This window comes from Pseudomonas sp. NPDC087697 (genome assembly GCF_044743155.1).
Lineage (GTDB): Bacteria > Pseudomonadota > Gammaproteobacteria > Pseudomonadales > Pseudomonadaceae > Aquipseudomonas.
On the sequence record NZ_JBIUVW010000027.1, the window covers coordinates 1 to 54,344 of the forward strand.

Annotated in this window: 55 protein-coding genes and 2 pseudogenes (1 of these 57 running past the window's edge); 23 read left to right on the forward strand and 34 right to left on the reverse strand. The window is 59.2% G+C overall.

Annotated features, from left to right (window positions below; all coding sequences use genetic code 11):
* Positions 1-113: 113 nt before the first annotated feature.
* Positions 114-770 carry a thiopurine S-methyltransferase gene (locus ACIPIN_RS18140; RefSeq protein WP_401120686.1) on the reverse strand — a complete coding sequence of 219 codons (657 nt, stop codon included), beginning with the start codon at positions 768-770 and terminating at the stop codon, positions 114-116.
* Positions 771-872: 102 nt separating this feature from the next.
* Here ACIPIN_RS18140 and ACIPIN_RS18145 point away from each other — a divergent pair, with 102 nt between their 5' ends.
* Entirely contained in the window at positions 873-1,640 is a 768-nt protein-coding gene (locus tag ACIPIN_RS18145; protein ID WP_401120688.1) for a DODA-type extradiol aromatic ring-opening family dioxygenase, read from the forward strand.
* A 154-nt stretch (positions 1,641-1,794) separates the two neighbouring features.
* Here ACIPIN_RS18145 and ACIPIN_RS18150 read toward each other — a convergent pair whose 3' ends face one another.
* A complete protein-coding gene (locus ACIPIN_RS18150) occupies positions 1,795-3,468 on the reverse strand; it encodes a DEAD/DEAH box helicase (protein ID WP_054596358.1) in 1,674 nt (557 codons plus the stop codon).
* A 421-nt stretch (positions 3,469-3,889) separates the two neighbouring features.
* Between ACIPIN_RS18150 and ACIPIN_RS18155 the strand changes: the two genes are divergently transcribed.
* Positions 3,890-4,681, forward strand: a complete 792-nt coding sequence (locus ACIPIN_RS18155; protein WP_401120689.1) for a crotonase/enoyl-CoA hydratase family protein — start codon at positions 3,890-3,892, stop codon at positions 4,679-4,681.
* A 139-nt stretch (positions 4,682-4,820) separates the two neighbouring features.
* Here the strand turns inward: ACIPIN_RS18155 and ACIPIN_RS18160 are convergent, their stop codons facing one another.
* Positions 4,821-5,576 carry a spermidine synthase gene (locus ACIPIN_RS18160; protein ID WP_401120691.1) on the reverse strand — a complete coding sequence of 252 codons (756 nt, stop codon included), beginning with the start codon at positions 5,574-5,576 and terminating at the stop codon, positions 4,821-4,823.
* A 156-nt stretch (positions 5,577-5,732) separates the two neighbouring features.
* Between ACIPIN_RS18160 and ACIPIN_RS18165 the strand changes: the two genes are divergently transcribed.
* On the forward strand, positions 5,733-7,079 hold the full coding sequence (locus ACIPIN_RS18165) for a class II 3-deoxy-7-phosphoheptulonate synthase (protein WP_401120692.1): 1,347 nt from the start codon (positions 5,733-5,735) through the stop codon (positions 7,077-7,079).
* A 135-nt stretch (positions 7,080-7,214) separates the two neighbouring features.
* Here ACIPIN_RS18165 and ACIPIN_RS18170 read toward each other — a convergent pair whose 3' ends face one another.
* Positions 7,215-8,444 (reverse strand): winged helix-turn-helix domain-containing protein, encoded by a 1,230-nt coding sequence (locus ACIPIN_RS18170; protein WP_401120694.1) that lies wholly within the window; start codon positions 8,442-8,444, stop codon positions 7,215-7,217.
* A gap of 64 nt (positions 8,445-8,508) precedes the next feature.
* On the reverse strand, positions 8,509-8,724 hold the full coding sequence (locus ACIPIN_RS18175; RefSeq protein ID WP_401120779.1) for a DUF1127 domain-containing protein: 216 nt from the start codon (positions 8,722-8,724) through the stop codon (positions 8,509-8,511).
* 97 nt (positions 8,725-8,821) lie between these two features.
* Between ACIPIN_RS18175 and ACIPIN_RS18180 the strand changes: the two genes are divergently transcribed.
* The gene (locus tag ACIPIN_RS18180) at positions 8,822-9,676 is read left to right on the forward strand and encodes a LysR substrate-binding domain-containing protein (protein ID WP_401120780.1); all 855 of its coding nucleotides are present in this window, start codon (positions 8,822-8,824) and stop codon (positions 9,674-9,676) included.
* Here ACIPIN_RS18180 and ACIPIN_RS18185 read toward each other — a convergent pair.
* On the reverse strand, positions 9,666-10,415 hold the full coding sequence (locus tag ACIPIN_RS18185; RefSeq protein WP_401120696.1) for a sulfite exporter TauE/SafE family protein: 750 nt from the start codon (positions 10,413-10,415) through the stop codon (positions 9,666-9,668). The genes ACIPIN_RS18180 and ACIPIN_RS18185 overlap by 11 nt on opposite strands.
* A 106-nt stretch (positions 10,416-10,521) precedes the next feature.
* Between ACIPIN_RS18185 and ACIPIN_RS18190 the strand changes: the two genes are divergently transcribed.
* From ACIPIN_RS18190 to ACIPIN_RS18200, 3 genes are all read left to right on the forward strand, one after another.
* Positions 10,522-11,478 carry a LysR family transcriptional regulator gene (locus ACIPIN_RS18190; RefSeq protein ID WP_401120697.1) on the forward strand — a complete coding sequence of 319 codons (957 nt, stop codon included), beginning with the start codon at positions 10,522-10,524 and terminating at the stop codon, positions 11,476-11,478.
* Between the two features lie 69 nt (positions 11,479-11,547).
* Positions 11,548-12,009, forward strand: a complete 462-nt coding sequence (locus ACIPIN_RS18195; RefSeq protein ID WP_401120699.1) for a MarR family winged helix-turn-helix transcriptional regulator — start codon at positions 11,548-11,550, stop codon at positions 12,007-12,009.
* A gap of 243 nt (positions 12,010-12,252) precedes the next feature.
* Positions 12,253-12,672, forward strand: a complete 420-nt coding sequence (locus tag ACIPIN_RS18200) for an organic hydroperoxide resistance protein (RefSeq protein ID WP_401120701.1) — start codon at positions 12,253-12,255, stop codon at positions 12,670-12,672.
* Between the two features lie 76 nt (positions 12,673-12,748).
* Here the strand turns inward: ACIPIN_RS18200 and ACIPIN_RS18205 are convergent, their stop codons facing one another.
* A complete protein-coding gene (locus tag ACIPIN_RS18205) occupies positions 12,749-13,318 on the reverse strand; it encodes an elongation factor P (RefSeq protein WP_401120703.1) in 570 nt (189 codons plus the stop codon).
* A gap of 48 nt (positions 13,319-13,366) precedes the next feature.
* On the reverse strand, positions 13,367-14,500 hold the full coding sequence (earP, locus tag ACIPIN_RS18210) for an elongation factor P maturation arginine rhamnosyltransferase EarP (protein WP_401120705.1): 1,134 nt from the start codon (positions 14,498-14,500) through the stop codon (positions 13,367-13,369).
* Between the two features lie 123 nt (positions 14,501-14,623).
* Here earP and ACIPIN_RS18215 point away from each other — a divergent pair, with 123 nt between their 5' ends.
* Together ACIPIN_RS18215 and ACIPIN_RS18220 are read left to right on the forward strand one after the other, a co-directional pair.
* Positions 14,624-15,025 (forward strand): hypothetical protein, encoded by a 402-nt coding sequence (locus ACIPIN_RS18215; protein ID WP_401120706.1) that lies wholly within the window; start codon positions 14,624-14,626, stop codon positions 15,023-15,025.
* Positions 15,026-15,027: 2 nt separating this feature from the next.
* The gene (locus ACIPIN_RS18220) at positions 15,028-15,510 is read left to right on the forward strand and encodes a transcription elongation factor GreAB (RefSeq protein WP_401120707.1); all 483 of its coding nucleotides are present in this window, start codon (positions 15,028-15,030) and stop codon (positions 15,508-15,510) included.
* Between the two features lie 14 nt (positions 15,511-15,524).
* On the opposite strand, the gene cysB is transcribed toward ACIPIN_RS18220, so the two are convergent.
* The 5 genes from cysB to ACIPIN_RS18245 all read right to left on the reverse strand — a co-directional run bounded on the left by cysB (position 15,525) and on the right by ACIPIN_RS18245 (position 19,482).
* A complete protein-coding gene (cysB, locus tag ACIPIN_RS18225) occupies positions 15,525-16,499 on the reverse strand; it encodes an HTH-type transcriptional regulator CysB (RefSeq protein WP_003183769.1) in 975 nt (324 codons plus the stop codon).
* A 112-nt stretch (positions 16,500-16,611) separates the two neighbouring features.
* On the reverse strand, positions 16,612-17,112 hold the full coding sequence (locus ACIPIN_RS18230; protein WP_401120709.1) for a universal stress protein: 501 nt from the start codon (positions 17,110-17,112) through the stop codon (positions 16,612-16,614).
* Between the two features lie 94 nt (positions 17,113-17,206).
* Complete coding sequence (locus ACIPIN_RS18235) at positions 17,207-18,112, reverse strand: 5'-nucleotidase (RefSeq protein ID WP_401120710.1); 906 nt, start codon at positions 18,110-18,112, stop codon at positions 17,207-17,209.
* Positions 18,113-18,136: 24 nt separating this feature from the next.
* Positions 18,137-19,096: a putative 2-dehydropantoate 2-reductase gene (locus ACIPIN_RS18240; RefSeq protein WP_401120782.1), complete on the reverse strand. Its 960-nt coding sequence runs from the start codon at positions 19,094-19,096 to the stop codon at positions 18,137-18,139.
* Positions 19,096-19,482 (reverse strand): thioredoxin family protein, encoded by a 387-nt coding sequence (locus ACIPIN_RS18245; protein WP_401120712.1) that lies wholly within the window; start codon positions 19,480-19,482, stop codon positions 19,096-19,098. The genes ACIPIN_RS18240 and ACIPIN_RS18245 overlap by 1 nt, the downstream gene beginning before the upstream one ends.
* Between ACIPIN_RS18245 and ACIPIN_RS18250 the strand changes: the two genes are divergently transcribed.
* Both ACIPIN_RS18250 and ACIPIN_RS18255 read left to right on the forward strand, forming a co-directional pair.
* Positions 19,481-19,924, forward strand: a complete 444-nt coding sequence (locus tag ACIPIN_RS18250) for a PilZ domain-containing protein (RefSeq protein WP_401120714.1) — start codon at positions 19,481-19,483, stop codon at positions 19,922-19,924. The genes ACIPIN_RS18245 and ACIPIN_RS18250 overlap by 2 nt on opposite strands.
* A 132-nt stretch (positions 19,925-20,056) precedes the next feature.
* Positions 20,057-21,133, forward strand: a complete 1,077-nt coding sequence (locus tag ACIPIN_RS18255) for a 3-deoxy-7-phosphoheptulonate synthase (protein ID WP_071554302.1) — start codon at positions 20,057-20,059, stop codon at positions 21,131-21,133.
* 62 nt (positions 21,134-21,195) lie between these two features.
* Here the strand turns inward: ACIPIN_RS18255 and ACIPIN_RS18260 are convergent, their stop codons facing one another.
* Complete coding sequence (locus ACIPIN_RS18260) at positions 21,196-21,477, reverse strand: GNAT family N-acetyltransferase (protein ID WP_019692933.1); 282 nt, start codon at positions 21,475-21,477, stop codon at positions 21,196-21,198.
* A gap of 634 nt (positions 21,478-22,111) precedes the next feature.
* Here ACIPIN_RS18260 and oprI point away from each other — a divergent pair.
* The gene (oprI, locus tag ACIPIN_RS18265; RefSeq protein WP_002553018.1) at positions 22,112-22,363 is read left to right on the forward strand and encodes an outer membrane lipoprotei OprI; all 252 of its coding nucleotides are present in this window, start codon (positions 22,112-22,114) and stop codon (positions 22,361-22,363) included.
* Positions 22,364-22,488: 125 nt separating this feature from the next.
* Here the strand turns inward: oprI and ACIPIN_RS18270 are convergent, their stop codons facing one another.
* The 3 genes from ACIPIN_RS18270 to ACIPIN_RS18280 form a co-directional block, all read right to left on the reverse strand.
* Positions 22,489-23,457 carry a L,D-transpeptidase family protein gene (locus ACIPIN_RS18270; protein WP_401120716.1) on the reverse strand — a complete coding sequence of 323 codons (969 nt, stop codon included), beginning with the start codon at positions 23,455-23,457 and terminating at the stop codon, positions 22,489-22,491.
* 145 nt (positions 23,458-23,602) lie between these two features.
* Complete coding sequence (locus ACIPIN_RS18275; RefSeq protein ID WP_019692935.1) at positions 23,603-23,896, reverse strand: hypothetical protein; 294 nt, start codon at positions 23,894-23,896, stop codon at positions 23,603-23,605.
* 57 nt (positions 23,897-23,953) lie between these two features.
* A complete protein-coding gene (locus ACIPIN_RS18280; protein WP_401120718.1) occupies positions 23,954-24,559 on the reverse strand; it encodes an arylesterase in 606 nt (201 codons plus the stop codon).
* Positions 24,560-24,569: 10 nt separating this feature from the next.
* Here ACIPIN_RS18280 and ACIPIN_RS18285 point away from each other — a divergent pair, with 10 nt between their 5' ends.
* From ACIPIN_RS18285 to greB, 3 genes are read left to right on the forward strand one after another with little or no spacing between them, the layout of a single operon-like run.
* Positions 24,570-25,256 carry an ABC transporter ATP-binding protein gene (locus ACIPIN_RS18285; protein WP_401120720.1) on the forward strand — a complete coding sequence of 229 codons (687 nt, stop codon included), beginning with the start codon at positions 24,570-24,572 and terminating at the stop codon, positions 25,254-25,256.
* Positions 25,256-27,760 (forward strand): ABC transporter permease, encoded by a 2,505-nt coding sequence (locus ACIPIN_RS18290; protein WP_401120721.1) that lies wholly within the window; start codon positions 25,256-25,258, stop codon positions 27,758-27,760. Before ACIPIN_RS18285 ends, ACIPIN_RS18290 begins: the two co-directional genes overlap by 1 nt.
* A gap of 34 nt (positions 27,761-27,794) precedes the next feature.
* Entirely contained in the window at positions 27,795-28,292 is a 498-nt protein-coding gene (gene greB, locus ACIPIN_RS18295) for a transcription elongation factor GreB (protein ID WP_019692939.1), read from the forward strand.
* 141 nt (positions 28,293-28,433) lie between these two features.
* Here greB and ACIPIN_RS18300 read toward each other — a convergent pair whose 3' ends face one another.
* The 3 genes from ACIPIN_RS18300 to ACIPIN_RS18310 form a co-directional block, all read right to left on the reverse strand.
* Positions 28,434-28,742 (reverse strand): class I SAM-dependent methyltransferase, encoded by a 309-nt coding sequence (locus ACIPIN_RS18300; protein WP_401120723.1) that lies wholly within the window; start codon positions 28,740-28,742, stop codon positions 28,434-28,436.
* A gap of 257 nt (positions 28,743-28,999) precedes the next feature.
* The gene (locus ACIPIN_RS18305) at positions 29,000-29,434 is read right to left on the reverse strand and encodes a DoxX family protein (protein WP_401120725.1); all 435 of its coding nucleotides are present in this window, start codon (positions 29,432-29,434) and stop codon (positions 29,000-29,002) included.
* A 107-nt stretch (positions 29,435-29,541) separates the two neighbouring features.
* On the reverse strand, positions 29,542-30,963 hold the full coding sequence (locus tag ACIPIN_RS18310; protein WP_401120726.1) for a transglycosylase SLT domain-containing protein: 1,422 nt from the start codon (positions 30,961-30,963) through the stop codon (positions 29,542-29,544).
* A 234-nt stretch (positions 30,964-31,197) separates the two neighbouring features.
* Here ACIPIN_RS18310 and ACIPIN_RS18315 point away from each other — a divergent pair, with 234 nt between their 5' ends.
* The 3 genes and pseudogenes from ACIPIN_RS18315 (at position 31,198) to ACIPIN_RS18325 (ending at position 34,173) form a co-directional block, all read left to right on the forward strand.
* Entirely contained in the window at positions 31,198-32,007 is an 810-nt protein-coding gene (locus ACIPIN_RS18315) for a TatD family hydrolase (protein WP_401120727.1), read from the forward strand.
* A 120-nt stretch (positions 32,008-32,127) separates the two neighbouring features.
* Positions 32,128-33,609: a methyl-accepting chemotaxis protein gene (locus ACIPIN_RS18320; protein WP_401120728.1), complete on the forward strand. Its 1,482-nt coding sequence runs from the start codon at positions 32,128-32,130 to the stop codon at positions 33,607-33,609.
* 201 nt (positions 33,610-33,810) lie between these two features.
* A pseudogene (locus tag ACIPIN_RS18325) lies at positions 33,811-34,173 on the forward strand (terminase).
* A 5-nt stretch (positions 34,174-34,178) separates the two neighbouring features.
* Here ACIPIN_RS18325 and ACIPIN_RS18330 read toward each other — a convergent pair.
* The 3 genes from ACIPIN_RS18330 to ACIPIN_RS18340 all read right to left on the reverse strand — a co-directional run bounded on the left by ACIPIN_RS18330 (position 34,179) and on the right by ACIPIN_RS18340 (position 36,391).
* On the reverse strand, positions 34,179-34,976 hold the full coding sequence (locus ACIPIN_RS18330; RefSeq protein ID WP_401120730.1) for an acyl-CoA thioesterase: 798 nt from the start codon (positions 34,974-34,976) through the stop codon (positions 34,179-34,181).
* A 272-nt stretch (positions 34,977-35,248) separates the two neighbouring features.
* Entirely contained in the window at positions 35,249-36,016 is a 768-nt protein-coding gene (locus tag ACIPIN_RS18335) for a CHAD domain-containing protein (protein WP_401120731.1), read from the reverse strand.
* 96 nt (positions 36,017-36,112) lie between these two features.
* Entirely contained in the window at positions 36,113-36,391 is a 279-nt protein-coding gene (locus tag ACIPIN_RS18340; RefSeq protein WP_401120732.1) for a hypothetical protein, read from the reverse strand.
* Between the two features lie 225 nt (positions 36,392-36,616).
* Between ACIPIN_RS18340 and ACIPIN_RS18345 the strand changes: the two genes are divergently transcribed.
* Positions 36,617-37,654 (forward strand): patatin-like phospholipase family protein, encoded by a 1,038-nt coding sequence (locus ACIPIN_RS18345; protein ID WP_401120733.1) that lies wholly within the window; start codon positions 36,617-36,619, stop codon positions 37,652-37,654.
* Positions 37,655-37,778: 124 nt separating this feature from the next.
* Here the strand turns inward: ACIPIN_RS18345 and ACIPIN_RS18350 are convergent, their stop codons facing one another.
* The 6 genes from ACIPIN_RS18350 to kdpF all read right to left on the reverse strand — a co-directional run bounded on the left by ACIPIN_RS18350 (position 37,779) and on the right by kdpF (position 45,790).
* On the reverse strand, positions 37,779-38,477 hold the full coding sequence (locus ACIPIN_RS18350) for a response regulator (protein WP_401120734.1): 699 nt from the start codon (positions 38,475-38,477) through the stop codon (positions 37,779-37,781).
* Between the two features lie 48 nt (positions 38,478-38,525).
* Positions 38,526-41,177, reverse strand: coding sequence for a DUF4118 domain-containing protein (locus ACIPIN_RS18355; RefSeq protein WP_401120736.1), 2,652 nt, complete (start codon positions 41,175-41,177; stop codon positions 38,526-38,528).
* Positions 41,178-41,308: 131 nt separating this feature from the next.
* Positions 41,309-41,854 carry a potassium-transporting ATPase subunit KdpC gene (gene kdpC, locus ACIPIN_RS18360; RefSeq protein WP_401120737.1) on the reverse strand — a complete coding sequence of 182 codons (546 nt, stop codon included), beginning with the start codon at positions 41,852-41,854 and terminating at the stop codon, positions 41,309-41,311.
* Between the two features lie 53 nt (positions 41,855-41,907).
* A complete protein-coding gene (gene kdpB, locus ACIPIN_RS18365) occupies positions 41,908-43,986 on the reverse strand; it encodes a potassium-transporting ATPase subunit KdpB (protein WP_401120738.1) in 2,079 nt (692 codons plus the stop codon).
* Positions 43,987-43,997: 11 nt separating this feature from the next.
* On the reverse strand, positions 43,998-45,692 hold the full coding sequence (gene kdpA / locus ACIPIN_RS18370; RefSeq protein ID WP_401120739.1) for a potassium-transporting ATPase subunit KdpA: 1,695 nt from the start codon (positions 45,690-45,692) through the stop codon (positions 43,998-44,000).
* A gap of 8 nt (positions 45,693-45,700) precedes the next feature.
* Positions 45,701-45,790 carry a K(+)-transporting ATPase subunit F gene (gene kdpF / locus ACIPIN_RS18375; RefSeq protein WP_093421975.1) on the reverse strand — a complete coding sequence of 30 codons (90 nt, stop codon included), beginning with the start codon at positions 45,788-45,790 and terminating at the stop codon, positions 45,701-45,703.
* 405 nt (positions 45,791-46,195) lie between these two features.
* Here kdpF and eat point away from each other — a divergent pair, with 405 nt between their 5' ends.
* Positions 46,196-47,560: an ethanolamine permease gene (eat, locus tag ACIPIN_RS18380; RefSeq protein ID WP_401120741.1), complete on the forward strand. Its 1,365-nt coding sequence runs from the start codon at positions 46,196-46,198 to the stop codon at positions 47,558-47,560.
* Positions 47,561-47,682: 122 nt separating this feature from the next.
* Positions 47,683-47,850, forward strand: coding sequence for a DUF2897 family protein (locus ACIPIN_RS18385; protein WP_401120743.1), 168 nt, complete (start codon positions 47,683-47,685; stop codon positions 47,848-47,850).
* A gap of 92 nt (positions 47,851-47,942) precedes the next feature.
* Here the strand turns inward: ACIPIN_RS18385 and ACIPIN_RS18390 are convergent, their stop codons facing one another.
* Both ACIPIN_RS18390 and ACIPIN_RS18395 read right to left on the reverse strand, forming a co-directional pair.
* Complete coding sequence (locus tag ACIPIN_RS18390) at positions 47,943-48,794, reverse strand: urea carboxylase-associated family protein (RefSeq protein ID WP_401120745.1); 852 nt, start codon at positions 48,792-48,794, stop codon at positions 47,943-47,945.
* Positions 48,795-48,809: 15 nt separating this feature from the next.
* A complete protein-coding gene (locus tag ACIPIN_RS18395) occupies positions 48,810-49,463 on the reverse strand; it encodes a GntR family transcriptional regulator (RefSeq protein WP_401120746.1) in 654 nt (217 codons plus the stop codon).
* A 177-nt stretch (positions 49,464-49,640) separates the two neighbouring features.
* Here ACIPIN_RS18395 and ACIPIN_RS18400 point away from each other — a divergent pair, with 177 nt between their 5' ends.
* Positions 49,641-50,198, forward strand: coding sequence for a TetR/AcrR family transcriptional regulator (locus tag ACIPIN_RS18400; protein WP_401120747.1), 558 nt, complete (start codon positions 49,641-49,643; stop codon positions 50,196-50,198).
* Between the two features lie 9 nt (positions 50,199-50,207).
* Here ACIPIN_RS18400 and ACIPIN_RS18405 read toward each other — a convergent pair whose 3' ends face one another.
* The 3 genes and pseudogenes from ACIPIN_RS18405 to ACIPIN_RS18415 form a co-directional block, all read right to left on the reverse strand.
* Complete coding sequence (locus ACIPIN_RS18405; RefSeq protein WP_401120749.1) at positions 50,208-51,002, reverse strand: SDR family NAD(P)-dependent oxidoreductase; 795 nt, start codon at positions 51,000-51,002, stop codon at positions 50,208-50,210.
* A 220-nt stretch (positions 51,003-51,222) separates the two neighbouring features.
* Positions 51,223-51,558: a ComEA family DNA-binding protein gene (locus ACIPIN_RS18410; RefSeq protein ID WP_401120750.1), complete on the reverse strand. Its 336-nt coding sequence runs from the start codon at positions 51,556-51,558 to the stop codon at positions 51,223-51,225.
* A 113-nt stretch (positions 51,559-51,671) separates the two neighbouring features.
* Positions 51,672-51,809 (reverse strand): annotated as a pseudogene (locus ACIPIN_RS18415) (hypothetical protein); the annotation flags it as partial.
* A gap of 1,110 nt (positions 51,810-52,919) precedes the next feature.
* Between ACIPIN_RS18415 and ACIPIN_RS18420 the strand changes: the two are divergent.
* On the forward strand, positions 52,920-54,344 hold the 5' portion of the coding sequence (locus tag ACIPIN_RS18420) for a hypothetical protein (protein WP_401120752.1). It continues 57 nt past the right edge of the window; the window shows 1,425 of its 1,482 coding nt (coding positions 1-1,425); the start codon lies at positions 52,920-52,922; the stop codon falls past the right edge of the window.

Here is a 54,344-nt window from a genome sequence, read left to right on the forward strand (position 1 = left end):
CCGCCTCGAACCACCTGCCGCCTGCGCTGTTTGAGCAGCAAGCGGCCTAATGCTCCTACAGAGCGGTTCAAAAAAACTGAACCACAACACCGAAGCCTGCGATCTTTTGCTGCTTAGCGAGCCATCAATCTATATACCCGCTCTTCAAGGCGCGTAACACCTGCCTGGAGGAACTTCCAGCTCTCCCCCAGAATGTCCCGCGCCTCATATAGATCAATCTGCCAGCGCCGCCCCAGCAACGCCTGCACGTTTTCATCCGTCACGGCAAAGGGTGGCCCGGCCAGCTGCGTCTGATCGTAATCCATCGTAATCAACAAGCCTTCACAGGCTGAGGGCAAAATCCGGCTCAGGTGCGCTGCGTATTGCTCGCGCATGGGCGGCGGCAAGGCAATCAACGCGGCTCGATCGTAGACAGCTGCACAATCGGCCGCATCGTCTACGGTCAGGCCGAAAATGTCTCCGCACCACAGCGCGAGGGACCCCGCCTGGTAAACCTTGAAGGTACCTTGCTCGGTGATCTGGGGCGTAAGTTGCTGCTCACGGAAAAAATCTTCCACAGCCTTTTCCGACAACTCGACGCCCAACACCTGGTGTCCCTGCCCTGCCAGCCATACGAGATCCAGGCTTTTCCCACAAAGCGGCACCAGGACCTGAGAGCCCTTCGTCAAATTCAACTGCGGCCAGTACTGATGCAAATAAGGACTTACCTCTGACTGATGGAAGCCGATCTGATTGAGCTCCCAACGCTTTTGCCAAAACTCCGGCTGCATAATCACCTCGAAAATTCGATCAATATGCCCTAAAACTTATATTAGATTTAGATCAATGATCTGACTGAAGATGTTCCCATCTTAATGCTCAGGACCTTATTCATGCTCCCTAGCCTGTTTATCTCTCACGGCTCACCCATGCTAGCACTGGAGCCCGGCGCCAGCGGCCCGGCGCTGGCCCGTCTGGCCAGCGAATTGCCGAAACCCAAGGCCATCGTGATCGTTTCCGCACACTGGGAAAGCCAGGACCTGCGCGTCAGTAGTGCTGAGCATCCAGAAACCTGGCACGACTTCGGTGGATTCCCCGCAGCACTGTTCGAGGTGCAATACCCCGCACCCGGCCAGCCGGAGCTCGCGGCGCAGGTCGCCGAGTTACTCAAGGCCGATGGCTTGCCGGCACAGCTCGATAACCAACGCCCGTTCGATCATGGTGTTTGGGTGCCGCTGTCATTGATGTATCCCCTGGCCGACATTCCGGTGGTGCAAGTGTCGGTGCCGAGTCGTCTCGGCCCTGCCCTGCAGACCCGCGTCGGGCGTGCGTTGTCCAGTCTGCGCGAACAAGGCGTGCTGTTGATTGGTTCCGGCAGCATCACCCACAACCTGCGCGAACTGGACTGGCATGCCGGCCCGGAAAGCGTCGAACCCTGGGCCAAGGCCTTTCGCGACTGGGTCATTGAAAAGCTCGCCGCAAACGACGAAGCCGCCCTGCACGATTATCGCCAGCAAGCCCCGAATGCCGTGCGCAGCCATCCCAGCGACGAACACTTGCTGCCGCTGTACTTCGCCCGCGGTGCTGGTGGCGATTTCAGCATCGCCCACCAGGGATTCACGATGGGCGCATTGGGGATGGACATTTATCGCTTCGGATAACGTCAAGATCAAAAGATCGCAGCCTGCGGCAGCTCCTACATGAGAACGCATTCCTCTGTAGGAGCTGCCGCAGGCTGCGATCTTTTTTACAGACAAAAAAATCCCCGAACCAGTCGGGGATTTTTTATGTGCAATCAATCAGCCCGAGAGCAGATCAATCTTCGCGATAGCGACGCAGTTTCAACTGCTTACCGGCAACGCGAGTGTCCTTCAGTTTGGTCAGCAGACGCTCCAGACCATCTTCCGGCAACTCAACCAGGCTGAAGCTGTCACGCACCTGGATACGACCGATTGCTTCACGAGCCAGACCACCTTCGTTGAGGATGGCGCCCAGCAGGTTCTTGGCAGCGATACCATCACGCGCACCCAGCGCGGTACGGCAACGAGCACGGCCTTCAGCCAATGGGATCGGAGCACGACGCTCACGGTCACCACGGTCCGGACGATCACCGGTACGCTCTGGACGATCGCCACGCGGTGCATTGTTCGGCACCAGTGGACGTTCTTTCTCGATCGCAGCCAGGGTCAGTGCTTGAGCGTTGGTAGCCTTGCGCAGCAGAGCAGCGGCCAGTGCACGCGGGGTGCAACCGATGTCGGCAGTCAGGCGATCCAGCAGATCACCGTGAGTCGATTCGGCATCAGCCACCAGCGGCGACAGGCTGTTGGTCAGTTTCTTGATGCGTGCATCGAGAACGGCTTGAGCGTCCGGCAGACGAACTTCAGCAACCTTTTGACCGGTTACACGCTCGATCACTTGCAGCATGCGGCGCTCACGCGGAGTCACCAGCAACAGTGCACGACCTTCGCGACCGGCACGGCCAGTACGGCCGATACGGTGAACATAGGACTCTGGGTCGTACGGCATATCAACGTTGAAAACGTGAGTGATACGCGGAACGTCCAGACCACGAGCAGCAACGTCGGTCGCCACAACGATGTCCAGACGGCCATCCTTGAGGGATTCGATCACGCGCTCACGCTGGTTCTGAGCAATGTCACCGTTCAGCGCAGCGGCTTTGTAGCCTTTGGCTTCCAGGGCACTGGCCAGGTCCAGGGTCGCTTGCTTGGTGCGCACGAACATGATCAGGGCGTCGAAGTCTTCAACTTCCAGCAGGCTCAATACAGCCGAGGTCTTCTGGTCAGCGTGAACCAACAGGTGAGCCTGTTCGATCGCGGTAACGGTCTGAGTCTTGGTCTGGATCTTTACGTGCTGCGGATCGCGCAGATGGCGCTCGGCGATGGCACGGATCGACTGCGGCAAGGTGGCCGAGAACAATACGGTCTGACGGGTTGCCGGCAAGGCCTTGAAGATAACTTCCAGGTCGTCCATGAAGCCCAGTTTGAGCATTTCGTCAGCTTCGTCGAGAACCAGGTGGTTCACGGTCGCCAGTACTTTTTCGTCACGACGCAGGTGGTCGCACAGACGGCCCGGAGTGGCGACAACGATCTGTGCGCCATTACGGATTGCTTTCAGTTGCGGGCCCATCGGCGCGCCGCCGTAAACGGCCACAACGGTAACGCCCGGCATTTGCTTGGCGTAGGTTTCGAAAGCGGTTGCTACTTGCAGCGCCAACTCACGGGTTGGCGCCAGGATCAGGGCTTGCGGCTCGCGCTTTGCAGGATCGATGCGATGCAGGATCGGCAGGGCGAACGCAGCGGTTTTACCCGTACCGGTTTGCGCCTGACCAATCATGTCGTGACCGGCCATGATGATCGGGATCGATTGCTGCTGAATAGCCGAAGGCTCTTCGTAGCCGGTCGCGATGACGGCTGCAAGAATATTCGGATTAAGATTAAAAGCGGCGAAGCCGCCGGTTTCCTGGGTCATGGGTCTGCCTCTAAGTGCATCCGCAAAGACCCATGCTCCAAAGCTGCGCATGCCGTGTAAGACTCAAGAGTCGCCCTGGCTGCTTTGTCGGCGGGGATTTGCGAAAACGAATGAATGAAAAAGATTCGTCAAGGAAGAGTCCGCTGTGCGGACGTGCAGCCGAAGCTGACTTCGGGGAATTGCGCTACCTAAACGCGGCCTGGCTAAAGACCGGCGCGCACTATACCGGAATTCCCCCAAAAAGGGAGCTTTATTTGTCGGAAAAACCCCGCATACACCGTTGTGTCACAGGCTTTGCGGATAATCGTGCAACGGGCTATTTTTCAAAGGCCCGGCCCTGTTGGTCATGACGCTTAAACGGTTCATCTTTCAGGCCCTGACCTTCGGTCTGAGACCTCCTTCCCCGCCCGAGGAAATACCCATGAATCAACCTGATTGCAGTCGTGTCACCCGTGAACGGCGCGGTCATGTCCTGTTGATCGGGCTGGACCGGGTGGCCAAACGCAATGCGTTTGACCTCGATCTGCTCAACGCGCTGAGCCTGGCCTATGGCGAGTTCGAAGCCGACAGCGAGGCCCGCGTCGCGGTGGTGTTCGGTCATGGCGAGCACTTTACCGCCGGGCTGGACCTGGCGAGTGTCAGCGCTGCGCTAGCCGAAGGCTGGCAAGCTCCGACCGGCGGTTGCGATCCGTGGGGCGTGTTTGTCGGGCCAAGGGTCAGCAAACCAGTGATTGTTGCGGCTCAGGGCTACTGCCTGACCATCGGCATCGAGCTGATGCTGGCCGCCGATATCAACCTCTGCGCCAGCAACACCCGTTTTGCGCAAATGGAAGTGCAGCGCGGCATCTTCCCCTTTGGAGGTGCAACCTTGCGCCTGCATCAGATTGCCGGTTGGGGCAATGCCATGCGCTGGCTGCTGACCGGCGATGAGTTCGATGCCCACGAAGCGCTGCGTCTGGGGCTGGTGCAGGAGGTGATGGCCAGCGAAGACCTGTTACCTCGTGCGATCGAGTTGGCAGAGCGCATTGCCCGGCAGGCACCGCTGGGGGTTCAGGCGACCTTGCAGTCCGCACGTCAGGCTCACCTGGAGGGCGAAACAGCAGCGGCATTGGGTTTGCCACCGCTGGTGAAGAAACTGCTCAACAGCGAAGACGCCAAGGAAGGCGTGCGGTCGTTGATCGAGAAGCGCCCGGGAATCTTCAAAGGGCTTTGAGAGGTGTGTTGGCTGCTGGAGAGCTTTCGCGAGCAAGCCCGCTCCCACACTTGACCGCATCCGATCGCAAATCCTGTGTGCACCAATAATCTAATGTGGGAGCGGGCTTGCTCGCGAAGGGGCCCTCACAGACAACGACTCAGGTCGCCGGGCGAATCGCCTTGATCAGCGACTGCAACGAATAGCCCAATTGCGGCGCCAGCGCTTCGGCGCGGGCCGCCAGCCCTTGCATGTCCAGTTCCTGGTCGAGGTCGGATGGTACGAACAGGATCACGTTGCCCTCCTTCACCGGCAGCTCCCAATAATGCCGGTGATAAAGCCCACGCAGCAATGCCGCACCCAACGGCTTGCCATCATCGGTGGCCCATTGATTGATCACCAGCCAGCCGCCCGGATTCAGGCGTTTCTGACAGTTTTCCAGAAACCCCCACGCCAAATGACCGACACCCGGACCGACATCGGTATAAAGGTCGACAAATATCAGATCCGCCGATTCAGCCGTCTCAAGCAACTCGAGGGCGTCGCCGATGCGAATATACAGACGAGGATCGTCGTCCAGCCCCAGGTATTCGATGGCCAGACGCGGTACGTCGGGGCGCAACTCGATCGCTTCGACGTCTTCCAGCGGCAGAAACTTCAGGCACGCCTGAGTCAATGTGCCCGCACCCAGACCGAGAAACAACGCACTGTCCGGCTGTTCATGGCACAGCGCGCCAATCAGCATCGCGCGGGTGTAGTCGTACTCGAGCCAGCTCGGGTCGGCAGTGAACACACAGCTCTGCTCGATGGCATCGCCAAATTCGAGAAAACGATAATCCGCCACTTCCAGCACCCGGATCATGCCGAATTCATCGTGCACCTCGGCGAGCAGATGCTCGACGCGCTCCTCAGTCATTTCGTCTCCTGGTCGTTATCGGGCTGATCCCCGACAACGCAATCATTCGTTCCGCGTGGTGCGGCAAAGGCGCGATTGTCCGCCAAGCTTCGGGAACAGGTCACGCACTAATTGCTGATAACATGAACGTCCGACGGTAAAACACTAGAGTCCATGATGAGCCAACCCTGGAGCCCTGACAGCTGGCGCGCCCTGCCGATCCAGCAACAACCCCACTACCCTGACGCCGCGCATCTGCTGCAGGTCGAGCAAAGCCTGGCCAGTTATCCGCCATTGGTGTTTGCCGGTGAGGCCCGGGAGTTGCGCCGTCAGTTTGCCGAGGTGACCCAGGGTCGGGCGTTTCTGCTGCAAGGCGGCGATTGCGCGGAAAGCTTCGCCGAGTTTTCGGCGGCGAAAATCCGCGACACCTTCAAAGTCCTGCTGCAAATGGCGATCGTGATGACCTTCGCCGCCGGCTGCCCGGTGGTAAAAGTCGGGCGCATGGCCGGGCAATTCGCCAAGCCGCGTTCGGCCAATGACGAAACCATCAATGGTGTCACCCTGCCTGCCTACCGCGGCGATATCGTCAACGGTATCGGTTTCGACGAAAAAAGCCGCGTGCCGGACCCGGATCGCCTGTTGCAGTCCTATCACCAGTCCACCGCGACCCTGAACCTGCTGCGCGCCTTTGCCCAAGGCGGGTTTGCCGACCTGCATCAGGTGCACAAGTGGAACCTGGACTTCATCGCCAACTCGGCGCTGGCAGAAAAGTACAGCCACCTGGCCGACCGCATCGATGAAACCCTCGCGTTCATGCGCGCCTGCGGCATGGACACTTCGCCGCAACTGCGCGAGACCAGTTTCTTCACCGCCCACGAAGCGCTGCTGTTGAACTACGAAGAAGCCTTCGTACGCCGCGACAGCCTGACCAACGATTACTACGACTGCTCGGCCCACATGCTGTGGATCGGCGATCGCACGCGTCAGCTCGACGGCGCGCATGTCGAGTTCCTGCGCGGGGTGAATAACCCGATCGGGGTCAAGGTCGGCCCGACCATGAACACCGAAGAACTGATTCGCCTGATCGATGTGCTCAACCCGGACAACGATCCGGGCCGTCTGAATCTGATTGCGCGCATGGGCGCGAACAAGGTTGGCGACCATCTGCCACAGCTGATTCGTGCAGTGGAACGTGAAGGCAAGAAAGTGCTCTGGAGTTCCGACCCGATGCACGGCAACACCATCAAGGCCAGCAGCGGCTACAAGACCCGGGATTTTGCGCAGATCCTCGGCGAGGTGAAGCAGTTTTTCCAGGTTCACGAAGCTGAAGGCACCTATGCCGGCGGCATTCATATCGAGATGACCGGGCAGAACGTCACCGAATGCATCGGCGGCGCACGGCCGATTACTGAAGATGGTTTGTCGGACCGTTACCACACCCACTGCGACCCACGGATGAATGCCGATCAGTCGCTGGAGTTGGCGTTTTTGATTGCCGAGACCCTGAAGCAGGTTCGACGCTGAATCAGTAAACCTTGTGTTGCCTGACACACCGCCTTCGCGAGCAAGCCCGCTCCCACATTTGATTGGTGACGAACACTAATATTGTGTTCACTGGTGATCTCATGTGGGAGCGGGCTTGCTCGCGAAGACGTCAGATCAGGCACCGCCAATCTGTGCCAACGCCACCCGCAACCTCGCCGCACTGGCCCGTGGACAATTGAGCTGGATCTCGGCCAATCCCAGCCAATCGGCCATCTGCCGCAGATTCGCCGCTAACGCCTGCATCCCCTCGCCGTCCAGGCCCGGCTCTTCTTCATGCAATGCATGCACCGCCAACCGGCCCAACGCCCGTTCAGCTCGAAGATCGACCCGCGCGGCAATCCGCTCATTGTGCAAAAACGGTAGTACGTAATAGCCGTAAACCCGCTTGTCGGGCGGCGTGTAGATTTCCAGCCGATAGCGAAAATCGAATAGCCGCTCGGTACGACTGCGCTCCCAGATCAACGAATCAAACGGTGAAAGCAACGCGCTGGCTTCGACCTTGCGCGGTACTTTTGGGTCCGGCAGGCAGTACGCCGATTGCTTCCAGCCCTGCACTTCGCACACTAGCAACTCACCATTTTCAACCAGCTCAGCCAGACCGTTGCGGCATTCAGCCAGACTCAAACGAAAATAGTCGCGCAGATCCTTTTCGGTGCCGACACCCAGCGCATTGGCAGCGTGTAGCAGCAAACCACGTTGCGCCTCGGTTTCGCCGAGCAGCGGTTGCTTGAGAATCGACTCGGGAATCACCCGCTCCGGCAAGTCGTAAAGACGCTCAAAACCTCGACGCCCCGCCACCGTCACTTCGCCGGTAGCGAACAACCATTCCAGCGCATGCTTTTCAGCGCTCCAGTCCCACCATGGGCCAGCCCGCTCCTGACGCGTCGACAAACTGCCGGCACCGAGCGCACCCAGTTTCTCGACCGAAGCCAGGACGCGGCGAATAGTCTCCTGCTGTTCGCGACCGAAACGCGCCAGTTGCTGATAAATCCCCTCGCCTTGCGCCGCACGCTGCATGCGCCAACGCATCAAGGGATACATCGACAGCGGCAACAACGACGCTTCATGACCCCAGTATTCGAACAACGTGCGCCGTCGGCCCTGGCTCCAGGCGGCCTGGTCGAGCAAGTCGGCGGAGTAGTTGCCAAGGCGCGAGAACAGCGGAAGATAGTGCGAGCGCACCAGTGCGTTGACCGAATCGATTTGCAGAATGCCCAAGCGTTCGATCAGGCGGTTGAGCTGAACGGGCTTGATCGCCGCTGGCGGCTGGCGCCCGGAGAAACCCTGGGCAGCCAGCGCCAGACGCCGAGCCTGTTTGAGAGATAAGGACAGTTCTGCGGGCATGTGCATCTCCTTGTCTGCTCGCAAACTACCTCAGTGTGAAGCCTGTTGTGTAGCGGTTCGGTATTCATTTGTGCATCGGGTCATCCCAGAATGGACGAACGACTTCATGCTCGACATCGGCTCGACTGATACCGATATCCTTGAGCGCTTCGTCGCTCATACTGGCCAGCAACGCACGCTCACGGTGGAGTTCATGCCAGCGGACCATTTTTTCCAGCCAATGGCCCAGAGAAAACCCATGAAACTTTCCAACCAAAACATAACCTTTTTGACCTTTCATCATCTTGCCCTCCGTTGTAGATGACTGAAGTCTCGCGCCGGAGCTAAGATCAATCCAACGAATGTTTCTTATGCAATACATCTCGGAGATTGATGAATTGAGCAACTACCCGAGTATCGATACGGAAGTCCTGCGCACCTTCGTCGCGATTGCCGACCAAGGTGGTTTCACCCGCGCCGGCGAGCTGGTCAATCGCACGCAGTCGGCGGTGAGCATGCAGATGAAACGGCTGGAAGAGGATGTGTTGCAACGCCAGTTGTTTCAGCGCGACGGCCGCCAGGTGAAGCTGACCGCCGAGGGTCAGGTGCTACTCGGTTATGCGCGGCGGATCCTGAAACTCCACAGCGAAGTGTTCAACACCCTGCGTGAACCACACATGGTCGGCACAGTGCGCATCGGCACCCCGGATGACTATGTCATGCGGTTCCTGCCGGGAATCCTCTCGCGCTTTGCCCAGACCTACCCGCTGATCCAGATCGAAGTCCATTGCGAGTCCTCCAAGCAGCTACTGCTGCGTCAGGACCTGGACCTGTCGATCGTCACCCGCGAACCCGGCAGCGAGATCGGCCAACTGCTGCGCAAGGAGCGCTTTGTCTGGGCGCAGGCGCAATGCTTCAGCCCAAATGAGCAGACGCCGCTGCCGTTGGCGATGTTCAACAGTGATTGTTTCTGCCGAATCTGGGCCTGCAATGCGCTGGACGCTTCCGGGCGTGAGTACCGGGTCGCCTACAACAGTTCGAGCCTGTCGGCGATCATGGCCGTGGTCAGCGCCGGGTTGGCGGTCACCGCACAACTGGAAAGCCTGATCACCCAGGACATGCGCATCCTCGGCGAGGCTGAAGGCCTGCCCCTGTTGCCCGAGGCCAGCATCATGCTGGTACGCAACCTGAACAACCCTTCGCCTATCACCGAATGCCTGGCGGAGCACATTGTCGAAGGCTTCAAACTTTGAAGGCGAGCATCACCGCGCAGAGCACCAGAAAGCCGCAGAACAACCCACGCAGCAAACGCTCCTGCATGGCGTGGGCGATCTTCACGCCCCAACTGATGCTCAGCAACCCGCCGACTGCCATCGGCAGTGCAATGCTCCAGTTCACTTGATGATGAACCGCGTAGGTCACCAGCGTGACGCCGGTGCTGGGCAAGGCCAGCGCCAGTGACAACCCTTGAGCTACCACTTGAGTGGTGCCGAACAGGCTGGTGAGCACCGGCGTCGCCACCACCGCACCGCCAACGCCGAACAACCCGCCCATGGTGCCCGATGCCGCGCCCAGCACACCCAGCCACGGCCACGAGTAACGCATCTGCGACGCGGCCGGTGTAGTGGCGATGAACATGCGCAGCAGGTTGTAGGCCGACAAGGCAATCAAGAACGCCACAAAACCGATGCGCATCACCTGCGCGTCAACGCCCACCGCCCAGATCGAGCCGATCCAGGCAAAGCAGAAACCCATCGAGGCCAATGGCAACGCGTGACGCAGTTCGATGCGATTACGCTGGTGATAGCGCCACAGCGCCAGCATCACGTTCGGCACCACCATCACCAGTGCCGTGCCTTGAGCAATTTGCTGGTCCAGACCGAACAACACGCCGAGCACGGGAATCGCGATCAAACCACCGCCAATCCCGAACAGACCGCCTACGGTGCCCAAGGCAGCGCCGAGCACCAGATATATCGCTAACTCAATCACAGGTGATTTCCCCTCACATCAGGCCTTGCATCCTACGCAGTCGGCTCTGGCGCGGAAACGCACAGCAACGCACAATGGCTATGCCAATTTCGCACAAGCAAACACCATGAATCCAAACACTCTCACCGATCAGTTGGGGCTGTTTCTCGACGTACTGGAAGCCGGCAGTTTTTCTGCGGCCTCCCGTCGCCATCCGCTGACACCCTCGGCCGTGGCCAGGCGTATCGACAGCCTGGAGAATGCCGTCGGCAGCCAACTGTTCGTGCGCAGCACCCACGCGGTGCGCGCTACCCCTGCCGGGTTGGCGTTTGCCGAACGGGCACGGCGGATTGTCAGCGAGTTGCGCCTGGCGCGCGCCGAGGCGGTGTCCTTGAGCAATGCGCCTGAAGGCCTGATCCGCGTCGACGCACCGGCAGCATTCGGGCGGCGACATCTGGCGCCGGTGATTGCCGACTTTCTGGTGGTTTATCCGGGGCTGGATGTGCAATTGCACTTGATCGACAGTTTTGTCGACATGCAAGGCTCAAATCTGGGCAAGGTCGACCTGGTGTTGCGCGCCGGGCAAATGGCCGACACACGAATGGTCGCCACGCCATTGGCGAGTATGGTGCGCATTGCCTGCGCCAGCCCGGCGTACCTCAAGAGTCGTGGCACGCCGAGCCATCCGAGCGAGCTGAGCAACCACGACGGCCTCGACTGGGACGGCCTGGCGCCACCGTTTGCCTGGCGCTTCGAGCTGGACGGGCAACTGCAGTTGCATCGCCCGCAACGTATTCGCCTGCGCGCCAACAACGCTGAAGCATTGCTCTATGGCGCCCTCGCCGGCCTGGGCATCGCTCACCTGCCGACCTGGCTGTGCAGTGAATATCTGTTGCGCGGTGAGTTGCTGCCACTGTTTTGCGACAGCGGTCTGCCAAAACCGGAAACCACCGGCATCTACGCCCTGCGCCTGGAACAACAGGCCAGCTCCCGAAGCCGTTTGTTGCTGGAATACCTCAAGAGCCGCTTCAGCCCGGTTCCACCCTGGGATCTGGCGCTGCAAAGAGACTTCGGCCGGCTCTAGGCGAAAATTATCTAGCGCATTAAAGACTCGCCCGCTAGATTCATGACGATCAATGATCAAGGTTTAGACATGACCACCCAAAGCAACACCCCGGATAACTGCGACAACCTGCTGCTGGATAACCAGTTGTGCTTTGCCCTGCACTCCACTTCACTGCTGATGACCAAGGTTTACAAACCCTTGCTGCAAGCGCTGGGCCTGACCTATCCGCAATACCTGGCAATGATGGTGCTCTGGGAGCGCGACGGGCTGACCGTCGGCGAGATCAGCACACGCCTGCTGACCGACCCCGGCTCTCTGACGCCGTTGCTCAAACGCCTGGAAGCTGAAGGCCTGCTAAGCCGTACCCGCAGCCGCGAAGATGAACGGGTGGTGATTGTCGAGCTGACCGAACAAGGTCGCGCCCTTCGGGAAAAAGCCCAGGCGGTTCCGCCGTGCATCCTCGGCGCCAGCGGCCAGACCCTGGAGCAGATGCGCACACTGCAAGCCGACCTGCAAAACCTGCGTAACCACCTGCAAGACAGCCTCTAATCTTCAGTACACCACACCACCACTGTGGGAGCGGGCTTGCTCGCGAAAGCGGACTCACATTCAACATTGTTGTTGGCTGACATACCGCCTTCGCGAGCAAGCCCGCTCCCACATTTTTCATTCGGGAAACATTTTTAAAAATTTATCTTGCGCGCAAAATATAAGCGAGCTACATTTATTTCGCACTTACTTAGCGCGCAAATTTTTAGCGCAAAACAATCAAACCCGAATGAGGCTCACACCATGCAAACTCTCTATACCGCCGTTGCAACCGCTACCGGTGGCCGTGATGGTCGCGCCGTTTCCAGCGACAACATCCTCGACGTCAAACTCGCCACGCCAAAAGAACTCGGCGGTGCCGGTGGTGCAGCGACCAACCCTGAGCAACTGTTCGCGGCCGGTTATTCAGCTTGCTTCATCGGTGCACTGAAATTCGTCGCCAGCCAGACCAAGCGCAAAATCCCCGATGACGCCTCGATCACCGCCCACGTCGGCATTGGTCAGATTCCCGGTGGTTTCGGTCTGGACATCGACCTCCATGTCAGCCTGCCGGGCCTGGAGCAAGCCGATGCGCAAACCCTGGTCGACGCCGCGCACCAGGTCTGCCCGTACTCCAACGCCACTCGCGGGAATGTAGACGTTCGCCTGCACGTGACTGTCTGAGTACTCGCACCCAACAGACGCGCACAAAAAAGCCCGACTCAATGGTCGGGCTTTTTCTTTCCTGCAAAAACTGCGCTTATTTAGCGCGGCCTTTGTAAGAACCGCCTTCGCGGGTATCGATCTCGATTCTGTCACCGATTTCGATGAAGTCAGCAACTTGCAGCTCAGTACCGTTGCTCAGCTTGGCAGGCTTCATGACCTTGCCGGAAGTGTCGCCACGAGCGGAACCTTCGGTGTAGTCAACTACACGCACGATAGTGGTCGGCAGTTCTACGGAAACCAGACGCTCTTCGAAGAAGATCGCTTCGCAAACATCGGTCATGCCTTCTTCAACGAAAGGCAGAACGGCTTCGATGTCTTCAGCGTTCAGCTCGTACATGGTGTAGTCAGTGGTGTCCATGAACGTGTAGGAGTCGCCGCTGATGAAAGACAGGGTCGCTTCTTTGCGGTCGAGGATCACGTCGTCCAGTTTGTCGTCGGCGCTGTAAACGATCTCGGTCTTGTAACCGGTCAGCAGGTTTTTCAGCTTGGTCTTCATGATCGCGCTGTTACGACCGGACTTGGTGAATTCAGCTTTCTGAACCAGCCAAGGATCGTTTTCGAGACGGATCACCATCCCGGGTTTCAGTTCTTTACCAGTTTTCATTGCGAATATCCGAATTTGGATGGGATTTACAAAAATCTAGGCCGCGTATCATATCCAATTTAGATAAAACTGTACCAGCGCCGAAGCAAGATCGGCTAGCAAAGCCTGTTCCAGACACCACGCCTGGGCGTGTTTTTGCAGTTCTGGCCAGTGTTCCTGTGCCGCAACCCATGCCTGGGCCATTCCTGCGCCGGTGTTCCAGGCTCGCCATAACCCGACGAGCGCCGCTTTTGCCACAGGTGAAAGGCCAGCGGTGTACACCGTCAGAAAGGCTTCGAGCTTGTCCAGGTGGACATCTTCTTCCTGTTGATAAATATGCCACAGCATTGGCCGGGCAGCCCATTGCGCGCGGACGAACGAGTCCTCCCCACGTACCGCGTTGAAATCACAACTCCACAACAGCAGGTCATATTGATCCTGTCGGACGAACGGCAGCACCTGCACGGTCAACGCACCCCGCACCTGTAACGCGCCAACAGAAAGCCCTTCAACGCCCAGCCAGCGCTCGACGTCGCCCAGAATCCGGCCCTCGGGCACCAGCAGATGAGTGGCATGAGCGTCGCCCGCCATGACGTCCAGCCAATCGGCCAGACCGGCATTCTCATAGGCAAATAACGAGATCAGCCGTGCTCCTTCGGCGCGATCGACACCCAGTCCTTGCAAGAACTCGCGCTGCGCCTCGGTGTTGTGTTGAAACTGCTCACGCCGTTCCAGCAACCCACGCTCACGCAACAAGCCGCCAGTGCCGGCCTGAAACCCCGGGAAGAAGAAGTACTTTTGCACCTGTTTGTACTTCACCGACGGCAAACCGTGACAGCCAACGATCCAGTCTTCGGCGCTCAAATAATCGAGGTTCATCCACAGCGGCGCTTTTTCGCGTGCCGCCATCGCTTCCATGTAAGCACTGGGCAACTGACAGGCGAATGCAGCGATGACTACATCGGCGGCGTTTGTCGGTTGCCAGTCGGCCGACCAATGGCAGACTTCAACGCCCTGCTGCCACTGTTGTGCAGCACTGGTGTCGAGTTCCGGGCACAGGCGTCCGAACGCCCGCAGGTCATCGACCCACAGCCGTACCGCGCAGTGATGCTCGGCCACCAACTGCCTGGCAAGGCGCCAGGTCACGCCGATGTCGCCATAGTTGTCGACGACAGTGCAGAAAATATCCCAGTCGACTTTCATTCCGGGCTCCGTGGGGCAAAGACCTCAATTGTCCGCATAAATCGTTGCGTGCAGAAGAGCCGACGCCGATTAATCTTCATGCGACAATCGCAGCAGCCCACAACCCCCCGCAAGGAGGCAGCCATGCCCTACCGCCCACCCGCTCGCCGCACGGTGTCCATCACTCTCAATCCGCTGCAACTGATTGCCTGCATTGTCGGGGGGTTGTGGCTGGGATTTCTGGCCATCGCACTGACCTGCTGGCTGCTGTCGAAACTGCTGCCCAACGAACAACTCGCCCCGCTCGCCGAAGCCGCGCGTCAGATCACTCAGCCCAAGCCAGCGGCAGTCTACCCGGCCCCCGAGAATCCGATGTTTGAGCAGTACAAGGAAAACCTGCGCAAACAGGCGCAACAGCAAACGCTCGATCAGGCGCGCAGCAATACCCGCAACCTGTCCAACCCGAAATGCCAGTTCTGGCTGCAGCAAGACCAAACCGCGCCCAACGAAAAAAGCCGCGCCAACGTCCTGCAATTCTGCGATTGATCATGAACAAACATACGGTCCACGACCTGATTCTGGAAAAGCTTGCAGTCGATCTCGATATCGCCGAGCGCGCAGCGCAAACCGCGTACGAAACCGCGACCCACGAAGAAAACATTGCCGAGAACAAGTACGACACCCTGGGACTGGAGGCGTCTTATCTCGCGGCCGGACAGGCCAAACGGGTGGAGGAAATCAGGCAGTCACTGACACTGTGCCAGAACCTGACACTGCGGCCTTATGACGATCAGCGCGGAATTGAAGTCGGCGCGTTGCTGGGTCTGGAAGACGAAAAGGGACGCGAACAGTGGCTGTTCCTGGCCCCTGACGCGGCCGGTTTGAAGGTTGATCTGGTGGGACAACTGATTACCGTCATCACCCCGCGCTCACCGCTGGGCAAAAGCCTGCTGGGCAAGTTCGAGGGGGATGAGGTGGAGATCGTCGTGGCGGGTACTCGGCAACAGTTCGCTGTCACCGAGGTTGTCTAGTGGCCTGTATGGACTCAGTGAACCGGTAGTTCAACGCCGTCGAACAACTCTTCCAGTTCCTGTTTGTTGTGGCACTGGATGGCTTTGGCCATGACTTCGCGAGTCAAGTGCGGAGCGAATTTCTCGATGAAGTCGCACATGAAGCCACGCAGGAAAGTCCCGCGACGGAAACCGATTTTAGTCACGCTGGACTCGAACAGTTCGCTGGCGTCGAGCACCACCAGGTCGTTGTCGAGTTTGGTATCGACAGCCATTTTCGCCACGATACCCACGCCCAGACCCAGGCGAACATAGGTTTTGATCACGTCGGCGTCGGCAGCGGTGAACACCACTTTCGGGGTCAGGCCGCGATGGCTGAAGGCTTCGTCGAGTTTCGAGCGACCGGTGAAACCGAACACGTACGTCACGATCGGGTATTCAGCCAGGGCTTCGAGGGTCAGCTTCGGCAGCTTGGTCAGCGGGTGACCTTGCGGCACGACAACGCAACGGTTCCAGCGGTAGCACGGCATCATCACTAGGTCGCCGAACAGCTCCAGCGCTTCGGTGGCAATGGCAAAATCCACAGTGCCGTCAGCGGCCATTTCGGCGATCTGCATCGGCGAACCCTGGTGCATGTGCAGGGCAACATCCGGGTATTGCTTGATGAAGTTGCTGATCACCGGCGGCAGTGCATAACGCGCCTGGGTGTGGGTGGTCGCAATCGACAGGGTGCCTTTTTTCTCGTTGGAGAACTCCTGAGCGATCTGCTTGATGCTCTCGACCTTGCGCAGAATCTCGCCGGCGGTGGTGATGATTCGCTCACCGGCCGGGGTGACTCGGGTCAGGTGCTTGCCGCTGCGGGCGAAAACCTCGACCCCCAACTCGTCTTCCAGCAGACGGATCTGCTTGCTGATGCCCGGCTGCGAGGTGTACAGGCTTTGGGCTGTAGCGGAAACGTTGAGGTCGTGGTGCGCCACTTCCCAGATGTAGCGCAATTGTTGAAGCTTCATATCAATCCCTCAAAGCAGATAGACGCCACGGGCATCAGCGACGGTATATAACTATATTAATGGTTTGGAGAATAAATCTAGAACTTTTTATCAACAGGCCAGCGTTCCCGCCTTAAATGTCTCCGTGACGCCGACGCTGCGACAATGGCACCAGATAAACCGGCACCTGCGACAACTGCAACACGCGCGCAGCGGTCCGGCCCAATGGGGTTTCTCCACCGGCCCCATGGCTGTGACTTCCTAGGATCAACAAATCCACCGAGAGTTTCTGTGCCTGATCAAGAATGACCTGCGACGGATCGCCCTGAAATACTCTGACCGACTGAATCAGCGCCAGATCCTGCTGCCCCTCCCCCAACTCTTCGCGGAAGCTGTCAAATACCCGCTGCTCGATATTGGCCATTACCGTGTTCAAACCCTGACTGTGAAATTCATTCAAGGCCTGCTCATCGAGATAGCTCTGCAACACCGATTCGGCAAAAAGTCCCATGGGTTCAACCGCGTGTACCACATACAGATCGGCTTTGAATGTTCGTGCCAGTGCCAATGCATGCTGCATCACAAAAGGTGCGTACAGGCCGAGGTCAGTGGCGTACAGCATCGAACGAATCATGTGACCTCCTCGAATGCCAGGATGGCGGAGATTGATTCAGCTTAGCAGTGCCACAGCGAGTACGACGTCCCGCGCAAAGCATTGAAGGCTAGGCTTAAACCTTCAGTTCATTACTGATGCCGTGAGGGACGTGACCGGTCGCGACCACCTCGCGAGCCAACTCGCAATGACCCTCCTGGTCGTCGAAAAACACGTCGGCGGCGAAGGCCTCGAGAAATGCAGACTTGGCCAGCCCGCCGAGAAACAGCGATTCGTCGAGTCGAATATCCCACTCGCGCAAAGTACGAATCACCCGTTCGTGAGCCGGTGCCGAACGCGCAGTCACCAGTGCGGTGCGGATCGGACAACTGTCGTCGGGAAATTCGCGTTGCAACAGATTGAGCGCCGCCAAAAAACCTTTGAAGGGACCACCGCGCAATGGCTCGCGAGCGGCTTCGCGTTCGTTGGCCTGAAAAGCTTCGAGGCCGTCCGACTGATAAACCCGCTCCGACTCATCGGAAAACAGCACGGCGTCACCATCGAAGGCAATGCGCAGTTCGTCGCTGGCGGCACGGCTCGCGCCACCCGACAGGATGGTCGCCGCTGCGAAACCGGCATCGAGCGCACTGCGTACATCATCGGCGTGGGTGGAGAGAAACAGATCACACCCGAATGCCTTCAGGTACGGATACGGACTGCGCCCGCCGACAAACGCCGCGCGGGAAATCGTCAGACCATAATGGTGAATCGAGTTGAAGACTCGCAAGCCGGTGTCCGCACTATTGCGCGACACCAACACCACCTCGACCCGCGCCCGGCCGAGGTGGGTATTGAGGTTCAACAGTTTTTGCACCAGGGGGAACGCGTCGCCCGGCTCGAGGATCTCGTCTTCGTGCTCGATCTGATACTGCCGATAAGCCTCGACGCCGCTCGCCAGATACACCTTATGGCTCTCGCTCAAGTCGAACAGCGCCCGCGAAGAAATCGCCAGCACCAGTTTGTCGCCTATCCCTTTTGCCATTTCTCTCCCCCCAGGCGTAACGACTCAGCCGTTACGCCGATCGACAAAACTCAGGGCCTGATACAAGGCCTCGATTTTCGGCAACTGGCAACCGGCGGCCTTGGCTGCAGCCAATGGCCTCGCGTAAATCGCTGCCAGTTCCAGCGGCCGTTTATGCTGGTAGTCGTGGTACATGCTCGGCCAGTAGTCGGGCATTTTTTCGGTGACCTTGAACAGATGCTCGGCATACCCCGGCGGCATGCTGTGGCCACATGCAAGCGCGCCTTGCACCACTTCCGCCATCAACGCCTGAATCAGTTCGCGACTGCTGTCATCGGCCATCAGCGGTGTCGTGCTCGCGCCGAGCAATACCGATAAACCGTTGTACGGAACATTCCAGACCAGTTTTTGCCAGCGCGCCTGCTGAAGGTTGGCCATCGCCTGTGAATCGAGACCGGCGGTACGAAACAGACCCGCACCCTGCTCGACAATTGCCTGACGCGCGGCCTCGTCATCGAGCGCCGGCCCACTGTGATAACCCACGTTCACCGCACCAAGCGCCTGATGCTCGATCACCCCGGGACCCGCGCGATGGACACAGATAAAGCACAACCCGCCCAGCAAGTGCAGTGAATCGGGCAACAGATCACGCAGGCTGTCTTCGACATCCAGACCATTTTGCAGCAGCAGAACCTTCGCATCCGGCGCCGCAGCCTTGATGATCGCCGGTGCTAGCTCCGCGTTACTGGTGGTTTTCGCGCCGACCAGCAACCAGTCGCAGGACGGCATATCGTCGGCCGACGAATACGCCTGAACCGGATTCAAGGTCAACGCGCCAAAGGGCGCGCTGTTGAGCTGCAGGCCGCGCTCGGCAACGACTGGAAATTCGCTGCGCAACAGAAAGTGCACATCGAACCCGGCCCGCGCCAGCATCACACCGTAAAAGCCACCGATCGCCCCCGTACCGATAATGCCGATTCTCGGCTTTTTGACTGCTGTATCCATCATGGCAACTCCTCTGGATGTCGACTCAGCGCCTGCCCCAGCGCAGCATTCAGCTCGGTGCGGGCCAGGCGCGACTGTAGCGCCCCATAAAACTCGCCATCGCGCACGACAAACAGCGCGGGCAAATGAAAGACCTGATAACGCTCCACCACGCCACCGTTGTTCCCCGCATCGATCCAGCACAGCCGATCGACCTCAAGGTCAAGCTCCGGCAATTGCTGGCGCGCCCAGCGGCAACTGGAACAGCCGACGCTGGTGAAAATCACCAGCGACACACCACTCATCGCCAACAGCCGCTGGTCGGCATCGAAATCAGTCAGCTCGCATTCGACCACTATACTGGGTGAAACACTGTCGAATGACCGACACTTGGAGTCTGTGTTCATGGGGCGTTTTATTCCTCACCCGGACGATGTGCCTGTCGAGTTAACGTTGCGCAAGCATCAGTGTATTTCTCGGCAAGAGCTGCACACTATCAGTCTCGGAGGCGTGGCTTGCAATTACCACCGCGCCTGGCGCAAGGGAACGGCACTGGAGGTGCGAATGCCGACCCTGAGCGAAAATGTCTGCTATCTGGGCTATGTGGCCTGGTGTCTGCGACGAAAGCACGGTTATCTGGTCGGCATTGCCTTCATCGACGAGCAGACCCTGTTTAAAGCGCGGATGGGCGAACAGGTCTGCCAGATTGAACGTTATTGCCGCGAGCAAAAGCCCCAGGCCGAACAACAGGGCGTCGAGGCGCTGGCCCTCAAATGGGTCGACCAGCATGCCACCGAGTACTCCCACGAGACCGTTCGCCAGGCTTTTGCGCAGCCAGCGCTGGATTAAACCCGTGCCTGCCCATTGTCGAGCCACCGCGTAACGCGCTAAGGTTCGACTCCCCGCTGCGCTTAAATCATGCTGTGCTCCGCCGCGCGGGGATCGCTGGCGGCCGGCACCCGTGACCTGACGAGTAACACGATGGCTGATTTACCGATCAATGACCTAAACGTCGCCTCCAACGAGACGCTGATCACTCCTGACCAGCTCAAGCGTGATATCCCTCTGAGCGATGCTGCCCTGCGCACCGTGACCAAGGGCCGCGAAGTGATTCGCAATATCCTGGATGGCACCGACCACCGCCTGTTCGTCGTTATCGGGCCTTGCTCGATCCACGACATCAAGGCTGCACACGAATATGCCGAGCGCCTCAAGGTACTCGCCGCTGAAGTGTCCGATACCCTGTATCTGGTCATGCGGGTCTATTTCGAGAAGCCACGTACCACCGTCGGCTGGAAAGGCCTGATCAACGACCCGTACCTGGATGACTCGTTCAAGATTCAGGACGGCTTGCACATTGGCCGTCAGCTGCTACTGGACCTGGCCGAAATGGGCTTGCCGACGGCCACCGAAGCCCTTGACCCGATCTCGCCGCAGTACCTGCAGGATCTGATCAGCTGGTCGGCAATTGGCGCGCGTACCACCGAATCCCAGACTCACCGTGAAATGGCCTCGGGCCTTTCCTCGGCAGTCGGCTTCAAGAACGGCACCGACGGCGGCCTGACGGTTGCCATCAATGCCCTGCAATCGGTTTCCAGCCCGCACCGCTTCCTGGGGATCAACCAGGAGGGTGGCGTGTCGATCGTCACCACCAAGGGCAATGCCTATGGTCACGTGGTACTGCGCGGCGGTAACGGCAAACCGAACTATGACTCGGTCAGCGTCGCGCTCTGCGAGCAAGCGCTGAACAAGGCGAAGATCAAGCCGAACATCATGGTCGACTGCAGCCACGCCAACTCCAACAAGGACCCGGCGCTGCAACCACTGGTGATGGAGAACGTGGCCAACCAGATCCTCGAAGGCAACCAGTCGATCATCGGCCTGATGGTCGAAAGCCATTTGAACTGGGGTTGCCAGGCGATTCCGAAAGACCTCGCCGAGTTGCAATACGGCGTGTCGATCACCGACGCCTGCATCGATTGGTCAGCCACCGAAAACACCTTGCGCAGCATGCACGCCAAGCTCAAGGATGTGCTGCCGAAACGTCAGCGCACCTGATCGCATTCAGCGCACACAAAAACGCCGGGCTTAGCCCGGCGTTTTTTATTCGGTGACCCTGATCAGAGCTTCGCGGCGTGCCGCTGGTGACGCTCCATGTAGCGCTCGACGTAGGAGCACGACGGAATGACTGTGTAGCCCATTTCCTCAGCGTACTGCAGCGCCTGCTCGGTCAATGCCGCTGCAATGCCGCGACCACGCAACGCGTTGGGCACGAAGGTACGATAGATATCCAGGGTCTGTTTCCCCAGATCCATATAGGTCAGGTAGGCACGATGACCGTCCACATTGGTCTCGAACTGATGACCAGCCTGGTCATGGTGGATGGACAACGCCTCGCTCATCACTACTCCTCGCGGGTCTTGAATTGACCCCTACCTTACCGATGTTTTTCCGGCGAAGGAACCTCTACGCCACCCCGTGTCTGCTTGGACACCGAGAAGAACTGCACCGATCTCGCGCAACCGGACACGTATCAAATAGTAGGCACCAAAAGCAGAAATGCTCAAGGCGCGCTCGTCATCACGTCGATTGTGGTGGTTCAGCGCAGGACACGTAGCGGTGGCTCGACCGAACATCTCCCCTGGTCGATAGCCTGAACATTGCCGGATGTTGAGACTTAAGACGAGCACGGCTTGTTAAAGTCACCTCTACATGCGCAAAGAGGCGTGAGCCGCTCCACAAATTCTGAACAAAAGTGTAGACGAATCAATTAGGGTGACTTTAGCTCTAGAGCGTGAAACAGTCGCAAGCGTCAACCCGCTTTACAAGCAGGTCGCTCAGGACGGGCTTCCCAGCTGCATACTTTCTATACAGCACGATTAAAAGTTGCTCGAAAAAGATTCAGCGCCTACAATTTTTTTTGCTTCTTGCGCTACGTCAGTTTACTTACTACAAGTAATGGGTAGTATGTACGCCGGCTATTTCCTCACTCTGAGGAGACAGCTACTTAATAGAAAGTCCTTGAAGGGGAACACGATGAACAACGTTCTGAAATTCTCTGCTCTGGCTCTGGCCGCAGTTCTGGCTACCGGTTGCAGCAGCGTATCGAAAGAAACCGAAGCACGTCTGACCGCTACTGAAGACGCAGCAGCTCGCTCCCAGGCTCGTGCAGACGAAGCCTACCGTAAAGCTGATGAAGCTCTGGCTGCTGCTCAAAAAGCACAACAGACTGCTGACGAAGCTAACGAGCGTGCTCTGCGCATGCTGGATAAAGCTAGCCGCAAGTAATAGTCCTTCGGGATTGTTATCAAGCCGACCCATTTTTTGGGTCGGCTTTTTTATTGCCCAGGCTTTGCTGGAGGCAATAAAAAACCCGCCGATGCTGCGAAGCCTCGGCGGGTTGTTTGAAGAGCTTACTGCAGGTCGATCGGCATGTTCGACGCCACAGGTACGGAGGTATTCGGCACAGCGATTTCCACCGGCATACCATCTTCTGCGGCGACCACGTCGCGCACCACATCCCAGTTCATGCGCAGGTTGTTGGTGATGTCCTCACGCTTGAGCATCGCGTTGATCACCGCAGTGTGCTTGTCGACCACCGACGGGTTGCCCGTGTCGTCCAGCGGCGTATGCGCTTCCAGGTAAACCTTGCCGCCACTCATGCCGAACTTGTACGGGTCGTTGAGGATCCGCACCGACGTTCCCACCGGCACCATGCCGGCCATTTCCAGAACGTTGTTGTTGAACATGCGGAAGCAGCCATGGCTGGTACGCATGCCGATGCCGAATTTCTTGTTCGAACCGTGAATCAGGTAGCCCGGAGTGCCCAACGTGAACTTGAACGGCCCCAGAGGGTTGTCCGGGCCGGCCGGCACAACGTTTGGCAGTGGATCGCCATCGGCGGCGTGTTCGGCCTTGATCGAAGCGGGAGGCGTCCAGGTCGGGTTCGGCGTTTTGGCGGTGATGCTGGTGTGGGCGATCGGCGAGCCCCAGCCTTCACGACCGATACCCAGCGGGAAGGTGTACACCACGTTCCGGCCTTTCGGGTAGTAGTAGAGGCGATACTCGGCCAGGTTGATCACGATGCCTTCACGCGGGCCAGGTGGCAGGATGAAACGCGTTGGCAGCACGACTTCGGTACCAGCACCTGGCAACCACGGATCGACACCCGGGTTGGCAGCGACCATTTCCAGGTAGCCCAGATCGTAGGTGGTACCCAGGTCGGCAAAGGTGTCTTCGTACTTGGCTTTGATTGTCTGCACCTGACCGACGATATCTTCGCCCGGCGGCGGTAAAGGCAACTCCAAAGCTGCAACAGGACCCGCCACACACAAGGCGGCAAGAGACAAGCAGCGGGTGACGGCAGGAAAGCGCGGCAACATCCGGAACATCCTTCGCATGATCAACAGAGGGTTTAGGAGCGGGATTGTACACTGGCACCCCCGGATTCGGGGAGTCCGGTCGATGGACTGCCCTGGTAGGAGCTGCCGAAGGCTCGGGCCGCGTTCGGACGATCTTTTGACTTTACTAGAGCTCGAAACGCAATTCTGGCCAGATCGGCGACGTACCGCGCTTTTGCGATTCGAGGATTGCCCGGCACAGCGAGCACAGTCGCTGGTCCTGGAACACCGTCCGGTCGACGCTCGACCAGCGCGGTTGCGCCGGCAGCAAGGTGCCGCACAAGGTACGGTCGGCCGAACCGCCCAACTCCAGTTGACGCGTCACCAGATGCACCCGGACTTCCTGGCAGGCGAACAGATCCAGCTGTTCGTCAGGCTCGATCAGTTGGTAGGCAAACAGGGACCAGGCGGGACGCGGCATCGGGGGCTCCAAATCAGGGGGCGCCACATTAGCCGAAAGACTGCCGCTAGAAAAGCGTCATAGCAGCGGTTTTAGTGCAGGCCAGACATTTTCCAGCAACTTGCCCTGGGCCGCGACGGCCGGGTGAATGCCATCAGCCTGCATCAGCTCGGGATTCCCGCCGATTCCCTGAAGAAAAAACGGCACTAGCGGAATTTTTTTCTCGTCGGCCAGATCGCTGTAAACCTTCGCGAAAGCCTCGGTGTAACGCACCCCATAATTGGGTGGCAGTTGCATACCGAGTAACAACACCTTGGCACCGCTGGCCCTGGAGTTGTCGATCATCGACGCAAGATTTTGTTGCAATTGCGTCGGCAGCAATCCACGCAGCCCGTCATTGCCGCCCAGCTCGAGGATCACCAGCTCAGGTTTATGCTCTGCAAGCAGCGCCGGCAGGCGTGCCTGGCCGCCTGCACTGGTGTCGCCACTGATGGACGCGTTAACCACCGTCTCGGTGAAACCTTCGTGCTTGAGCCGCTGCTCAAGCAACGACACCCACCCTTGCCGGGTATCCAGGCCGAAAGCTGCGCTGATACTATCGCCAACGATCAGGACTGTACCCGCCGCTGCGTTCTGGGCCATGCACATCAAGGCCAGGCCAGCACTCAAAAACCACACACGCATCGGACTCTCCATGGGCGCAAGCATTCTCACTGCGCGGAACCTTAGCAAAGTGGTTCCCAGCGCGGAAGGTGAACTGACCATCCTGCACGAACTCAGCCTGGAACTGAACAAGGGCGACAGCCTGGCCATCGTCGGCAGCTCCGGTTCCGGCAAATCCACCCTGCTCGGACTGCTGGCCGGACTCGACCTGCCCAGCAGCGGCGAAGTCACCCTTGCCGGGCAAGCCCTGAGCAATCTGGATGAGGACCAGCGCGCTCGGATTCGCGCCGAGCATGTCGGCTTTGTGTTCCAGTCGTTCCAGTTGCTCGACAGCCTCAACGCTCTGGAAAACGTCATGTTGCCGCTGGAGCTGGACGGCCGCAAAGACGCCCGCGAACGCGCCACCGAACTGCTGCAACGCGTTGGTCTGGGACAGCGCCTGAGCCATTCACCCCGCCAGCTCTCCGGCGGCGAACAGCAGCGCGTAGCCATCGCCCGGGCATTTGCTGCTGAACCCGATGTGCTGTTTGCCGATGAGCCCACCGGCAACCTCGACACGCACACCGGCGAGCACATCAGCGATTTGCTCTTCGAACTCAATAAGGAAAGCGGCACAACCCTCGTCCTGGTCACCCACGACGAACGCCTCGCGCACCGCTGCCGCCGCTTGATCCGCCTTGAAGCCGGCCTGTTGGTCGTCGACCCTCTGGAGCCTTGATGGCACGTTTGCCGCTGTTGCGCCTGTTCAGTCTCGCCATTCGCCAATTGCTGCGCGACGCCCGCGCCGGAGAGCTGCGGGTGTTGTTCTTCGCCCTGCTGGTGGCCGTGGCGGCGAGTACCGCCATTGGCTACTTCGGTGCTCGCCTGAACGGCGCCATGCTGCTGCGCGCCACCGAATTCCTCGGGGCTGACGTATTGCTGGAGGGCAGCTCGCCCGCCCGCCCGGAACAAATACAATCCGGCAAGGAGCTGGGGCTGCAACACGCGCAAGTGGTGGAATTTTCCAGCGTCATCGCCACCGACAGCGGCATTCAGCTGTCGAGCATCAAAGCTGTGGATGGGGTCTATCCGCTGCGCGGCCAGCTTAAAAGCGCGCCTGCTCCGTTCACCCCCGAAGTGGCCGGAGGAAGTCCGAAACCGGGCGAAGCCTGGGCCGAGGCGCGCTTGCTGACGGCACTGAACCTGAAAGTCGGTGACAGCATCGACGTCGGCATGAAAACCCTGCACCTGACCCGTGTGCTGACCTATGAGCCGGATCGCGCCGGCAATTTCTACAGCCTCACGCCCCGGGTGATGATCAATCTCGCCGACCTGACGGCTACCGGCGTGGTCCAGCCCGGCAGCCGGGTCAGCTACCGCGATCTATGGCGCGGCAGCGCGTCGGCCCTGGAAACCTATCGGCAACTGATCAACCCGGGGCTGGCCGCCAACCAGCGCATACAGGATGCCCGTGATGGCAACCGACAAATCGGTGGCGCCTTGGGCAAAGCCGAACGCTACTTGAACATGGCCAGCCTGGTCGCCGTGCTGTTGTCCGGCGTTGCCGTGGCGCTCTCGGCAACCCGTTTTGCCACTCGCCGCTTCGACGCCAGTGCGCTGCTGCGCTGCCTCGGTTTGTCGCGCCGGGAAACCCTGCTGTTGTTCAGCGTGCAACTGACGGTGCTCGGCCTGCTGGCCAGTCTTGGCGGCGCCCTCCTCGGCTGGCTCGCGCAGCTGGGGCTGTTCGCCTTGCTCGGTGAATTGCTGCCCTCCGATGTACCGCCGGGTGGACTGCTGCCGGCAGTCGCCGGGATTGGCACCGGACTTGTCGCACTCGCCGGATTCGCCCTGCCGCCACTGGCCGCACTGGGTCGCGTGCCACCGCTGCGGGTACTGCGCCGCGACATACTGCCGATCCCTTCAAGCACCTGGATGGTTTATGGCACCGCATTGGCAGCCTTGGGGCTGATCATGTGGCGCTTGAGCCTGGATCTGCTGCTGACCTTCGCCCTGCTCGGTGGCGGCGTCATCGCGGCGCTGGTCCTCGGAGGCCTGTTACTGCTGGTGCTCAACAGCCTGCGGCGCCTGCTGGCCCGTGCGCCCTTGCCCTGGCGTCTGGGACTGGGCCAATTGCTGCGTCACCCACTGGCGGCGGCGGGACAATCCCTGGCCTTTGGTTTGATTCTGTTGTCGATGACCCTGATCGCCCTGCTGCGCGGTGAGTTGCTGGACACCTGGCAGAACCAGTTGCCAAAAAACGCCCCCAACTACTTCGCACTGAATATTTTGCCCGCCGACAAACAGGCCTTCACTGATCGCCTGATCGAACTGTCCGCACAATCGGCGCCGCTGTACCCGGTGGTGCCGGGACGGCTGATCAGCATCAATGGCGAACCGGTGCAGGGCATCGTCAGTAAGGACACCGAAGGTGATCGGGCCATCCAGCGTGATCTGAGCCTGACCTGGGCCGCCGAACTGCCCGCCGGCAACAGCATCACCGCCGGCAGTTGGTGGTCTGCACAACCTACAGGCGACGTACCCGGTGTTTCGGTGGAAGGCAAAGTGGCCGAGAGCCTGAAGCTCAAGCTCGGCGACCACATGGTCTTCACCGTCGGTGGGGTCAACCGCGAGGCTCAGGTCACCAGCCTGCGCAAGATCAACTGGGACAACTTCCAGCCGAACTTCTTCATGATCTTCCAGCCCGGCACCTTGAAAGACCTGCCGGCCACTTACCTGACCAGCTTTTACCTGGCGGCCGGTCACGACCAACAGATCATCGACCTGTCGCGGGCGTTCCCGGCGGTAACCATTCTGCAGGTCGAAGCCTTGCTCGCGCAGCTGCGCAGTATCCTTGAACAAGTCACCCTGGCGGTCGAGTACGTGTTGTTGTTCGTGCTGGCGGCAGGTATGGCAGTGCTGTTTTCCGGCTTGCAGGCGACACTCGATGAGCGCATTCGCCAAGGTGCGCTGTTACGTGCGCTGGGCGCCGAACGACAGTTACTGGTCAAGGCCCGGCGGATCGAGTTCGGCTTGCTCGGCGCGGTCAGTGGATTGCTCGCCGCACTTGGCTCGGAACTGGTGAGCCTGGTGCTTTACCGCTATGCGTTCGATCTAGCCTGGCATCCGCATCCGTGGCTGCTGTGGCTACCGGTGATTGGTGCATTGCTGATCGGCGGTGCGGGCGTGTTCGGTACTCGTCGGGCACTGAATGCCAGCCCACTGACAGTCTTGCGCGAGGGTTGATAGACTCAACACTTTCTCACCAAAAGAAACTGCAATGAGCCGCTATCGCCCTCCTCGCACCGCCGGCACCGCCCTCATCACTCCCGAGGGCGAAGCACGGATGCGTGCCGAGTTCCATGAGCTCTGGCATGTCCGCCGCCCCCAGGTGACCCAATCCGTCAGCGAGGCGGCTGCGCAGGGCGACCGCTCTGAAAACGCCGAGTACACCTACGGCAAAAAGATGCTGCGCGAAATCGACAGCCGTGTGCGGTTTCTCACCAAACGGCTGGAAGCGCTCAAGGTTGTCAGCGAAAAGCCCAGCGACCCCAACAAGGTCTACTTTGGAGCCTGGGTGACCATCGAAGATGAACACGGCAAAGAATCGCGCTATCGCATCGTCGGCCCGGATGAGCTTGACCTCAAACTAGGCCTGATCAGCATCGACTCACCGCTGGCGCGGGCCTTGATCGGCAAAGCGCTGGACGCCGAAGTCCGGGTGCAGACGCCTACCGGCGAGCAGTTCGTATATATCGTCGCAATCGACTATCCCTAGGCTCTGTACGAAAACTGTCTGCGCGTCGACCAGGCTGCGTTAAAAACAGGCTCGGAATGCTCATTTAGGGGCCTAAACTCCGCTTCCTCGCCTGTTTTTGCCTTGCCTGATCGCCGCTCGACGAGTTTTCGTACAGACCCCCTAGCGACGGGCAATCAGCCCCTGGCGAGCAACACGCGTCAGTTGCTTGATCACTTCGGCCGCATCTTCGGCGCTGGGCGACTGGATCACGGCCAGATCAAAACTGTCGCTGGCAAAACGCGCCAGCGATTCGCCGTCTTCGACAAACTGGATCAGGAATGCTGCCGGGCCGCCGGTACGACGTGGCCAGCCATCCAGATAACGCAGCAGCGTCGGCTGATGATTACCGCCAAGGAGGATTTTTGGATTGCGCTGGGTAAGGTGTGCCGTGATCGGCGCGGGACGTACTGGGGGGCGTAATGCATTCATCGTGTCGTGTCTCTGCCTCAAAAGTCTGCATGGCAGGTGAGAGGCAACACCGAACCAGCGCTTTAGCGGTATTTCGAAGCCTGTTTCAAGCTTCTATCGGCAACTGAATGAGTCACCTGGCGCCCCGCAAGTAGCTGTTTAAATCGGCGCATGGCAAACATCCTAGAGAAGCCGACAGGACAGTGTCAAGAATCTCGCGCAACAAAAAAAAGGCCCGCATTGTGCGCAATGCGGGCCTTTTCGTTGAGCCAGAACGGTCAGCCGGTGATGGCGCGGTCTGCCGACAGCTTGCCGGCGCCTTCGATCAATACGGAGATGCTACCGCCGAGCAAGGCCAGGGCGAACTCATAACCGTTGTTTGCCAGGAACAGACCGTTGTGAATGTGCACCGAGAATATGGCGACCAGTGAGAGGAAGGTCAGCCCCAGCGCTGCCGGGCGCACCAACAGACCGATGATCAGTGCCAGCCCCCCGAAAAACTCGGTACCACCGGCCAGGATTGCCATCAGGTGACCCGGCGCCAGGCCGATGCTTTCCATGTACTGCGCAGTACCGGCAATGCCGTAACCGCCGAACATGCCAAAGAGTTTCTGTGAGCCGTGGGCAGCGAAGATGACGCCGACGAAGATCCGCAGAACGGTCAGGCCGTAGCCAGCGCGGGTGGACAGTACCTTGTTGATCAGAGTGCTCATGCTGTGTCATCCATTGTGAGGGAGTGTGTGTGGGTTGGCCGCTATATTAATCAGTAAACCTCATGTTAAAAGCGTAAAAATCTCGCCATAACAATCAGCTTAGTCGATCATTTACGAGAGGCAACTTTCTGCCCCTGAGGCTCCAACGACTCCCGTTCCCGGTCATATGCCAAAAAGTATTTATTCACACTATTAACATAGCTGACAGGACCCATTCCCACCTGCTCCATGGCAATGCGCTCGACCTGGAAAAACCACTGATTGGGGTTCAAGCCGCGGCGCCGGGCCTCGGCACGCATCCCCTGAACACGTTCCGGCCCGATGTTGTAGGCCGCCAGAACGAAGGCCATGCGCTCACGCTCATTGAGCTTGGGGCTGGCGAAAAACTTGCGACGGATCAGCGCCAGGTACTTGGCTCCGGCCTGCACATTGCTGTCCACGGATTGAATGTTATTGACCCCGACCCGCTGCGCCGCCGACGGGGTAATTTGCATCAACCCAGTCGGGCCACTGCCGCTGCGGGGGCCTGGTTCAAGCGCCGATTCCTTGAACGCCAGCGCCGCCAGGTTCAACCAGTCCATGCCCTGCTCGCGGGCGTGCTTTTGCAGGACCGGGCGCAGCTTTTCCAGGCGCTGACGGTCGGCGCGGGCCAGCGGGTAGTGAACCTGGTACAAGCGTCGGTAGATGCGCAAGAAAGCTACATCCTGATCAGACGGAGTTTTATAGGCTTGCAGGAAGCGATCAATGCTCGCCCGCAACATCGATGCGTCGCGACGCACGAACCAGTATTCCTTACCCGGCTCGCTGATGACCACCTGCCGATCGAAACGCAGCTTGGGCAGGATCTTGCCCCAGCGCTCGGCGATCGGTTGCTCGACGATGGTCAGGTGAAAAATCCCGCCCTGCACCATCTCCAGCACGTCTTCGACCGCCAGGCTCGGGTCGACCCACTCGACCTTGACCGGTGGCAATTTGTGCAGCGTCAGCTTCTGATTGATCTGGTTGATGGCCTCACCGGCGGCGCTACCGGTGGGCAGCGCCAGGGTTTTACCGGAGAGTTGTTCCAGACGGGTGTAACGGCGCTCGCCCTTGATCCCCACCAGCAGCAACGGCACGTTACTGACAATCGGCTCACTGGTACTGACGGCGTAAGCGGACTGAGCCTCCAGCAACTCCCCCGGCGCCACCAGGTCACCCTCCCCGCGCTGTAACGCGCCGAGCAATTGATCCTTGGCTTTGGGGATGATCTTGAGGGAGATTTCCTGGCCGTCACGGGCGTGGCCATTGAGGTACTGTTCGAAGGCTCGCAGGCGATGGTATTCAACGCCAATGGTCTGGCCCTGAACCTCACCGGAGCTGTTGCGGCTCTGATTAACCAGCACCCGCAGCACGCGGCTGCCGCGAATTTCCGCCAGATCGCGGACCTTGCCCGACTGAACGGCTTCCACGGGGCCCGTCAACCGTGCAACCGCCGGCATCGGCAGCAGCATCGACAAGCACAGCAGTAGCAAAACCTGGAGTCGTGTCATCCGTTCTCCGGAAAGAATCCTGTCCAACGTCTCGATATTTCGAGCAGTGGGTCGACAGAAACAGAGCGCCTGGAGCGCTGGCATAGTGCGAAAGACTGGAGCAGCGACGGCCAGTTGGTCCGTCGAAGCTCTCTTCCGGCATCAAAAGACAGCTTTAACTCTTTGTAGTTCTTGGTTTTTATTATATTTCTACAGCTCTGGTATGCTTTCCGGCCGCAGGCCTAGGGTCACACCATGCAACTCATCGATATCGGCGTCAACCTGACCAACCCCAGTTTCGCCGACAAACACCAGGCGGTACTCGACCGTGCTTATGCCGCTGGCGTCTGCCAACTGGTGCTGACCGGCACCAGCGTCGAGGGCAGCGAACAGGCCCTGGAACTGTGCCAACAACTGGACGAAACCGGGCAGCGACTGTTCTCCACCGCCGGTATTCACCCGCATTCGGCCAGTGACTGGAATGCCGACAGCGCTCAGCGTTTACGCAGTTTGCTCAAAGAGCCAAACGTGCGTGCGGTAGGTGAATGCGGGCTGGATTTCAATCGCGACTTCTCGCCCCGTCCGCAACAGGAAAAAGTCCTCGAAGAGCACTTGGCAATGGCGGTCGAGTTGCAACTGCCGGTGTTCCTCCATGAGCGCGACGCCAGCCAGCGCCTGCTGGAAATCCTGCGTGACTTCCGCGACCAGTTACCGGCCGCCGTGGTGCATTGTTTCACCGGTGAGCAGCGGGCACTGTTCAGCTATCTGGACCTCGACCTGCATATCGGCATCACGGGCTGGATCTGTGACGAACGCCGCGGCACTCACCTGCACCCGCTGGTCCGCGAGATCCCGCGTGGGCGCTTGATGCTCGAAAGCGACGCGCCGTATCTGTTACCCCGCAGCCTGCGCCCCAAGCCAAAGAACGGGCGCAATGAACCGGCGTATCTGACCGAAGTGCTGCGTGAAGTGGCCTTGCATCGTGGTGAAAGTCTGGAAGACGTAGCGGCCCACAGCACCGCGTGTACGCGAGCGTTTTTCGGGTTGCCGTCGATCACCCGATAAACACAGATCCCACATTGAAATGGCGGGGGCTTATTGACCCACATCAAAAGCCCCTTCGCTGAATAACGGCACAATAATGGCACCTTGCCAAAACTGTTTCCGCTATCAGAGAAGACCTCCATGGGTGCCTGGCTTAGCAACATCTCGCTGAAGTACAAATTCTGGGCGGTCAACGCGGTCGCCTTCGTCACCACCCTGCTGCTGGTGCTGTATGCCATGCAACTGGAGCAACAAGCGCGCAGCCAGGCTTTACGGCAGTCGGCCGTCGCTCAAGCGCGGCTGATCAGCGGCTGGCCGGTCGGCCAAGTCTTGCCTGAAGCCGAGCATTTTCTGAGCTTCAGTAAAGGCCAGACACCCACGCTGAACCAACAGCCACTGCCCGAATTGCGCGATGCCAACGGCTGGGTCGAAATCAATGACATGCCGCTGTTTGGTGAAAACCCGTTGATGGGTGCCGAGGTGCTATCGCGTGCCAACGGCGAGAGGATTGCCGTTCTGGCCTATGGCCCGAGCCTGAGCCAGGTGTTCGGCGAACGATTTGCCAACTACGCGGCGGCCGTGTTCATCCTGATGCTGGCAATGCTCGGTGCCTCGCAACTGTTGATTCGATTCCTGCTCGCCCAGCTCAACACCCTCAAGGATGTGATGCTCCACGTCGAAAAAACCGGTGACCTGTCGGCTCGTGTGCCGCTGGCCTGCTCGGATGAAGTTGGCCAGATGGCCAGCGCCTTCAATGCCATGCAGGCTGGCTATCAGCGCGTGGTCAACACTGTGGCCAACACTGCTCGCCAACTGGATGTCGGAGCGGCGCGTCTGGCCGCCAGCATGAACGACGTACGCCACGGCATGCTCGGCCAGCAAAGCGAAACCGATCAGGCCGCCACCGCCATCAATGAGATGTCGGCCACGGTCTATCACATCGCTCAACATGCCGGCGCCACTCGCGACCTCTCGCAAACCGCCGACACCCTCGCCGGCAGTGGTCAGGAAGTGGTCAGCCGGGTACAAAAGTCCATTGCCGGGCTCTCTACCGGGGTGCAGCAAACCGCCGAGATGATTCAGCGTCTCGCCGAAGACAGCCAGAAAATCAACGGTGTGGTCAGCGTGATCCACAGCATCGCCGAGCAAACCAACCTGCTGGCCCTGAACGCCGCTATCGAAGCGGCGCGCGCCGGGGAAATGGGCCGAGGCTTTGCGGTGGTCGCCGATGAAGTGCGTAATCTGGCCAAACGTGTGCAGATCTCTACCGACGAAATCACCACCATGGTCTCGGCGCTGCAAGCCGGTACACGGGACGCGGTGAATTTCATGCAGGAGAGCTCGTTCAAGGCCGACGATTGTGTGCAACAGGCTCAAGAAGCTGGCGCCGCGCTGGCAGAGATCACCGGTGCAGTGGCGCAGATGCGCGAAAGCAACACGCAGATTGCCGTGGCGGCGGAACAGCAGAGCCAGGTCGCAGAGGAGATGAACCGTGCGGTGGTGAGCATCCGTGACGTCACCGTGAACACTGTGCAGCAGACCGTGGATTCAGCCACCACCAGCAATGAACTGGCGACGTTGGCCGGCGAGTTGAGCAAGGCGATCGGGCAGTTGAAACTCTAAGGGCCCCATCGCGAGCAGGCTCGCTCCCACATTTGATCGCATTCCAATGTGGGAGCGAGCCTGCTCGCGATAGCGCCAGACCAGTCACCATCAATATTGACCATGCCCCCTATCACTTCGATAGCCAACCTTGATTCGCCGCCTGCAATTGCCCCACCTATCCTTCAATCATGTGTTCAACACGGATCGAGGATTACCAACATGGGCAAACGTCACCCCAACCTTCCCGCCTGGCAATGGCGTGCATACCCGCAAAACCACCAGCACCCGACCAATCTGGTGCTGCACCTGATTGCCGTGCCGCTGTTTATCGTGGCCTTTCTGTTGATCGTTTCCGGGGTGTTCAGCCTGAGTTTTCTGAACGTGGCCATCGGCGTCGTGGGCTTACTCGCCGCGCTTGCTTTGCAACGCCACGGTCACAGCCTGGAGGCGTAAGCCTGCGAGCCGTTCAGTGATCGCAAAGATGCTGTGTCGCGCTTACTGGTCGAGCAATTCCTGACGTTCCCGCGGTTTCTCCTCAGCGGCGGCTGGTGGCGCGCCTGGCGCAAACGCCATCATCGCTAAAGGTCTTACGCGAAAATAGTCACCGTCTGCCGGCTCAGGGCAATCAACTGCCCTTCAGTGCTCCATAGCGCTGCGGCGGCGTGACCATATCCGTCACGGGCATGTTCGATTTCCACAAGATATTTGCACCAGTCCAGCGTGCTCAAGGCCTGCAACGGCTGAACGAATTCGATGGTCCAGGTCAGGGTGCTGCCCGCCGCCGGTTTCTTCAGGTGCGGCAACAACGCCGGCGGCCAGGCATCCACCAGCGCCAGAATGTGCGCTTCAGTGACCGGCTCTTCTTTGACGTCGCCACGCAAACGTACCCAACCGCCCATTTCCCGGGATTTATTCCCGGTAAACGGCAATCCGCCGACACTCCAACGCATCGCCAGGTGGCGCATGAACTCGGGTGTCACGCCTTTGATGTAGGGCAGTTCCTGGCAGTCATCCCAGTGTTTCATCTCGGGTGCCGGCTCGGCCACCACCTCGACTTCGGAAGGACGGGAAGCGCCAAAGCTACCCTGAACCAGCGTTACCACCTGACCGTTCTGCACGACTCGCCCCAGCACCTGGCTGACCGCTTTGCCTTCGCGCAACACATCCACTTCAAAACTCACGGGCACACCGGGTTCGACCGGGCCGACAAAAGTGATCGCCAACGAACGCACCGGGCGATCCGCCGGGACTTTCGCGCGCATGGCTTCGTACTGCAAAGCGGCTACCAAACCACCGAAACTGGCGCGGCCCTGGGCCCACTCCGCCGGAATAGACAGCTCATGCGGCGAACTGCGCACGGCGTCGAGCAAATCGGAAAAGCGCATGGAAACCTCAAGGCTGGGAAAGGATTGAAGGATCTTAACCAGCCAGCAGCGCCTGTACAGCGCCTATTCCGGCCAAAGAGGCTGACAGATAGGCCGGATCCAGCGACGAATATCGATCCGTAGCAGCTGCCGAGCCCGCGAGGCTGCGTTCGAGGACGCAGTCCTCGCCAATCCTGCACACGCGGTTTTCCTGAAAGAACACATTGCCTGATTTTACGACCGCTGCGCGCTCGAACGCAGGCTTCGCCAACTGCTACGAAAAGCAATCAGTGTCAATGCTTGAAGCAGGCAGAGCTGAGTTTGTCGAGCACCCGATCGGCGCGGCCTTCAGCCTTGGCCATGGTCACCCGCCAGACCGCCACGCACGGCAGCAAATCGGGCTCGTGCTCGGCACGGGCCAGCCATTGCCAGCAATCGTGCCAGTCGCCGAGGGCTTCTTGTGCCGACTTGAGGCGTGGCATGGCCGCTTCGGGCAAGCGGTCCAGTTCGGGATAGGCTTCGATCGCATAGCGCACGCGTTTGATCAGCAGACGCAGACGATGGCGGTCATGTGCGGGATCGTGCAAAGCCACATCCAGCGCTTTCCATTGCTTGGCCAGACGTTTCTCGATGCGCGCCCGCAAACCCTTGAGCAAACCTTGACGCTGGGAGGCGCGCAAAAAGCGCGGAAAGGCGTCGAGGATCATCAACAGCTGCGCCAATTCCGGGCTGCCTGCCACGGCAGGATAGGCTTGCGCCATTTGCACCATTCGGCGCTTGGCCGCGTCCGTTTGACCATGCGCCAGCAAATACGTCGCCAGCACTTCACGGTCGCGCAACGGCGTCGTCAGGCTTCCGACACCCGCCGCTGCCGCTTCGAGTTGCTCGACACCGGGCAAGCCACGCAATGGCCGCAGCAGGCTGCGTAGACGGCGAACCGTCGTGCGCAAGTCATGCAACGCTTCAGAGTCGGTACTGGCGTTCAGTCGCGCCTGACAGGCCAGCAAACGCACTTCCAGCCCCAACACCTGAGCCACCAACCGATTCACCAACGCAGACATTGCTTTCTCCAAAGTGACTACCACCATCAGATCGCAAGCTTACGCCCATGCTGGCCCTAAAACCGGGTGCCGACATTGCGCTACGTCATTGCAGACTCAACGCCCCGCGCGGGATTCGCGAATATAGAAACGTGCCTTCTCGGCCTTTTTGGCGCAGCCCTCGTAGGCTTCGAACTGCTGCTGGGTCTTGGCGCCGGTCAACAACGACAATGCCTTGGAATAACTCACGGTGCCGGCGAAACCCTCAGCCTTGGCGATGTCCAGCTCATGCCAGGCGGCGTCCAGTTGGCTACCGCAACTGTCACGATAGGCGGTTTTACCCGCACAACCAGCCAGTACTAACGCGATCAATGGCAGACAGATCCAGGCTTTCATCAATGATTCCTCGAGGTATAAAAAACAATCGTGCAGGGTAAGACGGCCAACGCCGCAAAAAGTGCCTCAGCCCATCCATTGAAACTATAGCGTCCGCGAGAATACCCATGTGCCGTCTTTGAGTATCGAAAAAACGACGCTCACGGCTCACTCCCGATTCTTCATGATTGAAGCACGCCCCTCATTGGGTGCATTGTTGAAGCCTGGTTGATGAAGGGGCGAGTCATGAAAAAGCGTGTCGCATTGGTGCTGGGCTCAGGCGGCGCCCGGGGCTACGCCCATATCGGGGTCATCGAAGAAATCGAAAGGCGCGGTTATGACATCGCCTGCATCGCCGGTTGCTCCATGGGCGCCGTGGTCGGCGGCATCTACGCCGCCGGCAAACTCAACGATTACCGTGACTGGATCGAGAGCCTGGACTACCTTGATGTACTGCGCCTGGTGGACGTGAGCTTTCGTCTCGGGGCAATACGCGGCGAGAAAGTTTTCGGGCAGATCCGCAAGATCGTCGGCGAGATCAACATCGAAGACCTGCGCATCCCCTACACCGCTGTGGCCACTGACCTGACCAACCAGCAGGAAATCTGGTTCCAGGAAGGCTGCCTGCACCAGGCAATGCGCGCCTCGGCGGCGATTCCAAGTTTGTTCACGCCAGTGATGCAAGGCAATCGCATGCTGGTCGACGGCGGCCTGCTCAACCCGCTGCCGATTGTTCCGGTGGTATCGAGCCATTGCGACTTGATCATTGCGGTCAACCTCAACTCGACCAACCAGCGGCACTATCAACTGCCGGTGATCCAGCGCCCTGCCGCGTTCAAAAGCCGTTTCGACAACCTGATCAACTCCCTCGGTTCGCGCCTGCCCTTCCGCCGTAAACAGGCCGAACAATTGCTGCTCCTGGAACAGGAAGCGCTGCGCAGCGAAGCCGCCGAAATCAACCCCTGGCTCGAATCCGCCGCCCCCGAAGCGCAGCAACCCGCCGCAGCGCCGGAAAGCGACGGCACACCAAAATCCGCCACTGGCTCATTTATTATCGACAACGTTGGCCCGGCCTCGTTGCTGGACTTGATCAACCAGAGTTTCGAGGTGATGCAAACGTCATTGGCGCAGTACAAGATCGCCGGTTATCCACCGGACATCGTGATCAACGTGCCAAAGCGGGTTTGCCGGTTTTTCGAGTTCTACAAGGCCCCGGAGCTGATCGCGCTGGGACGGGAGATTGCCCGGGATACGCTGGACAGGTATGAGAATGAGCGCGATTGAGGATCTGGAGATTCTCGAGTGACTGTCCGGGCCTCTTCGCGAGCAAGCTCGCTCCCACAAGGACGGTGATGAACCTGTGGGAGCGAGCTTGCTCGCGATAGCTATCACCTAGTCGCCACAAAAATCAAAGCCCAGCCTCATTCAACAACCGATACCCCACCCCCGCCTCGGTCAGGATAAACCTCGGCCGGGTCGGATCATCCGCCAGTTTCTGGCGCAGGTGCCCGACCACAATCCGCAGATAATGGCTATCTTCGGTGTGGGTCGGGCCCCAGATGTCCTTGAGCAGTTGCTGTTGGGTGATGACTCGCCCGGCGTGGCGCGCCAGTTGCGCCAGCACCGCGTATTCCTTGCGGGTCAGCGCCACTTCGGCGTCGTCCAGCAACACCCGTCGATACGCCAGATCGACCGTCAACGGACCGAATTTGAGTGCCGCTTCCTGGGCTTCACCCGCCGGCGCCTGCCGCAACAAGGCGCGGATCCGCGCCAGAAACTCCTGAATGCCGAACGGCTTGGTCACATAGTCGTTGGCGCCGCCATCGAGCGCCTCGACTTTCTGCCCTTCGCTGGCGCGCACGGACAGCACCAGCACCGGTACCGTCGACCATTCACGGAATTCGCGCAGCACCTGTTGGCCGTCCATGTCAGGCAGGCCAAGGTCGAGTACCAGCAAGTCCGGCTTGTTCAGCGCGGCCTGGGCCAGGCCTTCGGTGCCGGTGCCGGCTTCAAGCACTTTGTAGCCCTGGGAGGCCAGGCTGATGCGCAGGAACTTACGAATCTGCGGTTCATCGTCAATGACCAAAATGGTCGCGGTCTGGCTCATGGTTTCAAATCAGCAAAAAGAGGTGGCAAGAGAGTAGCGCACGCAGCGTCAAGCTTCACTTTCAAACCCTGGTTGCTCCTGCAGTGGCAAGTGGATAGTGATGCAGGTGCCGCGCCCGCCGATGCCATCTGCGACGCTGATCCGCCCGCCATGGGCGCCGACCATGCCCTGACAGATCGCCAGACCCAGCCCGGTGCCCTGCCCGCCCCGATCACCACGAGCGGCGGTGTAGAACATGTCGAAGATCTTCGCCCGTTCGTCCTCGGGAATGCCCGGGCCCTCGTCAGCCACGGAAAAAAACAGTTCGCTTTCAGTCACTCCGGCACTCAGTTGCAAGCGGCCATGGGCCGGCGAAAAGCGCGCGGCGTTTTCCAGCACATTCACCAGCGCCTGCTCGATCAACGCTGCGTGTACGTAGAGCAACGGCAACTCGCCCGGCACATCGGCGCTCACCTGCAGCGGCGCCAGCACTGCGCGCAAACGGTTGAGCGAACTGCCGACGATATCCGCCGGCGACACCCAGTCCCGCGCCAGCTTCAACGCACCGTGACCCAGGCGCGTCATGTCCAGCAGGTTCTGGATGTAGCGATCAAGCCGCTCGGCTTCATCGCGGGTGCCTTCAAGCAACTCACGGCGATCCTCCAACGGGATCGCCTCACCCAGCGCCAGCAAGCTGTCAATGCTGCCGCGCATGGACGTCAGCGGCGTGCGCAAATCGTGGGACACCGAGGCCAGCAACGCGCTGCGCAATTGTTCGGTTTCACCGTGCAGACGCGCCGCCTCCAGGTCTTCAGCCAACTGCGCACGGGCCAGCGCCTGAGCCAGTGGCTGACTTAACGCGGTCAGCAATCGCCGACGCTGGCCGCTGAGCTGCTGCCCCTCTTTCGGGCAAACGCCCAGCAAGCCCAACGGCCCGTCTTCGACCGACAACGGCCACCACCACCAACGACCGAACGGTAAAGTCCCGGTGCCCATGCCGGCCGGTTGATCGTGCTGCCAGGCCCAGTCGGCGGCAGCGCTCTCGGCTTCGGAAAACTGCAACGGGCCACCGGTTTCAACCTTCCAGCCGCCCTGCCCGTCACGGTTAACCAGACACAATTGCAGATCGTTCCAGCCGACCAGATGCTGCGCCGCCGCGCTGATCACCGCTTGCCGGTCGGTGGCGGCGGTGAGTTTGCGCGACAGGTCGAGCAGTTCGCTGGTTTCTTCCTGAGTGTCGCGCAAGGCTTCCAACTGTCGCCGCTGGCGCGCCGCGAGGTTACCGGTGAGCGCGGCCATCAACAGGAAAAACAGCAGCGTCAGCACGTCTTCCTCACGCTGAATCGCAAAGGAGAAGGTCGGCGGAATGAACAGAAAATCGTAGGTCAGAAATGACAACGCCGCACACGCTAACGACGGTCCGAGGCTGCTGCGTACCGCCACCAGCAACACCGCCGCGAGAAACACCAGCGAGATGTTCGGCAAAGGCAGGATACTCGATACCGCCCAGGCCAAACCGCTGGCCAACACCGTCGCCAAAAACGCCAGCACATAATCGAACCAGACCAGCGAATGCGCCGAACGCTGACGCGGTTGGTACTGTTCTTCATCGCTGTCGAGGACGTTGATTTCCAGTCCTCGGGCATTGCGCAACAAGCGTGAGGCCAACCCGCCGCCGAACAGTCGACGGCGTAAACGCTGATGCGACTGGCCGACCAGCACCAGACTGGCACGGCGTTCGGCGGCGTGTTGAATCAGGGTTTTCGCGACTTCGCCAGCGCGCAGCAACACCACCTCGCCGCCCAGCCGTTCAGCCAGTTGCTGAGCGCTTTGCAGGCGCAAACGCGATTGCTCGTCGCGCACGCTGCCGTTATCCACATGCACCAGACTCCACGGCAAATGCCGACGTTGCGCGACCCGACTGGCATGACGCACCAGACGCTCGGCCTGGGCGTCGCCATCGACCCCCACCAGCAAACGACCGCGCACGGCCGGCGCCGCCTGGCCCAACTGTCGATAGCCACGACTCAGGTCATCATCGACCTGCGCCGCCGCGGTTTGCATCGCCAGTTCGCGCAGTGCCGTGAGGTTGGTTTGGGTGAAGAACGCATCGATCGCCGCTCGCGCCTGTTCCGGTACATAGACCTTGCCGTCACGCAGTCGCTCGAGCAGCTCGCGTGGTGGCAGGTCGACCAACAGCAATTCGTAGGCTTCTTGCAGCACCCAGTCGGGCAGGGTTTCGCGGACTTGCACGCCGGTGATCCCGCGCACCTGATCGTTAAGACTTTCCAGGTGCTGGACGTTGACCGTGGTGAATACGTCGATGCCCGCTGACAACAACTCCTGAATGTCCTGCCAGCGCTTGGCATGTCGACTGCCCGGCGCATTGCTGTGGGCCAGCTCATCAACCAGCACCAGTTTCGGCTTGGCCTTGAGCAGACCGTCGAGGTCCATTTCCTCGAGCATCACACCACGGTATTCCGAGCGTACCAACGGCTGCTGCGGCAAACCACCGAGCAGCGCTTCGGTTTCCGCCCGACCGTGGGTTTCCACCACTCCGGCAATGATTTTCACGCCCTGGCGCAGCTGGGTGTGGGCAGCTTGCAGCATGGCGTAGGTTTTGCCGACACCGGGGGCTGCACCGAGAAAAACCTTGAGCCGGCCACGACCATCGCGGGGTAAATCAGCTAACAGTGCGTCGGCGCGGCCGGAGTCGCTCATGCTTGAAAGTCTCTGTTTGTCTGTTGTTCAGGTGGTGATTGCAAAACCGTCATCGCGAGCAGGCTCGCTCCCACAGGTTCATCACCGTCCTTGTGGGAGCGGGCTTGCTCGCGAATGGCAGCACCGCGGTCTTACAGCTTTTCCAGCGCGATGTTCAATTCCAGCACATTCACCACCGGTGGGCCTACCAACGGCCGCTCGATGTGGGCGTCCAACAACTGCTGCAGTTTAGACACCGGCAAATCACGCGCCGCGGCAACCCGCGCCAGTTGATAGGCAATTGCCGCCGGTGGCAAGTGTGGATCGAGGCCGCTGGCAGAGGTGGTCAGCAACGCCAATGGAACCGGCCCTTGCCCCGGCACCAGCAGTTTGTTGGCGTCGTCGATTACCCGGGTCGCCAGGGCCGGATTGCTTGGCGACAGGTTGCTGGCGCTGCTCGAAACGGTCGCAAATGCACCGGCCGATGGCCGTGGGTGGAACCATGCGTCACCGACAAAATCCTGGGCAATCAGGGACGAGCCGCGCACCTTGCCATCGGCGTCACGCACCAGGCTGCCATTGGCCTGATCAGGGAACGCGACCTGGGCGACGCCGGTTACCACCAGCGGATAAGCGACGCCAGTGATCAGGGTCATCAGAACAAGCAGGCTCAAGGCCGGACGGATCATAGTGGACATTTCAAAAACCTCAATTCAGGTGAACGCCGCGCCTGGGGCGCGGCGTACAGCGGTTACACCAGATGCAGCGCCGTCAGCAGCATGTCGATCAACTTGATGCCTACGAACGGCACCACGATGCCGCCCACGCCGTAGATCAGCAGGTTGCGACGCAGCAGGTGCGCAGCGCTCGCGGCCTGGACGCGCACACCGCGCAACGCCAGCGGGATCAGTCCGACGATGATCAGGGCGTTGAACACAATCGCCGAGAGAATCGCGCTCTGCGGACTGGTCAGGTGCATGATGTTCAGCACGCCCAGTTGCGGGTAGATCGAGGCAAACAGCGCCGGCAGGATCGCGAAGTACTTGGCCACGTCGTTGGCGATGGAAAAGGTCGTCAGCGCGCCGCGGGTCACCAGCAGTTCTTTACCGATCTGCACCACGTCCAGCAGCTTGGTCGGGTCGCTGTCGAGGTCGACCATGTTCGCCGCTTCGCGCGCCGCCTGCGTCCCGTCGTTCATTGCCATACCGACGTCAGCCTGAGCCAGCGCCGGTGCGTCGTTGGCGCCGTCACCGCACATGGCGACCAGACGACCGTCGTTCTGCTCGTGACGAATGCGTGCGAGTTTTTTCTCTGGTGTGGCTTCGGCCAACACGTCATCGACACCGGCTTCAGCGGCAATCGCCGCAGCGGTCAGCGGGTTGTCGCCAGTCACCATGACGGTGCGAATTCCCAGCTTGCGCAGCTCGGCGAAACGCTCGCGAATGCCGGGCTTGACCACGTCCTTGAGGTGGATTGCACCAAGCAACTTGCCCTCGGCGCACACCAACAACGGCGTACCACCGCTCTGGGCGATCTTGTCGACTTCCCGGGACATCGACGGTGGCATGTCGGCGCGAGTCAGGCCGACGAAGGCCAACACCGAATCCACCGCGCCTTTACGATAGACGCGTCCCTGGTAGTCAACACCGGACAGGCGGGTTTCGGCACTGAACGGTACAACGGTCAGTACGTCAGCAGACGGCTCGGCCTGTGGATAAAGTCCACGCAGGTACTCGACAATCGACTTGCCTTCGGCCGTGTCGTCCGCCAGCGAGGCGAACAATGCACCTTCGGCCAGCTCCTTGGCACTGACACCCGGCGTTGCATAGATCGCGGTGCAACGACGGTTACCGAAGGTGATGGTGCCGGTCTTGTCCAGCAGCAACACATGCACGTCACCTGCCGCTTCTACCGCACGGCCGGATTTGGCGATCACGTTCAGCCGCACCAGACGGTCCATGCCAGCGATACCGATAGCTGACAACAAGCCGCCGATGGTGGTTGGTATCAGCGTCACCAGCAGCGCCACCAGGAACACCAGCGGCAGGGTGCCGTTGGCGTAGTGGGCGAAGGGTTGCAGGGTCACGACCACCACCAGGAAGATCATGGTCAAGCCGATCAGCAGAATATCCAGCGCCACTTCGTTCGGGGTTTTCTGGCGCTTGGCGCCTTCAACCAGCGCGATCATGCGGTCCAGAGTCGACTCACCGGGGTTGGCGGTGATGCGCACCAGCAACCAGTCGGACACCAGTCGAGTGTTGCCGGTGACTGCTGAGCGGTCACCGCCGGATTCGCGAATCACCGGTGCGGATTCACCGGTAATCGCCGCTTCGTTAACCGCGGCAATCCCTTCGATGACCTCGCCGTCACCGGGAATCATCTCCCCGGTTTCGACGCGGACGATATCGCCTTTGCGCAGTGTGGTGGCCGGTACCACTTGAAAGCTGCCATCGGCTTTTTTACGACGAGCGCTGAGACCTTCGCTGCCTGCCTTGAGGCTGTCGGCGCGAGCCTTGCCGCGACCTTCCGCCAGGGCTTCAGCGAAGTTCGCGAACAACACGGTGAACCACAGCCACAGGGCGATTTGCGCCGCGACGAAGGTTGGCACCGCGGCGTCCGGAATGAAGCACAGCACCGTGGTGAGGATCGCGGTCAGTTCGACCACCAGCATCACCGGCGAGCGCTTCAACTGCCGTGGGTCGAGTTTGACAAAGGCTTGTACCGCCGCCGGCCGCCACAGGGCCGAGATTGCGGTTTTAGGGTGTTCAGCCGGTTGGGCTGGCGCTGCTTGTGGTGCGGTTTTTTTCGATACACGAACGGGCATATTCATCATCAAATCCCTCAGAAGCCTATGCTCAAGTGTTCAGCGATAGGACCCAGCGCCAGGGTCGGCAGGAAGCTCAGACCACCCACCAGAAGAATGACCACAGTCAACAAAGTCACGAACAGCAGGCCATGGGTCGGGAAGCTGTTCTGGCCGATGGGCGCGGTTTTCTTCATCGCCAGGCTGCCGGCCAACGCCAGTACCGGGATGATGTAACCGAAGCGGCCGATCAACATGCCAAGGCCGAGCATCAGGTTATGGAACGTGGTGTTGGCACTAAAGCCGCCGAACGCAGAGCCATTGTTGGCGCTGGCCGAGGTATAGGCGTACAGCAACTGGCTGAAACCGTGGGCGCCAGGATTACTCACCGCTGCCACCGGGCCAGGCAGGCTCGCCGCGATCGCACCGAGCACCAGCACGCCGACCGGCATCACCAGCAAGGTCACCACCAGCAACTTGACTTCCTTGGCCTGGAGTTTTTTGCCGAGGTATTCCGGAGTGCGGCCGATCATCAAGCCGGCGAGGAACACCGCGATCAACACGTGGAGCAGCATGCCGTAGAGCCCGGCACCGACGCCGCCGAAGATCACTTCGCCGACCATCATGTTGACCAGCGCGATCATGCCAGTCAGCGGGTTGAGGCTGTCATGCATCGCATTGACCGAGCCGTTGGACGCCGCCGTGGTGGTCACCGACCAAAGCACGGACGCCGTGGTGCCGAAGCGCGCCTCCTTGCCTTCCTGCGGCGCAGTTTGTTCAACGGCAACGTTGTTCAGGGTCGGGTTCGGTTGATACTCGGCCCACAGCGACGTAGCACCGCCAATCAGGAACAACGCCAGCATACAAGCGATGATCGCCCGACTCTGACGCTGGTCTTTCACGTAATGACCAAAAGTGAACACCAGGGCGACCGGAATCAGGATGATCGACGCCATTTCAAACAGGTTGCTCCAGGCGTTCGGGTTCTCGAACGGGTGCGCCGAGTTGACACCGAAGAAGCCACCGCCGTTGGTGCCCAGCTGTTTGATAGCAATCTGGCTGGCTGCAGGTCCTAGCGGAATCACTTGATCCACACCTTGCATCGTCAGCGCGTTCACGTAATGGGCAAAGGTTTGCGGCACTCCCTGCCATACCAGGTACAGCGCCAGCAGCAGGCATATCGGCAGCAGACCGTAGAGGGTGGCGCGGGTCATGTCGACCCAGAAGTTACCCAGGTCTTTTGTCGATTTGCGGCCGATGCCGCGGCACAAGGCAACCAGCACGGCCAGGCCGGTGGCGGCGCTGACGAAGTTCTGCACGGTGAGGCCGACCATCTGGCTGAGGTAGCTCAGGGAGGCTTCACCGCTGTAGGACTGCCAGTTGGTGTTGGTCATGAAGCTGATGGCGGTGTTGAACGCCAGCGTCCACTCCTGACCCGGCAGTTTTTGCGGGTTGAGCGGCAAGTAGTCCTGGAACAACAGGATTGCGAACAACAGCAAAAAGCCCGCGAGGTTGAACGCGAGCAACGCCAGGGTGTATTTCTGCCAACTCTGTTCGCTTTGCGGGTCGACCCCGGCCACGCGATAACAGCCGCGCTCCACGGGCCCGAGGATCGGCGTCAGCCAGGTACGCTGGCCTTCCATCACCTTGTAGTAGAACCTTCCCAAGAACGGCGCCGGAATCAGCACCACGGCGAAAAAGGCGAGGATCAGCCAATAGTCATAACTGTGCATAGCCGCTCCTAGTTCTGATCCGCGCGCAACAGCGCAACCAGTAGATAAATGAACAGTCCCACCGCCAACAGCAGGGACACCCCGTCCAGAACACTCATGGAATTTCTCCGTCGTACGGCGACTGCCGCGTGTGGCGCAATTGTCCGCAGGAAGGCTGTAAAGGAACGAGAGCGAGGGGTTGGGCACGGCATAAAGAAAGCGTAAAGAGTGGCTTTATGCCGGCGTTACAGCGGTGCCCTGACGGGCCTCTTCGCGAGCAGGCTCGCTCCCACAGGGGATCAGTGTTGTATGGGCGAATGCATTCCAAATGTGGGAGCGAGCCTGCTCGCGAAGGCGGCATAACAGGTACCGCGGCTCCCAACTGGCGCACCAAAATGCGCGCATCCCGCAGCTAACATCCCCGATACGACAGCTTTCTGCGCTTTACGACGCACCAAACCGACATGGCACGCCCACTGCACACGCCCTCCCCGAGCTTTTCCAAACCGCTGCGGGAGAAACGCATGAACACACAACTCAAACCCACGTTGGGCACCCTGCATTTATGGGGGATCGCGGTCGGGCTGGTGATTTCCGGCGAGTACTTTGGCTGGAGTTACGGCTGGGGCGTGGCCGGAACTCTCGGCTTTCTGGTGACCTCATTCATGGTCGCGACCATGTACACCTGCTTCATTTTCAGCTTCACCGAACTGACCACGGCCATCCCTCACGCGGGCGGCCCTTTCGCCTACAGCCGCCGTGCCTTCGGTGAAAAAGGTGGACTGATCGCCGGCCTGGCAACGCTGATCGAGTTCGTCTTTGCTCCGCCCGCCATCGCCCTGGCCATTGGCGCTTACCTCAACGTGCAGTTCCCCGCCCTCGATCCGAAACACGCGGCGGTCGGCGCCTACATTGTGTTCATGGGCCTGAACATCCTTGGCGTGAAACTGGCGGCGACCTTCGAACTGGTGGTCTGTGTGCTGGCCGTCGCCGAGTTGCTGGTGTTCATGGGCGTGGTCGCCCCGGCGTTCAGCTTCAGCAACTTCGCCCTCAATGGCTGGGCCGGTTCCGATGTGTTCGGTGCACCGGCAATCGCCGGGATGTTCGCGGCGATTCCGTTTGCTATCTGGTTTTTCCTCGCCATCGAAGGCGCGGCCATGGCCGCCGAAGAAGCCAAGGACCCGAAACGGACGATTCCCAAGGCCTACATCAGCGGCATTCTGACCCTGGTGTTGCTGGCCATGGGCGTGATGTTCCTTGCCGGTGGCGTGGGTGACTGGCGGGCCTTGGCGAACATCAACGACCCGTTGCCGCAAGCGATGAAAACCGTTGTCGGTGAAAGCTCCGGCTGGTTGCACATGCTGGTATGGATTGGTCTGTTCGGGCTGGTGGCGAGCTTTCACGGGATCATCCTTGGCTACTCGCGACAGTTCTTCGCCCTCGCCCGTGCCGGTTACCTGCCGACGTACCTGGCCAAGCTGTCACGCTTCCAGACGCCGCACCGGGCAATCATCGCTGGTGGCCTGATCGGTATCGCAGCGATCTACAGCGACGGACTGATCAACCTTGGCGGCATGACCCTGACCGCCGCAATGATCACCATGTCGGTGTTCGGCGCTATCGTGATGTACATCATCAGCATGCTCAGCTTGTTCAAACTGCGTAAAACCGAGCCGAATCTGGAACGTACTTTCCTTGCGCCCGGCTACCCGTTCGTACCGGCGATCGCCCTGGCGCTGGCGGTGGTCTGCCTGGTGGCAATGGCCTGGTTCAATGCGCTGATCGGGGCGATCTTCCTTGGTTTCATGGCCGTCGGTTTTGTCTACTTCCTGCTCACCGCCCAGCTGCGCGCCGACGCCCCGGCCGATGCGATGCTGACCGGTCTTTGATGAGGTGACCCAGGCAGAACAGGCTTAGAATGGAACCACTGAGAAACGCTGTGACTCAAAGTGGACAGGCACGGCGTTGACGCGAAACCATTCGCGTCAAACCTGCCCTTAAGGAGAGCCCTATGCCCTGGTATGCCTGGTTGATTCTGGTGGTTGCTATCGGATCGATCGTCGGTGGCTTGATGCTGCTGCGCGACACCGCGAACAAGGTGGAGTTGACCGATGAGCAACGCAAACGCGTCGCTGAGCGCAACGCGGAAATGGACGCCAAGGACGCTCAGGATCGCTGATTAAAAAGATCGCAGCCTTCGGCAGCTCCTACGCAGTTCGTGTTCAATACGTAACTTTGTAGGAGCTGCCGAAGGCTGCGATCTTTCTGCCCTTATTTTTCCCAATCTGCCTTGGCGATATGCAAGCCATGCAGCCCCTTGTACGCCGCCCGCTCAGGCTGGCTCCAGCCTTCGAGCAACTCATCCTCCAACCGATAGATTTCCACACCCAACGGCCGGCAGACACTTAACGGATCCTGCGCATTCGGTCCCCACATTGGCAAAGACAAATCGCCCCCCGGACAGGTCGACAACGCACACAACAAATCAATCTCGGCGAAGAACTCCAGATAGTCGCCCTTCTGTGCCGGGCAGGCCTTCATGAAGTACATATCGTCGTGGTTGAGCCCCGTGCACTGAAAGATGTTCAACACGTCATGCACGTCGAACTCGGTCAAGCCGTGAGGTAAAACGGCGCGGGTCAGGTTCGAATGGCAGTGATGATGGAAGTCCTCACCGGTGAGCATCTTGTTCACATAGGGATCGCAGCGCGTGCCCAGCAAATCGTGCAAACGTCCACCGTGTTCGTCGATACCGTAATGGGCCAGGCTATCGTCGGTGATGGTCACCAGCGGTCGCAGAAATGGCAGGTTCGACCAGAGCCGATCATGGGTGCTGACATGGGCGCCCTGCAATTGCCGGGTCCGTGCAGCCCACAGCCGCTCACGCGGGTCATTGGCATTCCAGACATTGAAGTCCCCCACTTGCGGACCCACCGGTGTGGTCACGCGAAACACATGCCCTGCCGCCACGTGCCAGGCGCGTCCGGTGCGGATCGGCACTTCGAATTGTTCGATCAGCGTGCGCCCGGACGCGGTATCGCGGATCCGCTCGTAGAAGGCTTTATCGACCTGCAACGCCGAGCCCTTACTGACCTGATAAGCCGCGGGATAGTCTTTGTACATGGCATGAGTCCTTGATCAGTGATGGGAAGGATGGTTGAGCAACTCGAGCAGTTGCTGTTCGGAGTCGTCGAGATAATCGCTCAAGGCTTCGTACGCGCCGGGCTTGTCGCCTTCGACCAACTGGTCGTGAATAAGCCGGTCGCGCTCAAGCCAGGGTGCTTGAAAGCGTGACTCATCAGGCGCCGCACTGAACACCAGACGCAGTTGCGCAACGACATTGGTAAAGAATTCATCGAACAGCGGGCTGCGTAACAAGCCGACAATGTGTTGATGAAAGCGCAGGCTGTGCGTACCGACTGCCCGCCAGTCTTCACGCTCGCGAGCCAGTTGCGAGGCTTCAATGGCTTCGATCATGTAGTCGGATTGGTATTCGCGCAGCGGTCGGCTGGTCGTGATTGCCTGTAACTCCAGCGTGCGCCGGACCTGAAACAGATCGCGAACCTGATCGGCGCCGAGCTGGCGAACCATCACGCCTTTGTGGCGCACATAACGGGTGAGACCTTCCTGCCCCAGGCGATGCAGTGCTTCGCGGATGGTATTGCGCGAGGCGTTGTAGGCAATCACCAGATCACCTTCCACCAACGCCCTGCCTGGCAGCAAACGACCGCCGATGATATCGGCGCGCAACTCCAGTGTGATGTGGTCCGCCAGGGACAGTCCGCTACTCATGCTCATCGCCTCAGGATTGTTCAACAATCGTCAGTCAATGAGTAATCACTATTCATGCCAGTTGTTTATGCAAAGAACTACATTCGAGGAGGCGTCTGTATGCTTTATAGAAGTAGAAGTACAGTCACCATCCCATCTGCGTTGGTTAATATGGCGCATTGTCGTGGAGATTTTCAGATGCGTTACTCGCAGGACCATAAAGCCCAGACCCATCAGCGCATTATCAAGGAAGCAGCTGCTCGCTTTCGCCGCGACGGAATAGGAGCCACCGGCCTGCAACCTCTGATGAAAGCACTGGGCCTGACCCACGGTGGTTTTTACTCACACTTCAAATCCAAGGACGAACTGGTAGAGAAGGCCCTGCAAGCCGCCAGCGAAGAAGTCGACACGCGATGCGCCGAAATCTTCGCCCAGGAACGCCCGCTGGAAGCGTTCATCGACACCTACCTTTCCGAATGGCACCAGACATCACCCGATCAGGGTTGTCCGTTGCTTACGATGTCTGCGGAACTCGGCCAGCGTCGGCAACCTAGCCCGACCAGCGATGCGGTGCTCAACGCAAGGCTTGAGCAAGTGGAGCAAGCCCTCGGCAGCGAGGATGCCGCCGATCAGAGCATCATTATCATGTCGACCCTGGTCGGTGCATTGCTGTTGTCACGCAGCGTCGAAAACCCGGAACTGGCTCAGCGGATCCTCGACGTCGCGCGTGCGCACTTGAAAAAGCAGCCAGAGTGAAGCCTGCCTCTACTTGTAGCGAGAAGCCGCAGCATTTTTCGACAGGTTTGGCCCTAGCGCGTGGCGTGCGGTAACAAAAGCACTCCAGTCTGCGGCATCGGGTAGCGAAGGGATGGTGATCAACTCACCCTGATCGAATCCCGACAATGCCGCATCGACCATCTCCCCTGCTTCCATCACCATTTCTGCCGGGATAGCGCTGGCATCGATCCCTGAACGCTCCCAAATTTCGGTGCGTGTAACTCCTGGCAATACCGCCTGAACCTGCACACCCGAACCACTCAGTTCAGCATTCAGCGACTGCGTGAGACTCAGCACATATGCTTTGGTCGCGCTATAGGTCGCGTTGAAGCGTTCGGGAATCAGCGCAACCACCGACGCCACGTTGATAATCGAACCGCGCCCGACCGCCGAAAAATTCGCTGCTGCCGCAGAAGCCAAACGTGTTACCGCCACTACATTGAGCTGAATCATCCGCTCCAACTGATCCGTGTCTGAGCTAGCCAAAGAGCCATCCGCCGCGATGCCCGCATTGTTCAGCAGCAGGCTGATACCTGAGTCACTGCGCAGACGCTGCTCGACTGCCAATAAATCAGCTTTGAGCGTGAGGTCCGCCTTCAACACCTCGACCTGCACGCCATGCTCGGCGCGCAACCTTGTTGCAGCGGCCTGAAGACGTTGCTCATCGCGAGCCACCAGCAACAAGTCAAAACCACGCGCCGCCAACCGCTCGGCATAGATAGCACCAATACCGGAAGAAGCGCCGGTGATCAGAGCATTACCTTTGGACTGGATAGGATTCATAGCTGCACTCCTGGGAGATGTCTGAAGGATGTTGAATGCCCCAGGTTCAGGGAACCTTTGCGGGCGACGGATTTATTATAGTCATAATTTAAACAAAATATGACAGCCGTAATTTTTATTTCCGGACAAAAGGCGGAGTCGCTCCGCCTTCTGGGAAAATCGATCGCCGGAAAATAAGAAGGCCGGTCAATGACCGGCCTCTGGCGCTAGCTTCTACAAATCAGTTCACCTCAAGCTTGTCGCGGTTCTTGTCCAGAATCGCCTTGCCGATGCCCTTGACCTCCAATAACTCATCCACCGATGCAAATGGCCCATTACTCTCGCGATACGCAACAATCGCCTTGGCCTTGGCCTCACCTACCCCGGCGAGCTCACGTTGGAGTGTCGTTGCATCTGCTGTATTGAGATCGACTTTTGCAGTCTCCCCGGACGGTGCAACCTGTAACGCCAATGGCGCGGTTACAACCTCGGGCGTGGTCGCCGGTGCAGCGATAGCAGCAATAGAGGCGCTGGTCAGCAGGGCAAAAACCAGAGAGTAGAAATAGCCTGTACGCATAAGTGACGCTCCATGACATCGATTGGAAGAAGCAGCTTTTCCGAAGCTGCCTTCCAAACTTAGGCGATGTCTGGCGCCTGTCAAAAATGTGTTTGTTGCAGGATGTGAAACAATCAGGGTTCAAGGCGTCGCTGTTGGTAGATCCAGTCGACGATTTCGCCATCGGGGCTGTAACCGCTGACGGTTTCGCGCAGGAGTTGGCGGACGCGCGAGTAGTCGTCCTGATCAACGGCGACCAGCAACTCAGTCAAGCGACCCAGACTAGACGTCGCCATTCTCAGCCTCGGATGCGAATGCCAACAAATCCTGTAACACAAGTAATTGCGGGCCCAAGGCCGCACCACTCGACTCTTTCCCAGGGTAATCCGCACGACCTTCCTGCTTATGCCTGTCGGATCTACGTCACACCCTTCCGTGCAAGTATCGGGCTTTGGTCATCATGGCCACCTTACCCCGCTGGACCGCCTAATCCGCCTCCCGCCGGTTAGGACAGCATCACGCCTCGGGCTTACTTCGGATTCGCAGTCACCCGCGATACCCTTCCCCCTGGCTAACACTTCCCTTGCTGGGTGCGCAGAGGACTTTCATCTCCAAGTCACCAATGAGGCCACCACAGCCAAGCTGGTTGCTCCTGCGCGCGACGTGCCATGACTAGCGTATTTGCAAAAAGGCCGGTCAATCACCGGCCCCTGGAGCTGATTGACCACCTAATAAGGCATTGCGGCACTGGTTGCCCTGCTAGTGGCAGGGAAATTGTTGAGCAAAGCTGCATCACTCCGGAGCCATCAGCATCATAAGCGTCAGATTGATGAACTCTTCTTTCCTGTCGAAGGCGTCTAAGGCACCGCATAAGTTGTCGGCGACTTCAGCGGCTCTGCGCTCAACCCAAACAGACAGTCAAAAATGGCGGCCTTAGGGCGGTTAGTTTTCGTTGATTTTGTAAAGAATGAAGGGGACAAGATCAGAATTCGGCGGGAATTCATGTGTGAAATAGCTCGCGCGGAGGGGATGGTGTTGGGTCGGCAAAGCCGGAGAGGCCTAGGCTACCTCTTGTGAGCTCATCTGTTTGCGGCCGAGAGTGACATGACCGAAATAGCATAGCTAATTTCTCGAAGATTTATTCTAGATACAGCGCTGGCCGCTGCCTCACTTGATTAGGCCACACACTATCTGATAATGTTATCAGTTCTTGAAAAATGCATTGAGCCGTCAAAAGCATTCAGTGAATTGGGGGGCAATATCTACATGATGTCAAAACCAGCGCAAAATACCCAATGAGTACAATACACGCCTCCTCTATTGGTGGATAAACTTCGTAATCACGGCCTACAGGCTGTGCACCATAAGTAAAATACAACGAAATGAATAAGCTATCTGGTATTGACCGCCATGCACTAATGGGCTGTGTGGGGGTCCTGTTCATGGTGTTCTGGCTCTCTTTTAATTTCAATCACGGCGAAAGAATTCAGCACAACGATGGTCTAGGCTGGGACGGCGCCGCCTATGCTGACTGGGCGCAACGCGACTCAATAGAGATACTTAACAGTCACACAGTGTCCGAATATTATATCGGCCGCCTGCTTCCCTCCATCATCATTCATAACGCCACGAAGTTGCTGGATTATAATATAACTTCAACCCCTAGAGTGATACACGCCTTTTACTTATTCAATGTCAGCCTACTTGTCATTGCAGCAGGATTACTTGTCCTGATCGGCCGACATTATCAATGGCGAATGCCTATTTACTTCTTGGGCTTCAGTGCACTGTTTTTCAATTACCCTGTGCTCACCAACCTTTCCTATAACCCAACTCTGACGGATATTTCTGGTTACGTCCTAGGCCTGGGTATTTTCTATGCCTACATCAAAAACCGCTTCGCCCTTTTGGTAGTGCTCAGCTTCCTCTGCTGCTTTGTATGGCCCACGATGCTTTACGGCGCGCTACCGATGATCATGCTAGGTAGGGCCAGCGTCGCCAACCGCCCGCCCTCTCTGCATAGCCACCTGTTAGCATTGCTGGTTGCCATCTCCCTGATTGCGCTTGCCGCCTACCTATATGCCAATGGCCTACGACAATCCTTAGGCACAACCGTTTTCAAGAATGAGATTCTTCCACTCAGCATAATTCTGTTCATTACCTACATTTACTTAGCCCTAAGGCCGATGATCGACGTGCCCGCCTACCTGCGGGCATCCAGGTACATCAAGGTGGCTCCAGTGGTAGTGGGTATCCTCCTGTACGTATCGGTCAAAGCAATAGTCTTTCACTTTTCCGACCAGACGCCTGGCCCACTCACAATCACCAGCTATCTAGGCCTCTTTACACAGGCATCCTTGTCAAACCCGTTGATCAACGTCGTTGCGCACGCTATGCACTATGGTCCGTTTTACATGATCGCCATCTTGCTCTGGCCGCGTATCGCTGCGCAGGCAAAAGCCGAAGGCCTGGGTCTTAGTGTCTTCATCGCCTTGTTTGCCTTCCTGTCCATCGGTTCCGAATCACGTCAGTTCCTCAATGCCTGGCCGGCTCTTGCAATGCTGACGTGCCAGGCACTGAACAAGTTGGGCGATGAGCGCAAGGTCGACTGGTGGTTTACCTATGCCGTCGCCGGCATGGCACTGATCCTGTCCAGGTTCTGGCTGAGTATAAATGTCGGCCCATGGACGGGTAACTTCCAGGCATTCCCGGACCAGATGCTCTACATGTATTCCGGCCCGTGGCTCTCTCACCAGATGTATGGTGTTTTTCTCGCTGTGACGCTGCTCTGCTTCATTAGCCTGCTT

What these genes read in the sequence shown, in the direction of transcription:
- ACIPIN_RS18350 (WP_401120734.1), bottom strand. Translation starts at nt 38,477, where the DNA reads ATGAGCCAGACCGCGACCATTTTGGTCATTGACGATGAACCGCAGATT.
- ACIPIN_RS18140 (WP_401120686.1), bottom strand. Translation starts at nt 770, where the DNA reads ATGCAGCCGGAGTTTTGGCAAAAGCGTTGGGAGCTCAATCAGATCGGC.
- greB (WP_019692939.1), top strand. Translation starts at nt 27,795, where the DNA reads ATGAGCCGCTATCGCCCTCCTCGCACCGCCGGCACCGCCCTCATCACT.
- ACIPIN_RS18330 (WP_401120730.1), bottom strand. Translation starts at nt 34,976, where the DNA reads ATGCGCTTTTCCGATTTGCTCGACGCCGTGCGCAGTTCGCCGCATGAG.
- ACIPIN_RS18390 (WP_401120745.1), bottom strand. Translation starts at nt 48,794, where the DNA reads ATGTACAAAGACTATCCCGCGGCTTATCAGGTCAGTAAGGGCTCGGCG.
- kdpF (WP_093421975.1), bottom strand. Translation starts at nt 45,790, where the DNA reads ATGAGTGTTCTGGACGGGGTGTCCCTGCTGTTGGCGGTGGGACTGTTC.
- ACIPIN_RS18275 (WP_019692935.1), bottom strand. Translation starts at nt 23,896, where the DNA reads ATGCCGCGTCCCGCCTGGTCCCTGTTTGCCTACCAACTGATCGAGCCT.
- ACIPIN_RS18145 (WP_401120688.1), top strand. Translation starts at nt 873, where the DNA reads ATGCTCCCTAGCCTGTTTATCTCTCACGGCTCACCCATGCTAGCACTG.
- ACIPIN_RS18205 (WP_401120703.1), bottom strand. Translation starts at nt 13,318, where the DNA reads ATGAAAACTGGTAAAGAACTGAAACCCGGGATGGTGATCCGTCTCGAA.
- ACIPIN_RS18315 (WP_401120727.1), top strand. Translation starts at nt 31,198, where the DNA reads ATGCAACTCATCGATATCGGCGTCAACCTGACCAACCCCAGTTTCGCC.
- ACIPIN_RS18175 (WP_401120779.1), bottom strand. Translation starts at nt 8,724, where the DNA reads ATGAAAGGTCAAAAAGGTTATGTTTTGGTTGGAAAGTTTCATGGGTTT.
- ACIPIN_RS18155 (WP_401120689.1), top strand. Translation starts at nt 3,890, where the DNA reads ATGAATCAACCTGATTGCAGTCGTGTCACCCGTGAACGGCGCGGTCAT.
- ACIPIN_RS18170 (WP_401120694.1), bottom strand. Translation starts at nt 8,444, where the DNA reads ATGCCCGCAGAACTGTCCTTATCTCTCAAACAGGCTCGGCGTCTGGCG.
- ACIPIN_RS18285 (WP_401120720.1), top strand. Translation starts at nt 24,570, where the DNA reads ATGGGCGCAAGCATTCTCACTGCGCGGAACCTTAGCAAAGTGGTTCCC.
- kdpB (WP_401120738.1), bottom strand. Translation starts at nt 43,986, where the DNA reads ATGAATATGCCCGTTCGTGTATCGAAAAAAACCGCACCACAAGCAGCG.
- cysB (WP_003183769.1), bottom strand. Translation starts at nt 16,499, where the DNA reads ATGAAGCTTCAACAATTGCGCTACATCTGGGAAGTGGCGCACCACGAC.
- ACIPIN_RS18150 (WP_054596358.1), bottom strand. Translation starts at nt 3,468, where the DNA reads ATGACCCAGGAAACCGGCGGCTTCGCCGCTTTTAATCTTAATCCGAAT.
- ACIPIN_RS18310 (WP_401120726.1), bottom strand. Translation starts at nt 30,963, where the DNA reads ATGACACGACTCCAGGTTTTGCTACTGCTGTGCTTGTCGATGCTGCTG.
- ACIPIN_RS18215 (WP_401120706.1), top strand. Translation starts at nt 14,624, where the DNA reads ATGCCCTACCGCCCACCCGCTCGCCGCACGGTGTCCATCACTCTCAAT.
- ACIPIN_RS18355 (WP_401120736.1), bottom strand. Translation starts at nt 41,177, where the DNA reads ATGAGCGACTCCGGCCGCGCCGACGCACTGTTAGCTGATTTACCCCGC.
- ACIPIN_RS18200 (WP_401120701.1), top strand. Translation starts at nt 12,253, where the DNA reads ATGCAAACTCTCTATACCGCCGTTGCAACCGCTACCGGTGGCCGTGAT.
- ACIPIN_RS18235 (WP_401120710.1), bottom strand. Translation starts at nt 18,112, where the DNA reads ATGGCAAAAGGGATAGGCGACAAACTGGTGCTGGCGATTTCTTCGCGG.
- ACIPIN_RS18250 (WP_401120714.1), top strand. Translation starts at nt 19,481, where the DNA reads ATGGGGCGTTTTATTCCTCACCCGGACGATGTGCCTGTCGAGTTAACG.
- ACIPIN_RS18280 (WP_401120718.1), bottom strand. Translation starts at nt 24,559, where the DNA reads ATGCGTGTGTGGTTTTTGAGTGCTGGCCTGGCCTTGATGTGCATGGCC.
- kdpA (WP_401120739.1), bottom strand. Translation starts at nt 45,692, where the DNA reads ATGCACAGTTATGACTATTGGCTGATCCTCGCCTTTTTCGCCGTGGTG.
- ACIPIN_RS18400 (WP_401120747.1), top strand. Translation starts at nt 49,641, where the DNA reads ATGCGTTACTCGCAGGACCATAAAGCCCAGACCCATCAGCGCATTATC.
- ACIPIN_RS18335 (WP_401120731.1), bottom strand. Translation starts at nt 36,016, where the DNA reads ATGTCTGCGTTGGTGAATCGGTTGGTGGCTCAGGTGTTGGGGCTGGAA.
- ACIPIN_RS18255 (WP_071554302.1), top strand. Translation starts at nt 20,057, where the DNA reads ATGGCTGATTTACCGATCAATGACCTAAACGTCGCCTCCAACGAGACG.
- ACIPIN_RS18300 (WP_401120723.1), bottom strand. Translation starts at nt 28,742, where the DNA reads ATGAATGCATTACGCCCCCCAGTACGTCCCGCGCCGATCACGGCACAC.
- ACIPIN_RS18305 (WP_401120725.1), bottom strand. Translation starts at nt 29,434, where the DNA reads ATGAGCACTCTGATCAACAAGGTACTGTCCACCCGCGCTGGCTACGGC.
- ACIPIN_RS18410 (WP_401120750.1), bottom strand. Translation starts at nt 51,558, where the DNA reads ATGCGTACAGGCTATTTCTACTCTCTGGTTTTTGCCCTGCTGACCAGC.
- ACIPIN_RS18320 (WP_401120728.1), top strand. Translation starts at nt 32,128, where the DNA reads ATGGGTGCCTGGCTTAGCAACATCTCGCTGAAGTACAAATTCTGGGCG.
- ACIPIN_RS18245 (WP_401120712.1), bottom strand. Translation starts at nt 19,482, where the DNA reads ATGAACACAGACTCCAAGTGTCGGTCATTCGACAGTGTTTCACCCAGT.
- ACIPIN_RS18190 (WP_401120697.1), top strand. Translation starts at nt 10,522, where the DNA reads ATGAATCCAAACACTCTCACCGATCAGTTGGGGCTGTTTCTCGACGTA.
- ACIPIN_RS18340 (WP_401120732.1), bottom strand. Translation starts at nt 36,391, where the DNA reads ATGAAAGCCTGGATCTGTCTGCCATTGATCGCGTTAGTACTGGCTGGT.
- ACIPIN_RS18160 (WP_401120691.1), bottom strand. Translation starts at nt 5,576, where the DNA reads ATGACTGAGGAGCGCGTCGAGCATCTGCTCGCCGAGGTGCACGATGAA.
- ACIPIN_RS18165 (WP_401120692.1), top strand. Translation starts at nt 5,733, where the DNA reads ATGAGCCAACCCTGGAGCCCTGACAGCTGGCGCGCCCTGCCGATCCAG.
- ACIPIN_RS18345 (WP_401120733.1), top strand. Translation starts at nt 36,617, where the DNA reads ATGAAAAAGCGTGTCGCATTGGTGCTGGGCTCAGGCGGCGCCCGGGGC.
- ACIPIN_RS18220 (WP_401120707.1), top strand. Translation starts at nt 15,028, where the DNA reads ATGAACAAACATACGGTCCACGACCTGATTCTGGAAAAGCTTGCAGTC.
- kdpC (WP_401120737.1), bottom strand. Translation starts at nt 41,854, where the DNA reads ATGTCCACTATGATCCGTCCGGCCTTGAGCCTGCTTGTTCTGATGACC.
- earP (WP_401120705.1), bottom strand. Translation starts at nt 14,500, where the DNA reads ATGAAAGTCGACTGGGATATTTTCTGCACTGTCGTCGACAACTATGGC.
- ACIPIN_RS18290 (WP_401120721.1), top strand. Translation starts at nt 25,256, where the DNA reads ATGGCACGTTTGCCGCTGTTGCGCCTGTTCAGTCTCGCCATTCGCCAA.
- ACIPIN_RS18385 (WP_401120743.1), top strand. Translation starts at nt 47,683, where the DNA reads ATGCCCTGGTATGCCTGGTTGATTCTGGTGGTTGCTATCGGATCGATC.
- ACIPIN_RS18240 (WP_401120782.1), bottom strand. Translation starts at nt 19,096, where the DNA reads ATGGATACAGCAGTCAAAAAGCCGAGAATCGGCATTATCGGTACGGGG.
- ACIPIN_RS18195 (WP_401120699.1), top strand. Translation starts at nt 11,548, where the DNA reads ATGACCACCCAAAGCAACACCCCGGATAACTGCGACAACCTGCTGCTG.
- ACIPIN_RS18230 (WP_401120709.1), bottom strand. Translation starts at nt 17,112, where the DNA reads ATGATTCGTTCGATGCTGTACGCCACTGACCTCGGCCTGTACGCACCT.
- ACIPIN_RS18395 (WP_401120746.1), bottom strand. Translation starts at nt 49,463, where the DNA reads ATGAGTAGCGGACTGTCCCTGGCGGACCACATCACACTGGAGTTGCGC.
- eat (WP_401120741.1), top strand. Translation starts at nt 46,196, where the DNA reads ATGAACACACAACTCAAACCCACGTTGGGCACCCTGCATTTATGGGGG.
- ACIPIN_RS18405 (WP_401120749.1), bottom strand. Translation starts at nt 51,002, where the DNA reads ATGAATCCTATCCAGTCCAAAGGTAATGCTCTGATCACCGGCGCTTCT.
- ACIPIN_RS18270 (WP_401120716.1), bottom strand. Translation starts at nt 23,457, where the DNA reads ATGTTGCCGCGCTTTCCTGCCGTCACCCGCTGCTTGTCTCTTGCCGCC.
- ACIPIN_RS18260 (WP_019692933.1), bottom strand. Translation starts at nt 21,477, where the DNA reads ATGAGCGAGGCGTTGTCCATCCACCATGACCAGGCTGGTCATCAGTTC.
- oprI (WP_002553018.1), top strand. Translation starts at nt 22,112, where the DNA reads ATGAACAACGTTCTGAAATTCTCTGCTCTGGCTCTGGCCGCAGTTCTG.